The sequence below is a fragment of the Micromonospora sp. NPDC005161 genome (genome assembly GCF_053599855.1).
In genome coordinates, this window is record NZ_JBSFYQ010000031.1 from 1 (window position 1) to 56,766 (window position 56,766).

General features: G+C 73.0%; 51 protein-coding genes, 1 tRNA gene, 1 pseudogene and 1 riboswitch (1 of these 54 only partly in view). Of the genes and pseudogenes, 26 read left to right on the forward strand and 27 right to left on the reverse strand.

The window, feature by feature from the left end; all coding sequences use genetic code 11:
* Nucleotides 1–39: 39 nt before the first annotated feature.
* From ACWD5O_RS25590 to ACWD5O_RS25605, 4 genes are all read right to left on the reverse strand, one after another.
* Entirely contained in the window at nt 40–1,134 is a 1,095-nt protein-coding gene (locus tag ACWD5O_RS25590) for a coiled-coil domain-containing protein (RefSeq protein ID WP_450086788.1), read from the reverse strand.
* Nucleotides 1,135–1,139: 5 nt separating this feature from the next.
* Nucleotides 1,140–1,272: riboswitch (cyclic di-AMP (ydaO/yuaA leader) on the reverse strand.
* A 141-nt stretch (nt 1,273–1,413) separates the two neighbouring features.
* Nucleotides 1,414–2,331, reverse strand: a complete 918-nt coding sequence (locus tag ACWD5O_RS25595) for a cation diffusion facilitator family transporter (protein WP_354965467.1) — start codon at nt 2,329–2,331, stop codon at nt 1,414–1,416.
* A gap of 106 nt (nt 2,332–2,437) precedes the next feature.
* Nucleotides 2,438–4,555, reverse strand: a complete 2,118-nt coding sequence (locus ACWD5O_RS25600) for a HelD family protein (RefSeq protein ID WP_354965466.1) — start codon at nt 4,553–4,555, stop codon at nt 2,438–2,440.
* Nucleotides 4,556–4,662: 107 nt separating this feature from the next.
* The gene (locus ACWD5O_RS25605; RefSeq protein ID WP_450086789.1) at nt 4,663–5,607 is read right to left on the reverse strand and encodes an alpha/beta fold hydrolase; all 945 of its coding nucleotides are present in this window, start codon (nt 5,605–5,607) and stop codon (nt 4,663–4,665) included.
* 180 nt (nt 5,608–5,787) lie between these two features.
* Between ACWD5O_RS25605 and ACWD5O_RS25610 the strand changes: the two genes are divergently transcribed.
* The gene (locus tag ACWD5O_RS25610; protein WP_387323755.1) at nt 5,788–6,411 is read left to right on the forward strand and encodes a carbonic anhydrase; all 624 of its coding nucleotides are present in this window, start codon (nt 5,788–5,790) and stop codon (nt 6,409–6,411) included.
* Between the two features lie 91 nt (nt 6,412–6,502).
* Here the strand turns inward: ACWD5O_RS25610 and ACWD5O_RS25615 are convergent, their stop codons facing one another.
* On the reverse strand, nt 6,503–6,832 hold the full coding sequence (locus ACWD5O_RS25615) for a hypothetical protein (RefSeq protein ID WP_074313395.1): 330 nt from the start codon (nt 6,830–6,832) through the stop codon (nt 6,503–6,505).
* Nucleotides 6,833–7,141: 309 nt separating this feature from the next.
* Between ACWD5O_RS25615 and ACWD5O_RS25620 the strand changes: the two genes are divergently transcribed.
* Both ACWD5O_RS25620 and ACWD5O_RS25625 read left to right on the forward strand, forming a co-directional pair.
* Complete coding sequence (locus tag ACWD5O_RS25620) at nt 7,142–7,633, forward strand: DUF3145 domain-containing protein (RefSeq protein ID WP_210917691.1); 492 nt, start codon at nt 7,142–7,144, stop codon at nt 7,631–7,633.
* 104 nt (nt 7,634–7,737) lie between these two features.
* On the forward strand, nt 7,738–9,462 hold the full coding sequence (locus ACWD5O_RS25625) for a glycoside hydrolase family 3 protein (protein WP_450086790.1): 1,725 nt from the start codon (nt 7,738–7,740) through the stop codon (nt 9,460–9,462).
* A gap of 74 nt (nt 9,463–9,536) precedes the next feature.
* On the opposite strand, the gene ACWD5O_RS25630 is transcribed toward ACWD5O_RS25625, so the two are convergent.
* Complete coding sequence (locus tag ACWD5O_RS25630; RefSeq protein WP_450086791.1) at nt 9,537–12,239, reverse strand: sugar-binding protein; 2,703 nt, start codon at nt 12,237–12,239, stop codon at nt 9,537–9,539.
* A 394-nt stretch (nt 12,240–12,633) separates the two neighbouring features.
* Between ACWD5O_RS25630 and ACWD5O_RS25635 the strand changes: the two genes are divergently transcribed.
* The 9 genes from ACWD5O_RS25635 to ACWD5O_RS25675 all read left to right on the forward strand — a co-directional run bounded on the left by ACWD5O_RS25635 (nt 12,634) and on the right by ACWD5O_RS25675 (nt 22,502).
* Entirely contained in the window at nt 12,634–13,797 is a 1,164-nt protein-coding gene (locus ACWD5O_RS25635) for an ROK family protein (RefSeq protein ID WP_450086792.1), read from the forward strand.
* A gap of 36 nt (nt 13,798–13,833) precedes the next feature.
* Complete coding sequence (locus tag ACWD5O_RS25640) at nt 13,834–14,877, forward strand: extracellular solute-binding protein (RefSeq protein ID WP_354965460.1); 1,044 nt, start codon at nt 13,834–13,836, stop codon at nt 14,875–14,877.
* A gap of 153 nt (nt 14,878–15,030) precedes the next feature.
* Nucleotides 15,031–16,104: an ABC transporter ATP-binding protein gene (locus ACWD5O_RS25645; RefSeq protein ID WP_354965459.1), complete on the forward strand. Its 1,074-nt coding sequence runs from the start codon at nt 15,031–15,033 to the stop codon at nt 16,102–16,104.
* Nucleotides 16,101–17,897 carry an ABC transporter permease gene (locus ACWD5O_RS25650; RefSeq protein ID WP_450086793.1) on the forward strand — a complete coding sequence of 599 codons (1,797 nt, stop codon included), beginning with the start codon at nt 16,101–16,103 and terminating at the stop codon, nt 17,895–17,897. The genes ACWD5O_RS25645 and ACWD5O_RS25650 overlap by 4 nt, the downstream gene beginning before the upstream one ends.
* Entirely contained in the window at nt 17,894–18,778 is an 885-nt protein-coding gene (locus ACWD5O_RS25655) for a creatininase family protein (RefSeq protein WP_450086794.1), read from the forward strand. The genes ACWD5O_RS25650 and ACWD5O_RS25655 overlap by 4 nt, the downstream gene beginning before the upstream one ends.
* Nucleotides 18,775–19,728 carry an amidohydrolase family protein gene (locus ACWD5O_RS25660; protein ID WP_450086795.1) on the forward strand — a complete coding sequence of 318 codons (954 nt, stop codon included), beginning with the start codon at nt 18,775–18,777 and terminating at the stop codon, nt 19,726–19,728. The genes ACWD5O_RS25655 and ACWD5O_RS25660 overlap by 4 nt, the downstream gene beginning before the upstream one ends.
* 63 nt (nt 19,729–19,791) lie before the next feature.
* Nucleotides 19,792–21,252, forward strand: a complete 1,461-nt coding sequence (locus ACWD5O_RS25665; protein ID WP_450086796.1) for a lyase family protein — start codon at nt 19,792–19,794, stop codon at nt 21,250–21,252.
* Nucleotides 21,249–22,178 (forward strand): ROK family protein, encoded by a 930-nt coding sequence (locus ACWD5O_RS25670; protein ID WP_450086797.1) that lies wholly within the window; start codon nt 21,249–21,251, stop codon nt 22,176–22,178. Before ACWD5O_RS25665 ends, ACWD5O_RS25670 begins: the two co-directional genes overlap by 4 nt.
* A gap of 105 nt (nt 22,179–22,283) precedes the next feature.
* On the forward strand, nt 22,284–22,502 hold the full coding sequence (locus tag ACWD5O_RS25675; protein WP_450086798.1) for a hypothetical protein: 219 nt from the start codon (nt 22,284–22,286) through the stop codon (nt 22,500–22,502).
* 61 nt (nt 22,503–22,563) lie between these two features.
* Here ACWD5O_RS25675 and ACWD5O_RS25680 read toward each other — a convergent pair whose 3' ends face one another.
* From ACWD5O_RS25680 to ACWD5O_RS25715, 8 genes and pseudogenes are all read right to left on the reverse strand, one after another.
* Entirely contained in the window at nt 22,564–23,988 is a 1,425-nt protein-coding gene (locus ACWD5O_RS25680; protein ID WP_450086799.1) for an acyl-CoA carboxylase subunit beta, read from the reverse strand.
* Between the two features lie 23 nt (nt 23,989–24,011).
* Nucleotides 24,012–25,238, reverse strand: a complete 1,227-nt coding sequence (gene fabF / locus ACWD5O_RS25685) for a beta-ketoacyl-ACP synthase II (RefSeq protein ID WP_450086800.1) — start codon at nt 25,236–25,238, stop codon at nt 24,012–24,014.
* Nucleotides 25,239–25,240: 2 nt separating this feature from the next.
* The gene (locus ACWD5O_RS25690) at nt 25,241–25,480 is read right to left on the reverse strand and encodes an acyl carrier protein (protein ID WP_074313380.1); all 240 of its coding nucleotides are present in this window, start codon (nt 25,478–25,480) and stop codon (nt 25,241–25,243) included.
* Between the two features lie 86 nt (nt 25,481–25,566).
* Nucleotides 25,567–26,511 (reverse strand): beta-ketoacyl-ACP synthase III, encoded by a 945-nt coding sequence (locus tag ACWD5O_RS25695; RefSeq protein WP_210917650.1) that lies wholly within the window; start codon nt 26,509–26,511, stop codon nt 25,567–25,569.
* Entirely contained in the window at nt 26,508–27,677 is a 1,170-nt protein-coding gene (locus ACWD5O_RS25700) for an acyltransferase domain-containing protein (protein WP_450086801.1), read from the reverse strand. The genes ACWD5O_RS25695 and ACWD5O_RS25700 overlap by 4 nt, the downstream gene beginning before the upstream one ends.
* Before the next feature lie 78 nt (nt 27,678–27,755).
* Nucleotides 27,756–29,048, reverse strand: a pseudogene (locus ACWD5O_RS25705) (PucR family transcriptional regulator); the annotation flags it as partial.
* Nucleotides 29,049–29,079: 31 nt separating this feature from the next.
* Nucleotides 29,080–29,808, reverse strand: a complete 729-nt coding sequence (locus ACWD5O_RS25710; protein WP_450086802.1) for a response regulator — start codon at nt 29,806–29,808, stop codon at nt 29,080–29,082.
* Nucleotides 29,805–31,010, reverse strand: coding sequence for a sensor histidine kinase (locus tag ACWD5O_RS25715; protein WP_354965449.1), 1,206 nt, complete (start codon nt 31,008–31,010; stop codon nt 29,805–29,807). Before ACWD5O_RS25715 ends, ACWD5O_RS25710 begins: the two co-directional genes overlap by 4 nt.
* A gap of 120 nt (nt 31,011–31,130) precedes the next feature.
* On the opposite strand from ACWD5O_RS25715, the gene ACWD5O_RS25720 reads away from it, so the two are divergent.
* Together ACWD5O_RS25720 and ACWD5O_RS25725 are read left to right on the forward strand one after the other, a co-directional pair.
* Nucleotides 31,131–31,673 (forward strand): orotate phosphoribosyltransferase, encoded by a 543-nt coding sequence (locus ACWD5O_RS25720; protein ID WP_450086803.1) that lies wholly within the window; start codon nt 31,131–31,133, stop codon nt 31,671–31,673.
* Between the two features lie 201 nt (nt 31,674–31,874).
* Nucleotides 31,875–32,216 (forward strand): hypothetical protein, encoded by a 342-nt coding sequence (locus ACWD5O_RS25725; RefSeq protein ID WP_354965447.1) that lies wholly within the window; start codon nt 31,875–31,877, stop codon nt 32,214–32,216.
* 62 nt (nt 32,217–32,278) lie between these two features.
* Here the strand turns inward: ACWD5O_RS25725 and ACWD5O_RS25730 are convergent, their stop codons facing one another.
* Complete coding sequence (locus ACWD5O_RS25730) at nt 32,279–32,929, reverse strand: hypothetical protein (RefSeq protein ID WP_450086804.1); 651 nt, start codon at nt 32,927–32,929, stop codon at nt 32,279–32,281.
* 240 nt (nt 32,930–33,169) lie between these two features.
* On the opposite strand from ACWD5O_RS25730, the gene ACWD5O_RS25735 reads away from it, so the two are divergent.
* Complete coding sequence (locus ACWD5O_RS25735; protein WP_387323770.1) at nt 33,170–33,805, forward strand: copper resistance CopC family protein; 636 nt, start codon at nt 33,170–33,172, stop codon at nt 33,803–33,805.
* 113 nt (nt 33,806–33,918) lie between these two features.
* Here the strand turns inward: ACWD5O_RS25735 and gltX are convergent, their stop codons facing one another.
* The 3 genes from gltX to ACWD5O_RS25750 form a co-directional block, all read right to left on the reverse strand.
* Nucleotides 33,919–35,328 (reverse strand): glutamate--tRNA ligase, encoded by a 1,410-nt coding sequence (gene gltX / locus ACWD5O_RS25740; protein WP_450086805.1) that lies wholly within the window; start codon nt 35,326–35,328, stop codon nt 33,919–33,921.
* 85 nt (nt 35,329–35,413) lie between these two features.
* A complete protein-coding gene (locus tag ACWD5O_RS25745) occupies nt 35,414–36,691 on the reverse strand; it encodes an MFS transporter (RefSeq protein WP_354965443.1) in 1,278 nt (425 codons plus the stop codon).
* A complete protein-coding gene (locus tag ACWD5O_RS25750; protein WP_450086806.1) occupies nt 36,688–38,037 on the reverse strand; it encodes a GH1 family beta-glucosidase in 1,350 nt (449 codons plus the stop codon). Before ACWD5O_RS25750 ends, ACWD5O_RS25745 begins: the two co-directional genes overlap by 4 nt.
* A gap of 187 nt (nt 38,038–38,224) precedes the next feature.
* On the opposite strand from ACWD5O_RS25750, the gene ACWD5O_RS25755 reads away from it, so the two are divergent.
* On the forward strand, nt 38,225–38,674 hold the full coding sequence (locus tag ACWD5O_RS25755) for an SRPBCC family protein (RefSeq protein WP_354965441.1): 450 nt from the start codon (nt 38,225–38,227) through the stop codon (nt 38,672–38,674).
* 184 nt (nt 38,675–38,858) lie between these two features.
* Here ACWD5O_RS25755 and aceE read toward each other — a convergent pair whose 3' ends face one another.
* The gene (aceE, locus tag ACWD5O_RS25760) at nt 38,859–41,597 is read right to left on the reverse strand and encodes a pyruvate dehydrogenase (acetyl-transferring), homodimeric type (RefSeq protein WP_354965440.1); all 2,739 of its coding nucleotides are present in this window, start codon (nt 41,595–41,597) and stop codon (nt 38,859–38,861) included.
* 224 nt (nt 41,598–41,821) lie between these two features.
* Here aceE and ACWD5O_RS25765 point away from each other — a divergent pair, with 224 nt between their 5' ends.
* The 7 genes from ACWD5O_RS25765 to ACWD5O_RS25795 all read left to right on the forward strand — a co-directional run bounded on the left by ACWD5O_RS25765 (nt 41,822) and on the right by ACWD5O_RS25795 (nt 47,195).
* Nucleotides 41,822–42,226 (forward strand): YjbQ family protein, encoded by a 405-nt coding sequence (locus ACWD5O_RS25765; protein ID WP_354965439.1) that lies wholly within the window; start codon nt 41,822–41,824, stop codon nt 42,224–42,226.
* Nucleotides 42,227–42,361: 135 nt separating this feature from the next.
* On the forward strand, nt 42,362–42,841 hold the full coding sequence (locus tag ACWD5O_RS25770; protein ID WP_387323775.1) for a MarR family winged helix-turn-helix transcriptional regulator: 480 nt from the start codon (nt 42,362–42,364) through the stop codon (nt 42,839–42,841).
* A 51-nt stretch (nt 42,842–42,892) separates the two neighbouring features.
* Complete coding sequence (locus tag ACWD5O_RS25775; protein WP_354965438.1) at nt 42,893–45,292, forward strand: thiamine pyrophosphate-dependent enzyme; 2,400 nt, start codon at nt 42,893–42,895, stop codon at nt 45,290–45,292.
* A 113-nt stretch (nt 45,293–45,405) separates the two neighbouring features.
* Nucleotides 45,406–45,843: a DUF3052 domain-containing protein gene (locus ACWD5O_RS25780; protein WP_354965437.1), complete on the forward strand. Its 438-nt coding sequence runs from the start codon at nt 45,406–45,408 to the stop codon at nt 45,841–45,843.
* A gap of 89 nt (nt 45,844–45,932) precedes the next feature.
* Nucleotides 45,933–46,394, forward strand: coding sequence for a peroxiredoxin (locus ACWD5O_RS25785; RefSeq protein WP_354965436.1), 462 nt, complete (start codon nt 45,933–45,935; stop codon nt 46,392–46,394).
* Between the two features lie 88 nt (nt 46,395–46,482).
* Nucleotides 46,483–46,554, forward strand: a tRNA-Val gene (locus ACWD5O_RS25790).
* 89 nt (nt 46,555–46,643) lie between these two features.
* Entirely contained in the window at nt 46,644–47,195 is a 552-nt protein-coding gene (locus ACWD5O_RS25795) for a DinB family protein (RefSeq protein WP_354965435.1), read from the forward strand.
* A gap of 84 nt (nt 47,196–47,279) precedes the next feature.
* Here ACWD5O_RS25795 and ACWD5O_RS25800 read toward each other — a convergent pair whose 3' ends face one another.
* The 5 genes from ACWD5O_RS25800 to ACWD5O_RS25820 all read right to left on the reverse strand — a co-directional run bounded on the left by ACWD5O_RS25800 (nt 47,280) and on the right by ACWD5O_RS25820 (nt 51,560).
* A complete protein-coding gene (locus ACWD5O_RS25800) occupies nt 47,280–48,152 on the reverse strand; it encodes a class I SAM-dependent methyltransferase (protein WP_354965434.1) in 873 nt (290 codons plus the stop codon).
* Nucleotides 48,152–49,534: a hypothetical protein gene (locus ACWD5O_RS25805; protein ID WP_450086807.1), complete on the reverse strand. Its 1,383-nt coding sequence runs from the start codon at nt 49,532–49,534 to the stop codon at nt 48,152–48,154. The genes ACWD5O_RS25800 and ACWD5O_RS25805 overlap by 1 nt, the downstream gene beginning before the upstream one ends.
* A complete protein-coding gene (locus ACWD5O_RS25810) occupies nt 49,531–50,034 on the reverse strand; it encodes a SigE family RNA polymerase sigma factor (RefSeq protein WP_354965432.1) in 504 nt (167 codons plus the stop codon). The genes ACWD5O_RS25805 and ACWD5O_RS25810 overlap by 4 nt, the downstream gene beginning before the upstream one ends.
* An 88-nt stretch (nt 50,035–50,122) precedes the next feature.
* Nucleotides 50,123–50,869 carry an SDR family NAD(P)-dependent oxidoreductase gene (locus ACWD5O_RS25815; RefSeq protein WP_450086808.1) on the reverse strand — a complete coding sequence of 249 codons (747 nt, stop codon included), beginning with the start codon at nt 50,867–50,869 and terminating at the stop codon, nt 50,123–50,125.
* 43 nt (nt 50,870–50,912) lie between these two features.
* The gene (locus ACWD5O_RS25820) at nt 50,913–51,560 is read right to left on the reverse strand and encodes a Pr6Pr family membrane protein (protein WP_450086809.1); all 648 of its coding nucleotides are present in this window, start codon (nt 51,558–51,560) and stop codon (nt 50,913–50,915) included.
* A 56-nt stretch (nt 51,561–51,616) separates the two neighbouring features.
* On the opposite strand from ACWD5O_RS25820, the gene ACWD5O_RS25825 reads away from it, so the two are divergent.
* Entirely contained in the window at nt 51,617–52,549 is a 933-nt protein-coding gene (locus tag ACWD5O_RS25825; RefSeq protein ID WP_450086810.1) for a phosphatidylglycerol lysyltransferase domain-containing protein, read from the forward strand.
* Here the strand turns inward: ACWD5O_RS25825 and ACWD5O_RS25830 are convergent.
* Nucleotides 52,434–53,729: a glycosyltransferase gene (locus ACWD5O_RS25830; RefSeq protein WP_450086811.1), complete on the reverse strand. Its 1,296-nt coding sequence runs from the start codon at nt 53,727–53,729 to the stop codon at nt 52,434–52,436. The two genes, ACWD5O_RS25825 and ACWD5O_RS25830, sit on opposite strands and share 116 nt — an antisense overlap.
* Before the next feature lie 244 nt (nt 53,730–53,973).
* On the opposite strand from ACWD5O_RS25830, the gene ACWD5O_RS25835 reads away from it, so the two are divergent.
* Nucleotides 53,974–55,116 carry a polysaccharide pyruvyl transferase family protein gene (locus ACWD5O_RS25835; protein WP_354965427.1) on the forward strand — a complete coding sequence of 381 codons (1,143 nt, stop codon included), beginning with the start codon at nt 53,974–53,976 and terminating at the stop codon, nt 55,114–55,116.
* A gap of 9 nt (nt 55,117–55,125) precedes the next feature.
* On the opposite strand, the gene ACWD5O_RS25840 is transcribed toward ACWD5O_RS25835, so the two are convergent.
* Entirely contained in the window at nt 55,126–55,332 is a 207-nt protein-coding gene (locus ACWD5O_RS25840) for a hypothetical protein (RefSeq protein WP_354965426.1), read from the reverse strand.
* A gap of 82 nt (nt 55,333–55,414) precedes the next feature.
* Between ACWD5O_RS25840 and ACWD5O_RS25845 the strand changes: the two genes are divergently transcribed.
* Nucleotides 55,415–55,936 carry a DinB family protein gene (locus tag ACWD5O_RS25845; protein ID WP_450086812.1) on the forward strand — a complete coding sequence of 174 codons (522 nt, stop codon included), beginning with the start codon at nt 55,415–55,417 and terminating at the stop codon, nt 55,934–55,936.
* 39 nt (nt 55,937–55,975) lie between these two features.
* Here the strand turns inward: ACWD5O_RS25845 and ACWD5O_RS25850 are convergent, their stop codons facing one another.
* On the reverse strand, nt 55,976–56,766 hold the 3' portion of the coding sequence (locus tag ACWD5O_RS25850; RefSeq protein WP_450086813.1) for a carbohydrate kinase family protein. It continues 82 nt past the right edge of the window; 791 of the gene's 873 nt are visible here — the last part of the coding sequence; its start codon lies off the right edge, out of view; it ends in the stop codon at nt 55,976–55,978.

Here is a 56,766-nt window from a genome sequence, read left to right on the forward strand (position 1 = left end):
CGGCCTGGTCCTCAACGTCGACGATCCGCCGTCCTGCGTTTACGGGGGGCGAACCACCTGCGACGCGGGGGAGCGGGCCGACAGGTGCACGTGGTTGGTGTGGTCGCTGGACGGGTCGCCGCCCGCCCCGCTGTACGACTTCCACCCGCTACTGGGCAGCCAGATCTGCCTGTACCAGATCACGTACAGCACGGCGAGCCGGTCGGCGTTGCGGATGAAGTACGCGGCCAGGTTGTTGCCGTACGTCTTGTCACCGCCGGTGGCGTCGCCGCCGAAGCCGCCCTTCTGCGCGGCGAAGTCGCACGCCCGGCCCTTCGGGTGCTCGCCGGAGCCGCCGTTGCGGTGGCAGGAGACGTACCGGGTGAAGCCGGCCGCCTTGGCCTGGTTGAGCGCGTGCAGGGTGCGCGGGGTGATGCAGCCGGAGGCCGGGGTGGGGTCGTTGACGCTGCACGACTCCGACGGCCAGGAGCCGTCGGAGTTGCGCGGCGCGGCCGTGGCGTTGGCGGTGGAGGTGCCCCGGTTCGAGCCGCCGTCGGCGGTCGTACGGGCCTTCGTGGTGGCCACGGTCAGCGCCCGTTCGGCCTGCTCCTTGCGCTTGGCCATGACCGTGACCTGCTTGCGCTGCTCACGGATCTCGCCGTCCAGGGCGATGCGGGTGCGATTGACCTCGTCCCTGGTGGCGGTGAGGTCGCGCAGCGCCCGGTCCTCGTTGGCGGCGACCGCGTCCAGCGTGACGGCCCGGTCCATGAAGCCCTCGGGGGTGCTGCTGCTGAGCAGCGCCGACACCGTGCCGAGCCGGCCGGTGCGGTAGGCCAGTCCGGCGATCTCGTCGACCTTGCCGCTGCGCGCCGTGAGTTCGATCTCGGTGGTCTTCAGCTGGGTGGCGAGCTGCTGCTGCCGCCGCACGGAGGTGTCCAGGGCGCGTTTCGCGTCCAGGTATCCCTTGCTGGCCGCCTCCAGTTGGGCCCGCAGCGCCGGGGTGCCGCCCTCTTCGTCTCCGTCGGGTGCCGCGGCGGCCCGCTGGCCGGTCGGGGGAGCGGCCGAGGCGGCGCCGGCCGGGATCGCGACGCTGAGGGCGAACATCGCGACGATCAGGGCCGCCAGTCGGGCGGCGGGTGGTCGTGCTGGTACCACTACGCATGTCCTTCCGTCAGCCGCCGACCGGGTTAGCTGACGGGTTCGGGACGGAAGATCCCTACCGCGGACGCGGATGCACCCCAGGAACATGGTTCCCCGGTTCGCCCCGTTCGGGCGATTAGGCGGCGACCGCCACCGGCGCCGGGAGGGCGCCGCCGGGTGGAGGCCGGGACCGAGCCTACCGGTGCCGATGGGACCAGTGCAGCCGATGTGACGGACGGTGCGTGCGTCGTCACGGAAAATTCCGGCCAAGCCGAGTAAAACTCCTGAAACGCACTACCATTCGACCGAACCGCACGCCCCGGGGGCCGCGCCGGGTTCGATCTGCAACGTCGCGTGCTCGATCCGGAAGTCCTCGTGCAGGGCGGTGCGTGCCGCGGTGAGCACCACTCCGACATCCGCGCCGGGCGCCATGGTCAGGTGCGCGGAGGCCACCTCCATGCCCGAGGTGAGCGTCCAGACGTGCAGGTCGTGCACCTCGACCACGCCGGGCACCGCGGCCAGCCGGTCGTGCACGGCCGTGACCTGGAGGTGCTCCGGGGCGGCCTGCACCAGGATGCGGACCGCGGCCCGTCCCAGCCGCCAGGTGCGCGGCAGGATGAACACGCCGATGGCGACCGCGACCAATGGGTCGGCCCACCACCAGTCGGTGACCTGGATGAGCAGCGCCGCGCCGATCACGCCGAGCGAGCCGAGCAGGTCGCCGAGCACCTCCAGGTAGGCGCCCTGAAGGTTGATGCTCTCCCGGGCGCCCGCGCGGAGCAGGCCGAAGGCGGCCACGTTGGCGAGCAGGCCGAGCACGGCCACCGCGAGCATCGGACCGGCCAGCACCTCGTGCGGGTCGCCGAACCGGCGGATCGCCTCGATCACCACGTAGACCGCGACACCGGAGAGCAGGACCGCGTTGGCCAGCGCGGCGAGCACCTCGAGTCGGTAGAGCCCGAAGGTGCGTTGCGGGTCGCCGGTGGCCCGCCGGGTGGCGGTGATCGCGGCGAGCGCCATCCCGATGCCGAGCACGTCGGTGAACATGTGGCCGGCGTCGGAGAGCAGGGCCAGGGAGCCGGTGTGGAACGCGGCCACCGCCTCGACCACCATCAGGGCGGCGAGCAGCCCGAACGCTGTCCAGAGCCGCCCCCGGTGCTGGTGCGCGGCGTTGGTGACCGACCCGTGGTGGTGGTCATGACCTGCGCCCACGAGACCACCCTCCGCCGTCGATCGGGACCGGGTCAAATGTATGCTCACATCGCTATGTATGCAAGTGTACGGCAGGTCGCCGACCCGCGAGGGGCGCCGCCGCAGGTCAGCCCGTCGGGTCGATGGTGGTGAGGCGCTGGGTAGCGCGGGAGAGCGCGACGTAGAGGGTGCGTACCCCGGCGCCCGGATCCGCCCGGATCTCGCTCGGGGCGATCAGCACCACCCCGTCGTACTCCATGCCCTTGGCCTCCAGGCTGGTCACCACCTGCAGCCGCGGCGCACCGAGCGCGCCGAGCCAACCGGCGACCTCGTCGCGGCGGGGGACCGGGGTGATCACCCCGACCGTGCCCTCCACCTCGGCCAGCAGGCCGGTGGCCGCCTCCACGGTCGCGGTCTCCAGCTCGGTGGCGGGCACCACCAGCTCGACCGGATCGACCCCGGTGGAGCGGACGGCGGTCGGCAGCGGCAGGTCGGGGTAGATCCGGCGGATCTCCGCCGCCGCCACCGCGAAGATCTCCGCCGAGTTGCGGTAGTTGGTGGTCAGCGTGAAGTCGTGCCGCTTGCGTCGGCCCAGCGCCTGGTCCCGGGCCCGGTTCAGCTCCTCCGGGTCACCGGTCCACGCGGTCTGAGCCGGGTCACCCACCACCGTCCAGGAGGCCAGTCGGCCGCGCCGACCGACCATGCGCCACTGCATCGGCGAGACGTCCTGCGCCTCGTCCACCACCACGTGCGCGTACTCCCGGTAGTCCGCCGGCCGCTCCCGGGCCGCCGCCCGCGCGGCCCGCTGCCGGTCGCCGAAGCTGCTCAGCTCGCGGACCCCGCCCGCCAGCTGGAACGGGTCACGTCGGGCGCGGGCCGGCTGCGCCGGCTTGCCGAGCAGCGCGTCCAGCTCGTCCAGCAGCGCCACGTCGGCGATGGTCAAGCCGGCGGCGTCCAGATTCTGGTACGCCGCGCTGAGCAGCCGGATCTCGGCGGTGGAGAGGATCCCACCCGCGTACCGGCGCAGGCGATCCGGTCGGGCCAGCCAGCCGAGCACGTGCCGGGGGTGCAGCCGCGGCCACCACGCCTTGAGAAACTCCCGGAACTCCGACCGCTCGGCGATCTCGTCCTCGAAGGCCCGCTGCTCCGGCAGCCGGCCGATGCCCAACCGGCGAGCCTGTGCCCACAGCGCGGCGAAGACACCGTCGAAGCCGGCCCGACGGACCTCGTTGCGCCGGGCACCCCGGTTCAGCACGCGGTCCCGGATCCCGTCCAGTTCGGCCCGGTCCAGCCGCAGCAGCGTGCCGCGGTAGAGCAGCCGCAGCTCGCCCGGGCCGCCCGGCACGGCGTCCCGCACCGCGCGTTCCAGCACCCGGCGCATCCGCAGCGAACCCTTCACCGCCGCCACCTCGGGTGAGTCGGTGCGGGTGGCGGTCATCCCCGGGAAGAGGGTGCCCAGCGAGTGCAGGGTCGCGGTGTCCTCGCCGAGCGAGGGCAGCACCGAGGCGATGTACTCGACGAAGACCGAGGACGGGCCGACCACCAGGATGCCGCCGCCCGCGTACCGGCTGCGGTCGGAGTACAGCAGATAGGCGGCCCGGTGCAGGGCGACCGCGGTCTTGCCGGTGCCCGGGCCGCCGGCGACGATCGTCACCCCGGAGCCGGGCGAGCGGATCGCCTCGTCCTGCTCCCGCTGGATGGTCGCCACGATGTCGCGCATGCCCCGGCCGGTGGCCCGGGACAGGGTCGCCAGCAGCGCGCCGTCGCCGACCACCGTCATCCCCTCGGGAGCGGCGGTCGGGTCCAGCAGGTCGTCCTCGATCCGGGTGACCCGCTCGCTGCGGGACTGGATGGTGCGCCGGCGCACCACGCCCTGCGGCTGGGCCGGGGTGGCCTGGTAGAAGGCGGCGGCGGCCGGTGCCCGCCAGTCGACGACCAGCGTGGTCGCGTCCTCGTCGCGGATGCCGAGCCGACCGACGTGCAGCACCTGCCGGTCCCGCAGGTCCAGACGGCCGAAGACCAGCCCCTCGTGCTCGGCGTCGAGGGTGTGCCGCCGCTGCGCGGCGTGGAAGACCATCGCGTCGCGCTCGACGAGCGCGCCGAAGGTGCCCACCCGGGCCATCCGGTAGCCGTCCCGCTCGGCGCGGACCGCCGACCGCCGCAGTTCGGCGAGTCGGGCGTACACCCGGTCGAGGTGCCGTTGCTCGACGGCGATCTCCTGCTCCAGGGCGGTCTGGTCGGTCAACGCACGCTCCTTCGATGTCGCCGGCAAGCGGCGCGAACCGCGCGGGCCAACCGCAGAAGGGTACGGCCCTGGGCCCGGCCTCCCGCGCCCGAGGTGCGGGAACGTGGTCAGACACCCGTCCCGGCGGGGGTCGTGCCGCTCGCGCGGGGCGCCGGCTCGGCGAGCACCCGGCTCAGGACGCCCGTCAGCGCGGCGTTCACCTCGTGCGGGCGTTCCATCATCAGCATGTGCCCGGCGCCCGGGCAGACGGTCAGGTCGGTGGCCGGCAGTACCGCGGCGATCGACTCGGCGCACGGCGGCGGGGTCAGCCGGTCCCGGTCGCCGACCAGCGCGGCCGCCGGCAGGTGGGCCAGCGCGGCGAGGGTGTCCAGCCGGTGCTGGGCGCCGATCGAGGCGCGGAACCCGCCGATCGAGCGCAGCGAGGCGCGGGCCACCGCCGAGGTCACCAGCCGGATGTCGGCCGGATCGCAGCGGTCGCCGAAGAGCATCCAGCGGATGCTCGGTTGCAGCGCGCGCAGCAGCGCCCGGGGTGCGCGCCACGAACCGCACCGGGCCAGCACCCCGGCGCCGGTCGTCTCGGCCAGCCGGATCAGCCGGGCGATCCGGGGCGAGAGCCCGTAGACGGTGTGCGTGTGCCCCTCGGCGGTGGTCGAGACGAAGACCAGGCCGGCGGTCCGGGCGGCGAAGTGCGCCGGGTGGCGGTGCGCGTACTCCATGATCGTCATGCCGCCCATCGAGTGCCCGACCAGGACCACCCGCCCGGTCGGCGCGACCGCGTCGAGCACCGCGAGCAGGTCGTCGCCGAGCTGGGCCAGGGTGGCAGTGGGCAGCGGCATGCAACTGGACCGGCCATGCCCCCGCGCGTCGTAGGTGACCACCCGCACCGCGTCGCCGTACGACCCGGTGAGGGCGTCGACCTGCCGGTGCCAGCTGCGCCCGTCCAGCGTCCAGCCGTGCAGCAGAACGGCGGTGACCGGGGCGTCCGTCGGCCCCGTCGCCTCGACGTGCAGGCGTACCCCGTCGGGCAGACCGACCTCGAACCGCTCCGGCATCGCCACCTCCCAGGGCCGCCCGGCACGAACCGCACCGGCATACCCGGCGGTAACACCGGCTACCCGCCATGACACCACGCCAATCACGCGCAGAGAACATTCCCGACCCCGCCCGTGGCCACCCCACAGCGGGCCAAGCTGAACGGCATGGGGTCGTCGGGGGCAACGCCCGGACCGCCGGTGGGTGGACCGTCGGCACCGGGGCGGCAGGCCGGTGGTACGCCGCGCGCCGCGCTGGCCGAGCTGCTCGCCGGTAACCGGCGGTTCGTCAGCGGCCAGCCGGTGCACGGACACGACGTCACCGCCGCCGCGGCCGCCTCGGGCGACCAGCAGCCGTACGCGGTGGTGCTCGGCTGTATCGACTCGCGGGTGCCGCTGGAGGCGATCTTCGATCAGACCTTCGGCGCGATCTGCGTGATCCGCACCGGTGGGCACGTGCTGGACCGCGCGGTGTGCGGCTCGATCGAGTACGTGGTCGGCCAGCTCGGCGTACCGCTGGTGATGGTGCTCGGCCACGAGCGGTGCGGCGCGGTGGGAGCCGCGGTGGACGCGCTGCGCGCCGGGGTGCGTCCCGCCGGGTCGCTGGCCCACCTGGTGGACGAGATCGCTCCGGCGGTGACCGAGGCGGGGCTGGACGACCCCGCGGTGCATCCGCTGGCGATCCGCCGGCACGTCCGGCGCACGGTGCGGACCCTGCGCCACGACGACCTGCTGGCCGGGCCGGTCGCCGCGGGCGGGGTGGCCGTGGTCGGCGGTCTCTACGACCTGGCCACCGGGGAGGTCGCCCTGTTGGACCCGGCCTGAGCCCCGGCGGCCCGGCGGCCAGGTGGCGAACGCGGGACCGCCCGCCGGGAGATCCCGGCGGGCGGTTCGAGGTGTAGCGGTGGGGGAGGGCTCAGCCCTCGAAGACGCCGGCCTCGACCAGGCGCTTCTCGGTGGCGTCCCAGCCGTCGCCCGGGTGGGTCGTGTTCAGGTTGTTGATCTCCGCCCGGATCTTGGCGGCGTGGCCGGCCGCGGCCAGCACCCGGATCTCCTCGACGAAGGCCTCGGAGTCGGTGCGCAGGTGCGCGGTCTTGCCGTTGGTCAGGTTGCGCACGTAGGCGTGCTTGCCGCCGTTGAGCGGGATGAGGTACTTGAACTCGCCCAGCACGCTGAGGGCGCCACCCTGGCCAGCCTGGCCGGCCCGGACGGACGCGCGCGCGGTCTTAGAGGTGTTGCTCGCCACGGAGGTACTCCTTGCAAGACGTACGGGAGGACTGGAACGTCCGGGGGCTGTGTGCGGGCCACCACCTGGGTCGACCCACGAAGTTGTGCGCGGCACAAGCCGCCGATGGAACTGTACAGGACCACGACATCAGGCTGGTCGTCGCGGTGTCCTGAGAGGCAACGGGGACCACCCGTCCGGCTATTCCGGCCGGCGTTTTTTCCGATTCTCTGGCGCACCGTCCGTCACACGAGTAATCATGTGTAGCAGCAACAACTCCGGTGGACGAGGTCGTAGGGGAAGACGCACCTCGCTCTCCGGGAGGTCACCGTGCCAACGCGTGGCGTCGTATACGTCCACTCGACCCCGCTCGCCGTGTGCTCGCACGTCGAGTGGGCGATCGCGCGCGTCCTAGCCGCGCCGGTCAACCTGCAGTGGACGGCTCAGCCCGTCGACCCCGGCGCCCGCCGGGCCGAGTGCGGGTGGACCGGTCGTCCGGGGACGGGCGCCGAGCTGGCTGCTGCCCTACGGCAGTGGCCCATGATCCGTTTCGAGGTGACCGAGGAACCGAGTCCCGGCGCCGACGGCGAACGTTTCATGTACGTGCCGGCGCGCGGCCTGTTCCGGGCCACCGTCGGTGCGGCCGGCGACATCCAGCTCGGCGAGGACCGGCTGCGGGCGTTGATGGCCGCGGCCCGGGCGCCGGAGGCGCTGGCGCACGCGCTGGACAAGGCGCTCGGCACCGCGTGGGACGATGACCTGGAGCCCTACCGGTACGCCGGCGACGGCGCCCCGGTGACGTTGCTCACCCGGGTCGGCTGACCCGGTCACCCGCCGGTCGGGCCACCTGCCCGCACGCTGGCGCGGCGGCGGCTGACCGGTGAGGTCAAGTTGCCCCGATAAGGGCGAACTGGTGGGATGGGTGGGTGCCGATTCGCCCGCGTCGCGCCAGCGTCGCCGTCGCCGCCCTGACCGCCCTGCTCGTCTCCGGCTGCTCGGGTACCGCGGACCACCCCGCGCCGACGCCCGGTCCGGCCGGCACCTCCGCCGGCCCGAGCGCCCCCACGACCATGCCGCCTGGCGACCCCGCCGCCCAGGCGGCGGCGCTGGTCGCCACCCTCTCCGACGAGGACCTGGTCGGCCAGGTGCTGATGCCGTACGCCTACGGCGACTCGGCCACGAAGGTCTCACCCGGCTCGGCCGCCGGCAACCAGGCGCTGGCCGGGGTCGACACCCCCGCCGAGATGATCGCCAAGTACCGGTTGGGCGGGCTGATCCTGGTCGGGTTCAGCGCCGACGACCCGACCAAGGGCAACCAGGAGACCACCAACGTCGACAACCCGAAGCAGGTGCACGAGCTGACCGGCGGCCTCCGCGCCGCCGCCGGTCGGCTCGCCGCCGGCTCCGCACCCTTCCTGGTCGGCACCGACCAGGAGTACGGCGTGGTCACCCGGATCACCAACGACGTCACCGTGCTGCCCAGCGCCCTCGCCGCCGGTGCGGCCGGCGACCCGGCGCTGACCGAGGCCGCCTGGCGGGCCGCCGGCGCCGAGCTGGCCGCGATGGGGATCAACGTCGACTTCGCTCCGGTGGCCGACGTGCTGGCCACCCGCAGCACGGTGATCGGCTCCCGGTCCTACGGCTCGGACCCGAAGCGGGCCGCCGCGCAGGTCGGCGGCGCGGTCCGGGGCCTCCAGGCGGTCGGCGTCGCCGCCACCCTGAAGCACTTCCCGGGTCACGGTCACAGCGCCGACGACTCGCACCAGGACCTGCCGGTGCTCACCCAGTCCGCGGCGGCGCTGAAGAGCGGCGCCTGGCCACCGTTCACCGCCGGTATCGACGCCGGCGCGATGGCCGTGATGTCCGGTCACCTGGACGCGCGGACCATCGACCCGGGCACCCCGGCCACCTTCTCGCACAAGCTGCTCACCGACGTGCTGCGCGGCCAGCTCGGCTTCACCGGCGTGGTGATCACCGACGGCATGAACATGCCCCCGGCGAAGCGCTGGGCTCCCGGCGAGGCCGCGGTCCGGGCACTGAACGCCGGCAACGACTTGATCCTGATGACCCCGAACGTCGGCCAGGCGTACGACGGGCTGCTCGCCGCGCTGCGCGGCGGGTCGCTGACCCGGGCCCGACTGGTCGAGGCGGTCACCCGGGTGCTGACCATGAAGTTCCGGCTGGCGGCGCTCCCGACCGCCGAGATGTCCACGCTCAACGCCCCGGCGCACCGCGCGGCGGCGGACGCGCTGGCCGCCGGTGCGGTCACCGTGCTGCGCGGCGCCTGCGGCGGCGCGGTGCGCGGACCGATCACCGTCACCTCCTCCGGCGGGCGGGACGGCACCCGGTCGCTGCTCACCGAGGCGCTGACCGCGGCCGGCGTCAAGGTGGTGCCCAAGGGAGGCACGGTGGTGCACCTGGTCGGCTACGGCGACGGCGCCACCGACCTGCGCGCCGACGCGGCGGTCACGGTCGCCATGGACACCCCGTACGTGCTGGCCAAGGCGAAGTCGCCGACGCTGCTGGCCACGTACTCCTCCAGCCGGGCGTCGATGACCGCGTTGGCCGCCGTGCTGGCCGGCAAGGCCCGCCCAGGTGGTCGGTCCCCGGTGACCGTGCCCGGTCTGCCCACGACCACCTGCGGCACCTGACCGCCGACCGCCAGCGCGGCGGCGGGCAGGTGCCGTCCGGTTCGTCCGGCACCTGCCCGTGTTACCCGATGACCTCAGCGGCGGATCGTGACCTGCTGAGCGACGGCCGAGCCACCTGACTCGAACGCGGCCAGCACGGCCTCCGCCTTATCCCCGTCGACCGGGACCAGCACGGTCACCGGCCGGCCGGGTCGCAACTCGACCGTGCGGCTGCCCAGTGCCCGGTCGCCGTTCCAGGTGTAGAGATACGCCGTGCCCGTACGGTCGGACTGGAGGGAGACCTCGACCCCGCCGTTCACCCGGTGCTGCCGGGTGAGGCGCAGCGCCCGCTCCGGCAGCCGCGGCACCGCCGCCGGCGCCACGCCGCCGACCGCCGACTGGGCGATCGTCTGCGGGCTGTGCACGCTGCGGGCCGAGGTGTCCGGGAAGACCGGCGTGCTCGGGTCCTGCTGGGCAGGGGTGTAGCCGGGCAGGGTGACCAGGCCGTAGCGGTACGGGTCGGCTCGTACGCCGGTGAACGTCGACCAGCCGAGTCGGGACTGGGAGGCGAGATCCTGCGTGTCCGAGTCGTAGACCAGCACGTTGAAGCCCATCCGGGCCGGGTCGACCGCGTCGGGCAGCACCGCGAACGGGATGCTCGTCTCGATCGTATAGCCGGTGTAGGGCTCGCTGACCTTGCTGACCACGGTCATTCCCGGAGCGGTCTGCCCACCCGGGCCCTGCCGGTTGTCGGCGTCGCGCTGCCAGCACGGCGGGTTGCCGTTGGCGGGGTCGTCGGTGATGGGGAAGATGCCCGCCTTGAACACGGTCGAGGTGTCCGAGGAGTCGCCCTTCGGGTCGATGATGATCTCGACGCTGTCGGTCCGCCGCTGGCGCTTGCAATCCTGCGGCACCACCTTCCGGCCGAGCACGTCGTCGGTGACCGTGACGATCACCTTGAGCGCGTCCGCGGTCCAGGCGATCCGACCCTTGGCGGAGGCGTCCGTCGCGGTGGTCGCCTCGCCCTCCCAGATGCGCGAGAAGTCGAGCTCCTCGCCCGGGTACTCGCCCGCGCTGGCCACTCCATCGACGGCGTGGGCGGCGCCGGCCTGCGGCACCTCGGTGGTCGGCACGATCTCCAGGGCGCCGGTCTCGACCGTGCTGCCGGTGCTGCTGGCGGTGGTGATGGTGATGCCGTAGTCGCCGCCGTCGCCGCCCTCGTTGGCCGTCGGCAGCGAGGCGTCACTGTTGGTGACACTGAAGGTGACCGCGCCGGTGGCGCCGGCCGCCAGGTCGCGGTAGCTCTTCGTGGCGGCGTCGGCGGTGAAGCCTGCGGGCAGGCCGAGGGTGACCGTGCCGTTCTGTACGGTCTCGCCGACGTTGCGCAGGTCGACCCGGACGTCGCGGCTCTTGCCGGAGCCGATGGTGAGCACCGGCTTGATCAGGGTGTCGAGCTGGCCGTAGCCGCCCGCGCTCGCCCAGTCGCGGAAGAGACCGACCTCGGGCAGCGGCTCCAGGGTGCCGCGTACATCGGCGACGACCCGGACGGCCTCGTCGGTGCTGCCGGAGCCCTGACCCTTGGTGCTCAGGGTGGCCGAGAGCAGCTTCTGCGTGCCCGTCTCGGCGCCCTTCGGCACGGTGACGGTGAAGGTCGCCGTCCGATCCCGGCCAGCCGGGACGCTCACGCCGAGCCCGGTGCCGCCGGAGACGGACCAACCGGCCGGCACCTGCAGCGTCACCCCGGGGTGGTTCAGTGCCCGGTTGGCGGCGGCCTTGACGTGCGCCGTGACCTCGACGCTCTCGCCGGGTGCCACGTCGAAGCGGTCGGTGGTCAGGTACAGCTCGGTGCCCTTGGGCAGCCCGCCCTTGGCCGACGGAAGCATCGACCCGCGCAGGATCGCCTCCGGTGAGCTGTCCTCCGGGTCGTACGGCACCCGGCTGTCGACGAGGGTGTAGAAGTCGCAGCGGATCTTCGCCGGGTCGGTCGGGGCGGCCGCGGTGCCGGCCCAGCCCTGGGTCACGTACTCCCGGCGGGCCTCGACCTCGATCTCCGCCCAGGTCTTGCCGCTGCTGCTCGGGGTGCCCTCCCAGACGCCGAAGACCTGGTCGGTCGGGACCGTCGGGGTGAAGCTGGACGCGCACGCCGGGCCGGCCGAGGAGCTGCCGGTTCCACCGGTACGCAGGAACTTCGCGGCCCGGAACACGCTGAGCCCTTCCTTGCGGATCTGCTCCGGGAAGGCCTTCGGGTCGGCGGCTGCCTGGAACGCCTCGGCGGCGAACCTGGCGGCCTGCTGGTGGTTGCCGTGGTTACCCGGGGTCGGCGACGGGTTCATGGTCATGATGATCTCGGGGCGGGTCGTCCGGATCACCCGGACGATCTGACCGAGCGTGTCGTCGTGGCCCCAGATCTGCTCGGACAACGGTGCCGAGGCGGTGTACCAGAAGTCGACCCGATCGAGGTTGTACAGGTTCTGCACGCCGGCCCGCCCGATCGCGGTCCGCTCCTCGCGCTCCCGGATGATGCCGAGTGGTGGCCCCTCCTCGAGGCCGACGGCGTTGCCGCCGCCCTCGCCACGGGTGATGGTGACGACGCCGGCCTTGGCGCCGTACTTCTCCTTCCACTGCCCCAGCGTGGCGAGGCTGCCCGCCTCGTCGTCGGGGTGGGCGCTGACGAAGAGCACGTCGAGGTCGACCGCGCCGCCGGCGGCGGGGTGGGCGGTGGCGGCGAGGGCGGCGCCTGGTGTCCCGGACAGGGCCAGCGCGAGCGCCGTCGGTAGCAGGAATGCCTTGAGTCGCATGTGGATCCTTCCGAACCGCGGGGTCCGGACAGCGACGACCGGCGGGGGACGCGGGATGCGCCGCCCCGACGGGTCGGGTCCGGTTCGTTGGTGGGATGGGCGGCGGTGAGGCCCCGATCGACGGGCGTCACCGGGGTGCACAGCGGTACGGGACTTCCGTACACACTGGAAGGCCTTCGCCGGGTGACGCTAGAGATCGTCGGCGAGGAGCGTCAATACCCACGAAGGGACTTTCTTCTTTTCTAGAAGAAACGAACTCGGGCGTAACCAGGGGGTCACTCTCTGGATCCGCATCAGTGCATAAAGGCATTTTTCCTGCTCCGAGGGGTCTTGGTTGGGCGCCGAGACCCAGTCGTTACTTGACTCCATAGTTCGTTCGCCGTAGGAAGGAAGTGTGACTGACGTGGTGACGCCACCAACGAGCCCGGTGAGCCGGGAGCGGTCGAAGGAGATCAAGCGGCTTTCCGTGATCTCCACCGCCCGCCAGGTACGCCTGCTCTCGCGTGCCGAGCTGACCGAGCTGACCGGGCTGAGCCCCGCCACGCTCACGCCGTTGGTCCGTGAGCTGATCGCGGAGGGCTACCTTCTGGAGCGAGGGCCGGGCGCGTCCCGCTCGGGGCGTCCCCGCGCGATGTTGGAGTTCAACCCTCGCGCCGAGCTGGTCGCGGCCGTTTCGCTGGAGCCGTCCCGGATCAGCTGCGAGATCGCCGACAGCGACGGAGCTGTGGTCGCCCACCGTGCCGTCCGACTCGCCGGTGACATCGTCGACACCATCTGCCGTTCCATCCCCGAACTGGCCGGGGAGGGCTTGCCGGCGTTGCGGGGTGTGGCCATCGCGGCGCCTGGCGTCTCCTCCGGAGGCGCTGTCCGTCTCGCCCCGTCGGTCGGTCTGGTGGAGGGTCGGCCGGTGGGGGAGATGGTCCAACGGCGGCTGGGCGTACCGGTCGTGGTCGACAACGACGTGAACCTGATGGCGGCGGGCGAACACGCCGCCGGGGCGGGCAGTGACGTCGCCGACCTGCTGCTGCTGCACGTCGCCGACGGCATTGGCGCGGGTCTGGTGCTCGACGGGCAGGTCCGTCGGGGCGCCGGTGGCGCCGCCGGCGAGGTGGGTTTCCTGCCGCTGGACGCCGCGGATCGTGGTCACGACGGAATCGGCCCCTTCGAGGCACGCTGGTCGGAGAATGCCATCGCCGAGCGGGTGGTCGCGTTGGCGCCGGGCCGCCGTCCCGAGGCGCCGGTACGCGCCCTGGTGGAGCTGGCGCGCACCGGAGGCGCCGCCGCCGCGTTCCTGGACGAACTGCTGACCGCCTGGTCCCGACTGATCGTCTCGTGCGTCTGCGTCATCGACCCGGGTCGGGTCCTGCTCAGCGGTGCCGCCGCACAGCTCGACGACGCCGCCGTCGAGCGGATCCAGACTCTCGTCAGCGCCGGCGCGCCCGCATCGACCGAGGTACGCCGGGCGGTGCTCGGCGATCAGGCGGTGCTGCACGGTGCGGTCAGCTACGCGCTGTCGGCCGCCGCAGCCGGCCTACCCAACCTGCTTCCCTCCCCGTAACCACCCCGGTTTTCCCTCGTCCCCCTGGAGGTACTCATGAGACGTCGCCTTTTCCTCGCCGGAGCGCTCGCCGCGGCCCTGGTCGTCGGCACCGCCGCCTGCGGTGGTGGCGACGACGCGGCCGACGGCAGCGTCGAGTCGCTGACGATCTACACGGCCCGTGACAAGAAGGTCTCGACCTTCGTGGTCGACCAGTTCACCGCGAAGTTCCCCGAGTACAAGGGGAAGGTCGAGGTCCTCAACCTCGGCGCCCAGGAGATCCTCGAGCGGGTCCGGGCCGAGAAGGCCAACCCGCAGGCGGACATCTGGTGGGGCGGCACCCAGCAGGGGCTGGCCGCCGGCGCGTCCGAGGACCTGCTGACCGCCTGGCAGCCGACGTTCGCCAGCAAGATGGACGCCCGGTACAAGGACGCCGAGGGCCGCTGGTTCGGCGAGATCCTGCTGCCCGAGGTCATCATGTACAACAACAAGGCGCTCACCCCTGAGCAGGCCCCGAAGGACTGGGACGACCTGCTCGCCCCGCAGTGGAAAGACAAGATCGTCATTCGCGACGTGGCCGCGTCCGGCACCATGCGGTCGATCTACGCCTCGATGATCCAGCAGCAGTCCGCCGACGGCAGCAACCCCCAGCCGGGCTACGACTGGCTCAAGAAGCTCGACGCCAACACCGGCGCGTACGCCGCCAACCCAGCGGACCTGTACCTGAAGCTCTCCCGGCAGCAGGGCCTGCTCAGCGCCTGGAACCTGCAGGACATCCTGCTCCAGGCCAACCAGTCGAACATGCCGTTCGGCTTCGTGATGCCGGCCTCCGGCGCGCCCGTGCTGGTCGACGGTCTCGCCGCGGTCAAGGGTGGCAACACCACGGGCACCCAGAAGTTCATCGAGTTCCTCTTCGACGACAAGCTCCGCGCCGACCTGGCCAAGGACTACTACCAGATCCCCGCGGTGGACATCGCCGAGGAGCCGGAGTGGCTCGCCCAGCTCCAGCTCAAGCCGATGGACGTCGACTGGGACGTGGTCGGTAAGAACGAGACCGACTGGATCAACCACTGGAACGGCGAGATCAAGAACAAGGGCTGACCGGATCGGCGCCGGACCGGGAAATCCCGGTCCGGCGCCGCGCCGGGGACGTACCGGCGCTGGACGGCCGAGGTGACTCGCGTCCGACCGGCTCCCCGGCCCGCCCCACCCCTGCGACCGGCCACGCCCGGTTCCGGACTGAGGAGAGACATCATGATCGATGTCACGCTGGAGTCGGTGAGCAAGCGCTTCTCGCGCGCCGGCGACACCGCGGCCGTCGACGACGTCGACATCACCATCGCCGCCGGGGAGTTCTTCACCCTGCTCGGCCCGAGCGGTTGCGGCAAGACCACCACCCTGCGGATGGTGGCGGGGTTCTACTTCCCGACCTCCGGGCGGATCCGGTTCGGCGACCAGGACGTCACCCGGCGCCCGCCGAACAAGCGCGACACCGGCATGGTGTTCCAGAACTACGCGCTCTTCCCGCACATGTCCGTCGCGCAGAACGTCGCGTACGGGCTGAAGATCCGCAAGGTCGGCCGGGCCGAGTCGAAGCGGCGGGTCGAGGAGGCGCTCACCCAGGTCCACCTGGCCGGCTACGGCGAGCGTCGGATCGACCAGCTCTCCGGCGGCCAGCAGCAGCGGGTGGCGCTGGCCCGCGCACTGGTCATCCGACCGCGGACCCTGCTGCTCGACGAGCCGCTCTCCAATCTCGACGCCAAACTCCGTGAGGAGACCAGGGTCGAGATCCGGCGGATCCAGCGGGAGGCCGGCACCACCTCGCTCTACGTCACCCACGACCAGGCCGAGGCGATGGCGATGTCCGACCGGATCGCGGTGATGGAGTCCGGTCGGGTGCGGCAGATCGGTGCCCCGCAGGAGATCTACCACCGTCCGGCGACCAGCTTCGTCGCCCGGTTCATCGGCCGCAGCAACGTGCTGAGCCTGCCGGTGCTGGGCGTCGGCCCGGAGACGGTCACGGTGCGGCTGCCCGACGGCAGCCAGGTCGGCGTCGCCGCTCCCGCGGATCACGGGTTGGGCACGGGGGCGACCGCCCTGGTCTCGATACGCCCCGAGCACATCGGCCTCACCTCGGCCACCGAGCCCGGCGTGGTCACCGGCCGCGTCACCGAGCTGGAGTTCACCGGCATGTCCACCAACCTCCTGGTCGACGTGGCCGGCGAGGCGGTGCAGGTGGCCGCCGTCGATCCGCCGGCCGGCCTGTCGGTGGGCGACCAGCTCGGGCTGCGGCTGCCGCGGGAGCGGATGTGGGTGGTGCGTCCATGAGCACCATCCCCGCCACCCCGAGCCCGGCCACCATCCCACCGGTCACCGGGAGCCCGGCGTCCTCCGGCGACGGACGGCGGCGACGCTTCACCGATCGGTTCACCGGCGGGACGAACTCGCGCTGGTTCCCTTACCTGCTGGTGCTGCCGCTCGCGCTGATCCTCTTCGGGTACGTGGTGCAGCCGATGTTCGCCACCTTCGCCGAGAGCGTCGGCGTCGACGGGGTGGCGAACTACACCAGCTTCTTCACCAGTTCGGGCGTCGCGCGATCATCCCTGGTCACCTCCCTGATCATCTCCGCTGCCAGCGTGCTGCTCTGCGGGATCGTCGGGGTCGCGATGGCCTTCCTGCTCAAGCGCTTCTCGTTTCCCGGCCGGCGGTTGATCGAGGCGATCATCCTGGTGCCGGCGGCGCTGCCACCGCTGATCGGCGCGATCTCATTCCAGCTGCTGTACAGCGAGACCGGCATCCTGCCGCGCGGGCTTCAGCAGGTCTTCGGCACCGCCGAGCCGGTGTTGCCCTTCAGCGGCATCGCCGGGGTGCTGGTGGTGCACACCTTCACCATGTACCCGTTCTTCTACCTGTCCGCCGCCGCGGCGCTGGCCGGGATGGACCCGTCGGTGGAGGAGGCCGCCTACAACCTCGGCGCGGGTCGGGTCCGGGTCTGGCGGACGGTCCTGCTGCCGATGCTCACCCCGGCGCTGGTCTCCGCCTCGCTGCTGGTCTTCATGACGTCGCTGGCGTCGTACACCGCCCCGCTGCTCTTCGGTGTGGACCAGACCATGACCATGCAGATCTACATCAACCGCACCAACGGCGACCTGCCGATGGCGTCCACCTACGCCTCGGTGCTGGGCGTGGTCTCGGTGCTGTTCCTGCTCGGTATGCGCTGGTACGAGGGGCGGCGCAGCTACCGCTCCCAGTCCAAGGGGGTCGCCGCGTACCGCCGCGAGATCACCAACCCCTTCGGGCGTTGGGTGGCTCTGGGCGCGTCGCTGCTGGCCACCGTGGTGCTGCTGGCCCCGGTGGCGACCATCGCGCTGGTGGCGTTCTCCGCCGACGGCTCGTGGACCACCGAAGTGGTGCCCGCGGCGTACACCATGCAGAACTTCGTCACGATCTTCTCCGATCCGAACGCGTTCCAGCCGATCCTCAACTCGTTGCAGATGAGCCTGCTGGCCACCGTCGGCTGCGTCGTGGTCGGCGTACTGATCGCCTACGCGGTGCGCCGGCTCGACTTCCGCGGGCGCGGCGTGCTGGACGTGGCGGTGATGCTGGCCTGGGCGCTGCCCGGCACGGTGGTGGCGATCAACCTGATCTCGGCGTTCAGCACCGGTAACGCGTTCAGCTTCGGCCAGGTCCTGATCGGCACGTTCTGGATCATGCCGCTGGCGTACTTCGTGCGATTCCTCCCACTGGTCTTCCGGTCCAGCTCGGCCACGCTCGCCCAGATCGACCCCGCGCTGGAGGAGGCGGCCCGCAACCTCGGCGCCTCGTGGTGGCGCGCCTTCGGCTCGGTGACCCTGCGACTGATGCTGCCGGGCGTGATCGCGGGCGCGCTGCTGGCCTTCGTGCACGGCGTTGGCGAGTTCGTCGCCTCCGTGCTGATCTACACCTCGCAGACCGCGCCGATCTCCGTCGAGATCAACAACAGGATGTACTCGTTCGAGGTCGGCACCGCCGCCGCGTACGGCATGCTCCAGGTCGTTTTGATCTTCGTGGTGATGGTGGTGTCGGGTCGGCTCGAAACCGGCCGGCGGGCCTCCCGGGAGGCGGCGCAGTGGACGGCATGAGCATGTGGCCGGCCACCGGCGCGCTACTCCCGGCGGTCCGGGTGCCCGGCGGTGAGCTGGCGGCCGTGGCCGAAGCGGCGGACTTCGCGGTACTGCCGGTCGGCGCCGTCGAATGGCACGGCCCGCACCTGCCGCTGGGCACCGACCTGATCCTGGCCGAGGGCTTCGCGGGCGAGAGCGCCGCCACCTCCGGACCCCGGGGAGTGCTCTTCCCCGCCGTGCCCTACGCCGCCTGCCCCGGGCAGACCCGGCCCTGGCCGGGCACGGTGGCGATCCGGCCGGAGATCGCGGTCGGCTACCTCGCCGACGTCATCGAGGGAATTGTCGCCGCCGGGTTCCCCAGACTGCTCATCGTCAACGGCCACGACGCGAACATGTCCACGGTCCGGGCCGCGATGGAGTGGGTCTCGGGCCGGCGGCAGGCCAGCCTGCTGTTGGTGAACTGGTTCCAGCTGGTCACCCCCGCGGAGACCACTGAGATCTACGGCGCCCTACCGGCGCGGGGCCACGGCGGGGCGTACGAGACCTCCGGTGTGCTCGGCTTCGACCCGGAGGCGGTGCGCCTCGACGCGGTCACCGACCTGCCGCCGAAGCCGAAACTGCCGGTGACCCATCCGTACGTGCTGGTGGAGTCCCGACCAGACCCCTGGCAGGGCTGGTCCGGGCACATCTCACTGGCCAGTGAGGAGGCCGGTCGGCGGGTCCGCGAGCTGGCCGGCGGCCGGCTGCGGGAGATCGTCGAAGCCTGGGTGGCCGCACCGCTGCCCGCGCCGCCGACCGACGACCCGCTGCCCACCTCGTCGACCCCCGGATCAGACGCGGGCCGACCGACAGCCCCCACCCAGCCCGGCGACACCGCACCGATCAGGGGAGCATCATGAGCGGCGACCGTGGACTCGAGATCGTCGACTTCCACCTGCACTTCCGGATCGGTGCCGACGAGACCATCCGGGCCTGTGAGCACGAGGCCGGGATGCACCCCGGCGGTGATCACGAGCGGAGCATCCGGGCTGCCGGTGCCGCACCGTACGCCGCCCAGTGGCGTCGGGCGTGGAGCTTCCCCGACCCGGAGCCGCCCGCCGAGCGCTGGCAGGACGAGGCCGACCGGTGGGCCGAGGAGCTGCGCACGCACCACATCAGCAAGGCGGTCTTCGTCACCGGCGGCGGCAACGACAGCGTCGCCGACGTCGTCGACCGGCATCCGGACGTGCTGCTCGGCTTCGCCCATCACGACCCGTACGGCCCGGACGCCGCCGCCGAACTGGAGCGAGCGGTGACCGAGCGCGGCCTGCGCGGGCTGAAGCTCTTCGCCCCGCTCCTGCGCGGTCCGCTCGACGACCCCGCGCTGGATCCGCTCTGGGGCACCGCCCAGCGACTCGGCGTGCCGGTGCTCATCCACATCGGGCACTACGGCAGCGCGGGTGGCCTGACGTTCGGCCGGTACGGCGGCCCGGACGAGCTGGCCCGGATGGCCCGGCGCTTCCCCGAGCTGTCGGTCGTGGTGCCGCACTTCGGCGTGCAACACGTGCAGGAGCTGTTCTTCGCCGCGTGGGGCTGCCCGAACATCCTCATCGACACGTCCGGGTCCAACCAGTGGGTGCGGTGGCTGCCGTACAAGCTCACCTTGGAGGATCTTTTCCGCCGCTGCTACGAGACCATCGGCCCGGACCGCATCGTCTACGGCAGCGACTCGTCGTGGTTCCCCCGGGGCTATGTCACCCGCTACCTCGACGACCAACTGCGGGTCTGTCGCGAGTTGGGCATGCCCGACGACCACCTGCGAGCCATCTTCGCCGGAAATGCCGAACGACTGCTCGGCCTGACCGACTGACCGGCTGACGCCCCGGAGGCGGCGGACCCGCCGCCCCCGGCCTGGAAGGAAGTAAGGACCCTCATGAGCACCTCCGCGCTGACCACCTACCAGCGGCACCACCTACGGCCCACCTACGAGCACCACGTCGAGCACCTCTTTCCGGCGATGGTGCGAGCCAGCCAGGCCCACGTGGTGATGCTGACCGAGCGGGGGCTCATCCCCGCCGAGCGGGGCGCCGGACTGCTGCGGGGACTGGCCGTGCTGCGTGCCGACACCGCTTCCGCGCCGATCTACGACGGCAGCTTCGAGGACGTCTACTACCTGGTGGAGAAGCGCCTTGCCGAGGCGTGCGGCATCCCGGCCGCCCAGCTCGACGTGCAGCTCGCCCGCAGCCGCAACGACCTCGACGCCGGGGTGTTCCGGATGCTGCTTCGTGACCAGTTGCTCGGCGTGCTCGACCGGGTGCTCGCCACCGGTGCGACCGCTCTCGACGTCGCGGACCGCTACGCCGACGTGGTCATCACCGGCTACACGCACCGCCGGCCCGCGCAGCCCACCACCATCGGCCACGCACTCGCCGGCTACGCAGAGGCGCTGGCGGGTGAGGCGGTCGCCTACGCCGACCTGATCGACCAGCTGAACATCTCGCCGCTGGGCTCCTGCGCCTTCGCCGGCACGGACCTGGACATCTCCCCGGCCCGGGTGGCCGAGCTGCTCGGCTTCAACGGCCTGGTCACCAACTCCTACGAGGCGGTGGCCGGTGCCGACCACCTGGTGCGGGTCGGCACGCTCAACGCCCAGTCGCTGGCCACCGGTGCCCGACTGGCCCGGACCCTGATGGACTGGCTGACCTGGCGCTGGGTGGCCACGCCCGGCGACTTCACCCAGGGCAGCAGCATCATGCCGCAGAAGCGCAACCCGGTGGTGCTGGAGCATCTGGTGTCGATGGCCGGCGCTGCCGCCGGGGACGCCGCCTCGGTGCTCAACAACGTCGGTGCGGCCTGGTGGGAGGACTCCAACAACGCCACCACCGACGTGCAGGTCCGGCTCTGGGACAGCAACGACCGTACGGACCGCTTCTTCGCCCTGCTCGGCGGCTTCCTGGCCGAGCTGGAGCCGCTGGAACCGCCGTCCCGGGAGGAGATTGTCGCCTCCGGTGCCACCACCACGGCCGCTGCCGACGCGCTGACCCTGCACGGGGTGCCGTTCCGGGCCGCGCACTCCGTGGTCGGCCGGCTGGTTCGGAGCGGCGCGCCGGACTCCTGGACGGAGAGCGACGTGCGCGCAGCCGCCGACGCGGTCGGCCTGAGCGCGCCGTTGGACGACGCGGCGGTCGCCGACCTGATCGCCGCCGCCGTCCGCCCGGAGCTCGTGCTGCGCCGGGCCCAGATCGACGGTCCCGGTTCGGACGCCGTCCGCGCCCAGGTGGGCGAGCTGCGCGGCGCCTTCGACACCGTCGCCGGTCGGCTCGCCGCCGTCCGGGACCGTCTCGCGGCGGCCGACGCCGCGCTGGACGAGGTCGCTGAGGTGACGGCCAGGTGACCGTACGACTGGCCGACCGCGCCGAGCAGGCCGCCGGAGCCGGAGACGTCGGCGGTCTGCTGCTCGGCATCGACTTCGGCGGCACGAAGATGGCGGTCGGGGTGGCCGACGGCTCGGGCCGGCTGCTGGCCAGCGAGCGGGTGCCGACGCACGCCGACCGGGGTGCCCGCCAGGCGCTGGACCGGGCGCTGGAGGTGGCGACGAGGCTGCTCGGAGAGGTCGGTGGCCCGGTCGCGGCGGTCGGGGTCGCCTCGCCCGGTGTGGTCCGACCCGACGGCATCGACCTGGCGCCGAACGTGCCGGGCTGGGACCGGCTGCGGCTCGTCGACACGGTCCGCGACCGGCTCGGCGTACCGGCGGTCGCGGTCGACAACGACCTCAACGCCGCCGCCCTGGCCGAGCTGCGGCTCGGCGCGCTACGCGACGCCGACCCCGGCCTGGTGGTCGGGCTGGGCACGGGGGTGGCGGCAGCGGTCACCGTGCGCGGCACGGTACTGGCCGGACGGCACGGGGCCGCCGGTGAGATCGGGTACGCCCTCGCTGGCGCCGCCCGTCCCGGCAGGATGCTCGAGTCGGTCTTCTCCGGACGCGCTCTGGACCAGCTCGCCGCCGAGTTGGACGTACCGGACGGGGCGGCCGGGCTGGCTGCCCGGGCCGACCAGCCCGGCGAGGTCCGGGACGTGCTGCGCGGCAGGGTCGACGAGATCGCCCGCCATCTGATCACCTGTTGTCTGTTGGTGGATCCGCAGCGGGTGGTGCTGGTCGGCGGGGTGGCCGGCAGCGAGCTGATCCGCGGGCTGATCGTCGAACGGCTCGCCGAGGTGCTGCCATATCGGCCGGAGATCGTGCTCTCCAGCTTCGCCGCCGACGCGGCGCTGCTCGGCGCGGTGCTCCTGGCTCGGGAGGCGGTCCCGGCCGCCGGCTGACTCGACGCGGCCTGTGCCGGCCCGTACCCCCGGCCGGCACAGGCGTCGACCCGCCCGGCCGGAATCCGGTAGCGCCGCCCCGGCCGACCTGGCAGCCTGGCCGGCATGGGTCAGGCGCGGGACTTCGACTGGGTAGAGCGGGCCGACGGCGCCGTCGTGATCACGCATCACGGGCGGGTGGCCACCACGTTGCGCGGCGGCCGGGCGGCGGAGTTCCTCGCCGAGGTGGACGACGACCCGCAGCTGGTGATGGCCCGCTGGACCGGCAACTACCGCCGGGGCAACGAGCGCACCGCGAAGCACCACCCGCGCAACCGGGCCTGAACGTAAAGGAAGGCCCTTTGTTATCGCCTCGCGATAACAAAGGGCCCTTCCTTACACACCACTAGAGCGGGATGTTGCCGTGTGCGCCGCGGGCGGCCGGGGCGCCGGCCAACGCCTCGGCGATCCGCCGACGGGTCTCCGCTGGCTTGATCACGTCGTCCACCACGCCGATCTCCAGCGCCCGGTTGACCCCGCCCGCCGTGCGGGTCTGCTCCTCGATCAGCTGCGCGCGCAGCGTCTCCCGCTCCTCCGCCGGAGCCGCGGCGAGCTTCTTGCGGTACAGGATGTTGACCGCCGCGCTGGCGCCCATCACCGCGACCTCCGCGTCCGGCCAGGCGAAGACCGCGGTGGCACCCAGCGAGCGGGAGTTCATCGCGATGTACGCGCCGCCGTACGCCTTGCGGGTCACCAGGGTCACCCGCGGCACCACCGCCTCGGCGAACGCGTGCAGCAGCTTCGCCCCGCGCCGGACCACGCCGTCCCACTCCTGGCCCAGGCCGGGCAGGTAACCGGGCACGTCGACGAGCACGATCAGTGGTACGCCCAGCGAATCGCACATCCGGACGAACCGGGCAGCCTTCTCCGCGCTGGACGCGTCGAGGCATCCGCCGAGGCGCAGCGGGTTGTTGGCGATCACCCCGACCGTCCGGCCGGCGAACCGGCCCAGCGTGGTCACCACGTTCGGCGCCCACCTGGCGTGCAGCTCCACGCCGGGGGCGTCGAGCAGGGCCTTGACCACCGGCTTGACGTCGTACGCCCGGTTGGTCTCGGCCGGCATCTTCGCCGACAGGTCGTGCCCGTCCGCGTCGACGGCCGGAACGTCGTCGGGGGAGAGCCGGCCCTGACGGCCGAGCAGCGCGGCGAGCTTGCGCGACTCGACCATCGCCGCCGCGTCGTCGGCGCAGGTCACGTGCACCACGCCGGAGCGCCGGCCGTGCGGCTCGGGGCCGCCCAGGCGCTCCATGTCGACCTGCTCACCAGTGACGCTGCGGACCACCTCGGGCCCGGTCACGAAGATCCGCCCGGCGCCGCTCATCACCACGATGTCGGTCAGCGCCGGCCCGTACGCCGCGCCGCCGGCCGCCGGCCCGAGCACCACGGAGATCTGCGGTACCCGGCCCGACGCGCGGACCATGGCCGCGAAGACCTGCCCGACCGCGTCGAGCGCGACCACGCCCTCGGTCAGCCGGGCGCCGCCGGAGTGCCAGAGGCCCAGCACCGGCACCCGCTCCCGCACGGCGGTGTCGATCGCGTCGACCACGTGCCGGCACCCGTCGGTGCCCATCGCGCCGCCCATCCTGGTGGCGTCGGTGGCGTACGCGATGGCCGGCCCGCCCTCGATCTCGCCGCGCGCCCACAGCACCCCGGAGCTGTCCCGGGGGGCCAGCAGGCGCAGCGAGCCGGCGTCGAACAGCGCCCGGAGGCGGACCTCAGGATCCCGGTAGTCCACGGTGCGGGTGTCCGCACCGAGGGCGGTGGTGGTCACGTGCGCGCCTCCAAGCTGTGGCCTCAGGGCCGGGTGAAGACCAGAGCCACGTTGTGGCCCCCGAAGCCGAACGCGTTGTTCAGCGCGGCCGGGATCTCCATGTGGCGCGCCTTGTGTGCGGCCACCTCCAGGGTGAGACCGTCATCCGGGTCGTCGAGGTTGACCGTCGGAGGTACGACACCGTCGCGGATGGCCAGGATCGTGGCGATCGACTCCAGCGCGCCGGCCGCACCGAGCAGGTGACCGGTCATCGACTTGGTCGCGGCCAGCACCGGGTGGTCGCCGAGAGCCTTGTGCAGCGCGCCGATCTCCAACATGTCGCCGACCGGGGTCGACGTGGCGTGCGCGTTGACGTGCACGATGTCCCGCTTGGCCACGTCCGCGTCCGCGATCGCCTTGGCGATGGCCCGGATCGCGCCCTCGCCCTCGGCGTGCGGCTGCACGATGTCGTACGCGTCGGAGGTGATCCCGGCGCCGGCGAGGCGCGCGTACACCCGGGCGCCCCGGGCGGCGGCGTGCTCGGCCCGCTCCAGCACCACGATGCCGGCGCCCTCGCCGAGGACGAAGCCGTCACGGCCCCGGTCCCACGGGCGGGAGGCCCGCTCCGGCTCGTCGTTGCGGGTCGACATGGCCCGCATCGAGCTGAACCCGGCGATCGGCAGCGCGTGGATGACCGCCTCGGTGCCGCCGGCCACCACCACGTCGGCCCGGCCGGCGCGGATGATGTCCAGGCCCAGCGCGATCGCCTCGGCGCCGGTGGCACAGGCGCTGGCCACCGAGTGCACGCCGGCCTTGGCTCCCAGCTCCAGCCCGACCCACGCGGCCGGACCGTTCGGCATCAGCATCGGGATGGTGTGCGGGGAGACCCGCCGCGGCCCGGACGCCTCCAGGATGTCGTCCTGGGCGAGCAGGGTGATGGCACCGCCGATGCCGGAGCCGACGCTGACCGCCAACCGTTCACCGTCGAGGCCGGAGTCGGCCAGGCCGGCGTCCGCCCAGGCCTGCTGCGCCGCGATGATCGCGATCGCCTCGGAGCGGTCCAGCCGGCGCAGCCGGACCCGGTCCAGCACCTCGGACGGCTCCACGGCCAGCTGGGCGGCGATCCGGACCGGCAGTTGCGCGGCCCACTCCTGGGTGAGGGCACTCACCCCGGAGCGGCCGGCGAGCATGGCGTCCCAGGTCGACGCGACGTCCCCGCCCAGCGGGGTCGTCGCGCCGAGCCCGGTGACGACGACGTCAGGACGACTCATGATCAGGACTGCGCCGCGATGTAGGTAACGGCGTCGCCGACGGTCTTGAGGTTCTGCACCTCGTTGTCCGGGATCTTGACGCCGAACTTCTCCTCGGCCGCCACCACGACCTCCACCATGGAGAGCGAGTCGACATCGAGGTCGTCGGTGAAGGACTTCCCCTCGGCCACGTCGTCCGGGTTCACCCCGGCAACCTCTTCGAGGATCTCGGCGAGTCCGGTGGTGATCTCGTCACGGGTCATTGCGGTTGGTTCCTTTCATCGGGGGGTTCTCCGGCGGCCGGCGTTGCCAGCCGCCACTCCTGGGCGCCTGTGCGCCCGAGGGGTCCTCAGGGGCAGCGGACGACCTGACCGGCGTAGGTCAGGCCACCGCCGAAGCCGAACAGCAGCACCGGGGCGCCCGAGGGCACCTCCCGCCGCTCGACCAGCTTGGACAGGGCCAGCGGCACGCTCGCCGCGGAGGTGTTGCCGGACTCGACGATGTCCTTCGCGATGATCGCGTTGGGGATGTTGAGCCGCTTGGCGATGCCGTCGATGATCCGGGCGTTGGCCTGGTGCGGCACGAACGCGGCCAGCTCCGACGGGTCGACCCCGGCCCGCTCGCACGCCTGCAGGGCCAGCGGCGCCAGCGCGGTGGTGGCCCAGCGGAAGACCGACTGCCCCTCCTGCTGGATGTACGGGCGCCAGCCCTCGATGCGGACCGCGTCGCTCTTCTCCGGCGCCGAACCCCAGACCACCGGACCGATCCCGGCCGGCTCGTCGTCGGCGGTCGCGGTGACCACCGCGGCACCGGCGCCGTCGCCGAAGATGATGCAGGTGGAGCGGTCGGTCCAGTCGGTGAAGTCGGAGAGCTTCTCCGCGCCGATGACGATCGCATTGCGCGACGCCCCGGCCCGGATGGCGTGGTCGACGGTGCCCAGCGCGTAGGCGAAGCCCGAGCAGGCGGTGTTGACGTCGTACGCGCCCGGCGCGGCGATGCCCAGCTTGGCGGCGACCCGGCAGGCCACGTTGGGGCTGCGGTCGACCGAGGTGCAGGTGGCGACCACGACCAGGTCGATGTCGGCGGCGGTCAGGCCGGAGTTGGCCAGCGCCTTGCCGGCCGCGGCGGCGGCCATGTCGGCCACCGTCTCACTGTCGGCGATCCGCCGGGTGACGATGCCGACCCGGTCCCGGATCCACTCGTCGTTGGTGTCCACGAGCTGGGCGATGTCGTCGTTGGTCACCACCCGGGAGGGCTGGTAGTGCCCCATCGAGACGATGCGACTGCCAGTCATGAACGACCTCCGATGCGGGCGAGCGGTTGGCCCGGCGCGACCGGGTCGTCGTGGTGGGCGAGCCATTCGGTGAGGACGCCGCCCTGGTGGGCGGTCACCTCGACCGGCCCCTGCCGGGTGCCGATGTGCCCGACGACCTGGCCGGCGCGGATCGTCTCGCCCTCGGTCAGCTCGGCGGACGGGGCGAAGGTGCCGGCGGACGGCGCCACCACCACGCGGAACTGCATGGTCGGCTCGTGGCTGGGCGCCATGCCGTGCCGGGCGATCAGGTCCCGCGCGGCCGGCAGGTCGTCCGGGGTGTTCAGGGTGACGATCTCCGGTGCGCCGTCGCCCTTGAGCTCCCGCTTGACCAGCCCGGCCAGTGTGCCGGCCGGCGGTAGCTCGATCACGCCGGTCACACCGAGGTCGGCCAGGGTACGCATGCACAGGTCCCAGCGGACCGGCGCGGTGACCTGGCGGACCAGGCGTTGCAGCATGTCGCGGCCGTGGTCGACCGCGGCGCCGTCGAGGTTCGACAGCAGGATCCGGGCCGGGTCGGCCGGGGTGATGCCGGCGGCCACCGCGGCCAGCGCGGACTCGGCCGGCGCCATGTACGGGGTGTGGAACGCGCCGGCAACCTGGAGCCGGATGATCCGGGTCTTCGCCGGCGGCTCGGCGGCGAGCTTGTCCAGCCCGTCCAGGGAGCCGGCGGCGACGATCTGCCCGGCGCCGTTGCGGTTGGCCGGGTGCAGCCCGTGCGCGGCGATCGCGGCGAGCACCTCGTCCGGGTCGCCGCCGAGCACGGCGGCCATCCCGGTCGGCTCCAGCGCGCACGCGGCGGCCATCTCCCGGCCCCGCACGCCGGCGAGGGTGATGGCGGCCTCGGCCGGCAGCACCCCGGCCAGCGCCGCGGCGCCGAGCTCGCCGACGCTGTGCCCGGCGGTGAGCGTCACGTCGTACAGCGGCAGGTGCTCGGCGGCGAGCAGCGCCGCGGCGACCAGCAGCGGCTGGGTGCGGGCGGTGTCCTTGATCTCGTCGGCGTCGGCGGCGGTGCCCAGGTGCAGCAGGTCGACCCCAGCCAGAGCCGACCACCAGCGCAGTCGCGCCTCGGTGCCGGTCAGGTCGAGCCAAGGGGTCAGGAAGCCGGGTTTCTGGGAACCCTGGCCGGGACTAAGTACGGCGAGCACGACTATGACTCTCCCGGATACGCGTGGGTAACGCTGTGCCGCCCTCGACCAAACCACACTAGAAGCTTTGGAGGGTTTCTACAAAGATCGGCGGTGATCGTCGCCGGTTTGGGTGGCTTTCCGGACTGCCGGGGTCATTGTCTGGGTCGGGACCGGCGCGGTCATCGGGGTCACCGGATCCAGCCGGCCGACGGTCAGCGCCACCTGCAGGGCGAACGCGTCCCGGGGCGACAGCGGCGAGAAGCCGGTCACCTCGGCGATGCGGCGCAACCGGTAGCGCACCGTGTTCGGGTGCACGAACAGCGCCCGCGCGGCGCTCTCCAGCGTGCCACCGGCGGCCAGGAACGCGTCCAGCGTCTCCAACAGCTCGCCACCGGCGCGCACCAGGGTCGCGTACACGTCGTGCCGCAGCCGGCGGCGGGCCTCCGCGTCGCCGGCCAGGGCCCGCTCCGGCAGCAGCTCGGCGGCCGGCACCGGCCGGGGCGCCGTCGGCCAGGCCGGCGCCGCCCGGAAGCCGGCCAGCGCGGCCCGCGCCGATTCCGTCGCCTCGTCCAGACTGGGTACGGCCGGACCCACCACCACCGGCCCGTCCCCGAACGCGGTCAGCAGCTTGCCGGTGGCTCCCAGCGGATCCGCAGCGCCGCCCAGCACGATCACCAGCCGGTCGCCGTGCACCCCGCCGATCACCTCCACGCCGATCCGCCGGGCCTGCCGGTAGACCACGTGCAGCACCGCGGAGACCTCTCCGCCGGGGGAGCGGCCGACCGCCACCGCGACCGGCGGCGCGTCCGTCCAGCCGAGCGCCGCCGCCCGGCTGGCCAGCACGTCCGGCGAGTCACCGCGCAGCAGCGCGTCGACCAGCAGGGCCTGCAACCGGGCGTCCCACGCGCCGCGTGACTCGGCGGCCCGCGCGTACACCCGGGCGGCGGCGAACGCGATCTCCCGGGAGAAGCGCAGCACCGCCTCGCGCAGCTGCTGCTCCTCGCCCTCGGCGGCCAGGTGCGACACCTGCTCCTCGACAACGTCGATGGTCACCTTGATCAGCGCCACCGTCTGCTGGAGGGTGATCGACCGGGCCAGCGCCTCGGGAGCGGCGGCGAAGACCTCGTCGGAGACCTCCTGGGTGCTGTCCGCCGTGCCGCCGCCGTCGCGCAGCCACTGCACCAGCGACCGGGCGCCCGCCTGGGCCACCAGCATCACCCAGGAGCGCTGGTCGGCCGGCAGGGCGCGGAACCAGGGCAGGGTCTCGTCCATCCGGGCCACGCTGGCGGTGGCCAGCGCCCCCGCCGCGCGCTCGATCTGACGCAGCGTGGCCGTCAGCTCCCCACCGCCCGGCGTACTCACCGCCCTAGCCTGACACGCGCTGACCTGGATCTTCATGCCGGGCCGCCATGGCCCGGGATCACGGCGGCGGAGCGGGGGCGGGCAGGCCCAGCTCCTGGGCCAGGATCGCGGCCTGCACGCGGCTGCGCAGGTCCAGCTTCGCCAGGATCCGGCTCACGTGCGTCTTGGTGGTGCTCTCCGCCATCGCCAGCCGATCGGCGATCTGCTGGTTGGACAGGCCCAGGCCGAGGCAGGCCAGCACGTCCCGCTCGCGCGGGGTGAGCCCGTCCAGGGCGGCCCGGGTGGCCGCCGACGACCCTGGCGCGGTGGCCGCGAAGGCCGCGATCAACCGGCGGGTCACCGCGGGGGCGATGAACCCGTCGCCGCGTGCCACCGTCCGTACCGCCGCGACCAGCCCCGCCGCGTCGGTGTCCTTGAGCAGGAAACCGGCCGCCCCGGCACGCAGCGCCCCGAAGACGTACTCGTCGAGGTCGAAGGTGGTGAGCACCAGCACGTCGGCGAGCCCTTCGGCGACGATCGCCCGGGTCGCGGAGATGCCGTCCCGGCGCGGCACCCGGATGTCGAGCACGGCGACGTCCGGTCGCAACTCCCGGCACAGCCGTACCGCCTCGTCGCCGTCGCCCGCCTCGCCGACCACCCCGACGCCCGGAGCGCCGGCCAGGATCAACGTCAGCCCGGCTCGTACCGCCGGCTGGTCGTCCGCCACGACCACCCGGACCGCCGTACCCGCGTCCCCCGGTGCCCGGGCTGTGCCAGCACCGCCCGGTGCCCGGGCCGGGCCGGTCACCCGTCCTCCCGGGTGGGCAGCGCGGCCCGGACGAGCCACCGGCCGTCGTGCGGCCCGGCGTCGAACCGGCCCGCCAGCAGCGTGGCGCGTTCCCGCATCCCGATCAGCCCGGCCCCGGCGCCGGTCAGCCCGGCGCCGCCCCGGCGCACCGGATTCTCCACCGTCAGCACCACCTCCGTCGGCCGGTACGCGATCGTCAGCTCCGCCTCGCCCGCGCCGTGCTTCAGCGCGTTGGTCAGTGACTCCTGCACGATCCGGTACGCCGCGAGGTCCACGCCCACCGGCAGCGGGCCGGGCGTGCCGTCGGTGTGGACCCGTACCGCGAGGCCGGCGGCCCGGATCCGCTCGACCAGCCGGTCCGCCTCGGCGAGCCGCGCGGTGGCCGCCTCCGGCAGCGCGCCGCTGCCATCCGTCGGCGCCCGCGTGCCACCGGCACCCGGCTCGCGCAGCAGTTCGATCATCTGCCGCATCTCCGCCAGGCCCTGCACGCTGCTCTCCCGGATCACCCGCAACGCCGACTCGACCTGGCCGCGGTCCAGCCCGGGCACCGACAGCACGGCGGTGGCGTGGATGGCCACCGCGCTGAGATGGTTGGCGACCACGTCGTGCAACTCCCGGGCCATCCGGGCCCGTTCGGCGCTGACCGCCTGCCAGCGGTCCAGCTCGACCAGCCGGGCGGTCTGCTCGGCCCGAGCCCGCTCGGCCGCGGCCTGGTCGCGGTACTGCCGCACGCTGATCCCGGTCAGCACCGGCAGCAGGCCGACGAGCACCACCAGCACACCGACGGCGACCCCGCGCCACTGGTCGGAGAGGAGCACGCCGACCACCGCGCCGACCAGGCTCAGCCCGACGGTCAACCGCAGCAGCCACCGCCACAGCCGCGCCGGGCCGTACACGCAGGCGTCGTAGAGCACCTGGGTGTAGACCAGGATCGTCCCCAGCGAGCCGCCGAGCGCGATGTCCACGACCAGCGCCCCCGTGCCGACGCCCAGGCTGGAGCGCGGCGCGACCCGGCGCAGGCCGACGGCCACGCACACCGTCAGCAGCGGCGGCAGGAACAACGCGGGCGGCACGTCCGGGTGCGGACGGATCTGCGGTTGCCAACCGAGGGTCCACAGCACCAGGCCGCCGGCCAGCGACGCACCGGCCAGCGCGAGATCCCGGCCGAGCGTGCCGGAGCCGAGCCACGGTGGCGGACGCATGGTCCCGATCCCATCACAGCCGTCGAGCCCCGGACTCCGACCCGGGGAGGACTATGCCGCAACCGGCATGCGCCGAAAGGGGTACGCCCAACGGACGCCGGCCCGGAGAGAATGATCATCATGACGCACGCAGAGACCATGACCGCGCTGGCCCGCGAGATCGACACCACCTGCCGGCTGACCGGCGAGTTCGTGCTCCGCTCCGGCCGGATCGCCGACGAGTACTTCGACAAGTACCGGTTCGAGGCGGATCCCCGCCTGCTGGACCGGGTGGCCGCTCACCTGGCGCCCCTGGTGCCGGCGGACATCGAGGTGCTGGCCGGGCTGGAGATGGGCGGGATTCCGGTGGTTACCGCGCTCGGCCGGTACACCGGGCTGCCCTGCGCCTTCGTCCGCAAGGCCGCCAAGCCGTACGGCACCGCCCGGCTGGCCGAGGGGACGGAGCTGGCCGGGCGGCGGGTGCTGGTGGTCGAGGACGTGGTCACCTCCGGGGGGCAGGTGGTCGCCTCCACCGGGCAGCTGCGCGAGCTGGGCGCCCGGGTGGATCACGCGCTCTGCGTCATCGACCGCGCGGAGGGTGGCGCGGCCCTGCTGGCCGAGCACGGTGTGGCGCTGCGGGCGCTGTTCACCCGCGCCGACCTGGAGGCCCACCGCAGCCGCTGACCGGTTCCGGCCGGGCCGCCGCTACCGACCGTCGGCGACGATCTTGCCGGTCGCCTTCCCGGTCTGGGAGACCCTGTTCCCTCGCCGCCCGAAGCGCTGACCCCGGGGTACGCCGTGCAGACCCGTCGGTCCCGGCCAGTACGGTGGCAGGGCACGTCGGGGGGAGCACCCGCGGGTGAGTGCGAGCGTGAGGAGACCGGGATGGCGCACGGGGAGGCCGAGAACGGCTGCGCCCAGGGCGAGCCCTGCCGGCCGGGGCACCACGACCCGCAGGCGGTTGCCAAGCACCGCCGGACGGTCGGCGGCGTGCCGTCGCACCCGGCGGAGCCGACCACCGGCCGGCCCGCGGACCGGGCCGACGACGACGCCGTGGTGCCCCGCCAGCGGGCCGCCGAGCCGGTGCTGCCCGGGGAGCCCGAGCCCGACCACGCCGGCGGGTGCCGCAGCGAGATGCCCGGGTGGGCCGGCGCCCACCGGCACGGCCCGGTCCGGCCGCGCCAGCGGGCCACCCGCCGGGAGCGCCCACCGCGCCGCTGGTGCTGACCACGCGACCGCCCGCGTGACATTTCAGCGGGCGGCCGTGAAGGTGGGTCGTCGGTGACGGGTCAGCGGGTGCGGCGGCGGATCAGCAGCGCGATCCCGGCGAGGCCGACCGTGATGGTCAGCATCACCGCGACGTTGAGCAGCAGCAGTCGCTGCAACTCGCCGAGCGCCTCGTCGAGGTCCCCGGCCGGGTCGAGAGTGTCCTCCGGGAGCACCCGCTCGCCACCGCCCACGCCGCCGCTGACCGTGTCGAACTGCCGCTCCAGCGGCACCCCCGCGGTGCGCAACGTCTCGGACATGCTGAGCCGGCCGAGGAACCAACCCGCGGCGGTCTTGCGGGAATCCGGCTGCTTCGCCGGCCGGTAGATCCGTGGACCGCCGGCCGCCTTGGGATACAGGTCGTACGTCTGCTTCGGGGTCTCCCCGGCGAGCACCACGACCGTGTACTTCGGACCGAGGCCGGTCGCCTTCGGCCCCTTCGCCTGGCCGGTGCGGCCGAGGAAGTTGACCTGGTCGATGACCGCTGCCACGTGCGCGGGCTGACCGTCCACACGCAACCGCAGCGGCTCGGACAGCCCCGGGCCGGTGATGTCCACCCCGGCGGGCGCCGGCTTCGGTGCCGCCTTGGCCGGGCCGGCGGTGCCGAGCGACAGCAGCGCCGCCGCCAGCGTGCCGGCCAGCACAGCGGCCCACCGCCTCATCTGTCGGACCATCCCGCCTCCTCGCCCCGTTCGATGGATGGCTTCGCCGTGACGTCCGGATCGATTGCTCGGTAGCGGAACCGACCGGGCGGTCGGTGCCACTCCTCACAGAGTCGCAGAACGTCGATGAATTGCAGCTTGTGGAGCGGTAATTGGAACTATCTGCGATCTCTGCTCGACTAATGAGGAGCCGTTGATCAGCGGGCGGATCGTACCCTTACGGAGGGGTTCATGGGGGGCAGGGTTACACGAGTGGCGCGGGTCGTGCCAGTGGTGCTCGGCGTGGCGTGCGGTGTGTCGTTGCTGGTCCCGGCGACGCCGGCCGCGGCGCACAATTCGCTGACCGGCAGCGATCCGCGCGACGGCGCCCGGGTGGCCACCGCGCCCACCCGGATCGAGCTCCGTTTCCTGGCCAAGCCGGACCCGGCTACGACGAAGATCACAGTAACCGGACCGGACAATGTGGTCGCCGGCGGGCTGCCGGCCTTCGCCAGCAGCCGCGTACGCGTGCCGTTCAAGCCCGGCGCCGCGGGGCTCTACATCGTCGGTTACCAAGTCGCCTCCGGCGACGGGCACCCGGTGAAGGGCGAGGTGCGCTTCACCCTCACCACCGGCACGGCCGCCGACCCGTCCGCGAGCCCGTCCCCCCTGCCATCGATCAGCGGTGGCACTGCCGCGACGCCGGGTGCTGCGGGCGGCTCGCCGTCGGCCGGGCCGGCCTCGGCGTCACCCGTCGCGGTGGGCGGCAGCCCGACGGCGGTCGTGCCGCTGGCGCAGGAGCGCGCCGACTCCGGTCACCGCTGGTGGCTCTGGGCACTCGGCGCGTTGGTGCTGCTCGCCGCCCTGGCGGGCGGGTTCCTGCTCCGCCGCCGGGCCACCCGCGGCTGAGCCCGATCCACAGGCTCGATCAGGTGACGCCGCCAGTTCGGTGCGGATGGCGACGTCGACGCAAGCCGCCCCACGGTGTCGTCGAGCGGGGCGGCTTGGCGCGGCGGAGGCGGTCAGACCAGGCGGAGCCGGGCGGCGCGCATCCGGGTCAGGGTGCGCTCGCGGCCGAGCACCTCCAGCGACTCGAACAGCGGCAGGCCGACGGTGCGACCGGTGACGGCGACCCGGACCGGCGCCTGCGTCTTGCCGAGCTTGAGGCCCCGCTCGGCGCCGACCGCCTCCAGCGTCGACTTCAGCGACTCGGCGTCCCAGCTGTCCAGCGCCTCGAACGCGGCGATGGCGGCGTCCAGCAGGTCGGCGGAGCCGTCCTTCATGGTCTTGGTCCAGGCCGCCTCGTCGATCAGCGGCGAGGCCAGGAAGAGGAAGTCGACGTTCGGCACGATCTCGCTGAGCACCGCGATCCGGGTCTGAGCCAGCGGCGCCACGGCGGCGAATGCGTCGGCGTCGAACTCCTCGGGCTGCCACGGCGGCGGCGCGATGGTCCCGGTGCCGGTCAGCCACGGCTGGCAGGCGTCGATGAACTCGGCCATCGGCAGCGCCCGGATGTACTCACCGTTGAACGCGCGCAGCTTCTTCTCGTCGAAGAACGCCGAGGAGAGGTTGACGTCCTCCAGCCGGAACTCGTCCTCGATCACGGACCAGGGGACGATCTCCCGGTCCCCGGAGGGCGCCCAGCCGAGCAGCATCAGGTAGTTGCGCATCGCGCCGGCGAGGTAGCCCTCGTCGCGGTACGCCTCCAGGGCGACCTTGTCCCGGCGCTTGGAGAGCTTCTGCCGCTTCTCGTTGACCACCACCGGCACGTGCGCCCAGATCGGCGGCTTGACCCCGAGGGCGTCCCAGAGCAGCTGCTGCTTGGGGGTGTTGGGCAGGTGCTCCTCGGCGCGGATCACGTGGGTGATACCCATGGTCAGGTCGTCGACGACGTTGGCCAGCAGGAAGACCGGCGAGCCGTCGCCCCGGGCGATGATGAAGTCCTCGATCAACCGGTTCTCGAAGGTGGGCTCGCCGCGGATCAGGTCGACCACCACGGTCGCGCCCTCGTCGGGCGTACGGAAGCGCAGCGCCCGGCCCTCGCCCGGGCCGAGGCCGAGGTCGCGGTGGTAGCCGTCGTAGCCCTGGTACTGCGAGCCGGTGCGGGCCTGCACGTCCTCGCGGGTGCAGTCGCAGTAGTACGCGCGGCCCGACTCGTAGAGCCGGGCGGCGGCGGCCCGGTGCTCGCCGGCGTTCTGTGACTGGAAGTACGGGCCCTCGTAGCTGCCCCTGGAGATGCCGATCCAGTCCAGCGCGGAGAGGATGCCCTCGGTCCACTCGGGCTTGTTGCGCGCCGCGTCGGTGTCCTCGATGCGCAGCACGAACACCCCGCCCTGCTGCTTGGCGTAGATCCAGTTCTGCAGCGCCGAGCGGGCGCCGCCGACATGGAACATACCGGTCGGGGAGGGGGCGAAGCGCACACGTACCGTCACGCCCCCAGCCTACGGCGACCGCCGACTGAGTAAGGAAGGGCCCCTTCTTATCGCCTGGTGTTGTACAAGGGTCCCTTCCTAACGCTTAGGGGACTGAGCGGATCTTGACGACCAGGGCGCTGCCGACCAGGGTGACCGCGGCGGTGACCGCGTAGAGCGTCGGGTAACCGCCCAGATAGACCACTAGCGGGGCGGAGAGCGCCGGGCCGAGCACCTGTGGCGCCGAGTTGGCAATGTTGATCACGCCGAGATCCTTGGCCCGGTCGGTGGCCCGGGGCAGCACCTGGGTGATCAGCGCGGCGTCCACCGAGAGGTAGACGCCGTAGCCGGCGCCGAGCAGCAGCGCGGCCACGATCGCCATCGGCCAGACCGGCGCGACCGCGAGCAGCAGCGCCGCCACCGCCATGATCAGCCCCGACGTGATCACGTAGATCTTGCGTCGCCCGGATCGGTCCGACAGCCGACCGGCGACCACGGCGGTCAGCATCATGCCGAGCGTGTAGAGCAGGATCAGGACGAGCAGGCCGCCCTCGGGGTCGGGGTGGCGTACCCCGTCGGTGAGGAAGTACAGCAGGTAGAGGGTGCCCAGAGCGTTCCCGAGCTGGACCAGGAACCGGGTGATCCAGGCCCAGGCGAAGTCCGGGTGCCGGCGCGGGTCGATCCACATCGAGGCCAGCAGCGCGCGCGTCCGCAGCACCGGCCGATGCGCGCGGGGCAGCGGGTCGTCGGGGGTGAACAGCGCGAACGGCAGGGACAGCAGCAGGATCGCCACCGCGATGGCCAGGTAACCGGCGCCGTTGCCGGTGACCAGGGCGGTGACCAGCACCGCGCCGAGCACCAGCCCGAGCGCCTGCGGGATGCCCACCCAGCCGGAGACACCGCCGCGCTGCACGACCGGCACCCGGTCCGGGATGGCCGCGGTGAGGCTGGCCAGCATCGCGTTGAAGCAGACCTGGGCGGCGACCCAGCCGAGGGCGACGCCGAGGATGGTCCGCTGCTGGGCCAGCAGCACCAGCGCCGCCGCGCCGAGCAGCGCCCCGCCGGCGGTCCAGACGTGCCGGCGGCCGAACTCCCGGCCGAAGATCCGCAGGCAGGTCCGGTCGGACAGCGCGCCCGCGAGGGGGTTGGCCAGCACCGCGGCCAGCGCGCCCAGGCCGGTGACCACGGCCAGCATGTTCTCCTTGTCGCCCGGCGCGATTTGCTCGATCTGCTGCGGCAGCAGCACCTGGATCGGGGTGAAGAACGCCATCCAGACCCCGAGGTTGGCCGCGAAGATCAGCCCGATCCAGCCGCGTCGTACCGGCGCGGTCGGCTCGGCGAGCGCGGCCGGCAGCGACGCCGGGGTCGGGTCGAGGGTGGTCACCGCGCCGACCCCGGCCGGCTGGCCGCGATCACGTCCCGCAGCCAGGTGTACGAGGACTTCGGCGTACGGGTCTGGGTGGCGTAGTCGACGTGCACCAGACCGAAGCGCTTGGTGAACCCCTCGGCCCACTCCCAGTTGTCCAGCAGGGACCACACGAAGTACCCGCGTACGTCCACCCCGTCGTCGATGGCGGCCCGCACCGCGCGCAGGTGCCCGTCGAGGTACGCGATCCGGTCCGGGTCCGCCACCCGCCCGTCCGGGTCGGGCGCGTCGTCGTACGCGCAGCCGCTCTCGGTGATCTCGATCGGGGGCAGGGCCTCGCCGTACGTGAGGCGCAGCCAGCGGAGCAGTTCGTGCAGCCCGTCGGGGGCCACCGGCCAGTCGAAGGCGGTGCGCGGGTAGCCGTCGAGCGGGACCAGTTCGAACGGCAGCGGCGACCCCTCCTCGGCGGCCCGCACGCCGGTCGGGTTGTAGTAGTTGACCCCGAGCACGTCGATCGGCGCGGCGATCGTGTCCAGGTCGCGGGCGCGGACCACGTCGGCGTCGAAGCCGGGCAGTTCCGGGTAGCCCCGGCCGAGCAGCGGGTCGGTGAAGAGGCGGTTGTGCAGGGCCTGGTACGCGGCCCCGGCGGCCCGGTCGGCGTCGCTGTCGCCGAGCACCCGCACCGGCGAGTAGTTGTTGGCGATCGCCACCGGGCTGGCGGTGCGGGCCCGCAGCGCGGCGACCGCGAGCCCGTGCCCGAGCAGTTGATGGTGGGCGACCGGAAAGGCGTCGAAGAGCAGCATCCGGCCGGGGGCGTGCACACCCATGCCGTAGCCGAGGCTCATGTGGATGAACGGCTCGTTCAGCGTGATCCAGAGCCGGACCCGGTCACCGAGCCGGGCGGCGGTCAGGTCGGCGTACTCGGCGAAGCGGGCGGCGGTGTCGCGGTGCAGCCAGCCGCCGGCGTCCTCCAGCGGTTGGGGCAGGTCCCAGTGGTAGAGGGTGGCCACCGGGTCGATGCCGGCGGCCAGCAGCTCGTCCACCAGCCGGTCGTAGAAGCCCAGGCCGGCGGCGTTGGCCGGGCCTGCGCCGGCGGGCTGCACCCGGGGCCAGGCGATGGAGAACCGGTACGCCGAAACGCCGAGCCCGGCCAGCAGAGCCACGTCCTCGGTGTGCCGGTGGTAGTGGTCGCAGGCCACCTCGCCGCCGCTGCCGTCGCTGATCCGGCCGGGGGAGTGCGCGAAGGTGTCCCAGATGGACGGCCCGCGCCCGTCGGCCGTGGTGGCGCCCTCGATCTGGTGTGCCGAGGTGGAGACGCCCCAGCGGAAGCCGGCGGGGAACTCGGGCATCGGTGCGGTCGACATGCGCCCTCCCGGTCAACGTGAAACGTGTTCGGGACTCTAGGGCGCTCCGGATGAATGCGCCATAGGCCGGGATGACGCGATGCGCAATGGTTGATCGGCGTGTCTTTTTCCAAACCCGTCCAGGTACGTCCGAATTTGCGCATAGAGTGCCGATATCGTGGGATGTCCTCAGTGGGGGAAGACGGAAATGATCCTCGTGGAACGCAGTGCGCACGTGGCGGCGCCGGTGGAAGTGGTCTGGGACGTCGTACAGCGGGCTGAGCAGTTGCCGGCCTGGCTGGCGGGGGTTCGCGCGGCCGAGGTGCTCTCGGGGGAGGGCTTCGGACGGCGGCAGTTGGTCCAGGCGGGGCGCGGCTCGGCGCACGAGGCCGAGGTGATCGCCTACCAGGAGCCGACTCTGATCGGCTGGCGGGAACGCGCCAAGGGCGCGGGCGCCCGAGCGGAGGCGCGCACCGAAATCTACGTCCAGCTCACTCCGGACGAGGAGGAGGAGGGCGGGACCATCGTGCGGCTCATCGTGGTCCGCTGGCCGGCCGGCCCGGTCAAGGCGGCCATGCTGCGCCTGGGGCTGCGTCGGGTCGGCGCGGACCTGGAGGACTCGCTGGCCCGGCTGACCGACCTGGCCGCCGTCGGCTGATCCGCCGAGTCCCCGGCGTCACCCGCCCCGGCGGTGGCCCCGGGTCCCCGCCAAGGACCCCGGACCGCCGCCGCCCCCATCTCACCCGCCGTCCGCCCGGTCGGTCGGGAGTGCGGGCGAGGGTGCGGGTGCACCAAAAAGGGCCCGGCGCACGCGCGCCGGGCCCTTCCTGGATGGTGCTGGATCAGCTGTCGCCGCCGGTCTCGCCGACCGGGGCGGCGTTCACGTCGTCGATCGCGTACTTCTTGGCGGCCTCGGCCGGCACGGTGGCCGCGACCGCGCCGCTGCGGGCGAGCTGCCGCAGCGTGGCGACCACGATCGACTCGGCGTCGACGTGGAAGTGCCGGCGCAGCGCGTGCCGGGTGTCCGACATGCCGTAGCCGTCGGTGCCGAGCGACGTGTAGTCGCCGGGCACCCAGCGGGCGATCAGGTCCGGCACCGCGCGCATCCAGTCGCTGACCGCGACCTTCGGCCCGTCCGCGTCGGCCAGCTTCTGCTGGACGTACGGCACCTTCGCCTCGGCGCCCGGGTTGAGCAGGTTGAACTCCTCGCACTCCACCGCGTCGCGGCGCAGCTCGGTCCAGGAGGTCACCGACCAGACGTCGGCGGCCACCCCCCAGTCCTGGGCGAGCAGTTGCTGGGCCTTGAGCGCCCACTGCATGCCGGTGCCGGAGGCGAGCACGTTGGCCTTCGGGCCGTCGACCTGCGGTGCCGGCGAGTAGCGGTAGATGCCCTTGAGCAGGCCCTCCACGTCCACCCCGGCCGGCTCGGCCGGCTGAAGGATCGGCTCGTTGTAGACCGTCAGGTAGTAGAGGACGTTCTCCTGCGCGTCCCCGTACATCCGGTGCAGGCCGTTCTCCAGGATGTGCGCGATCTCGAAGGAGAACGCCGGGTCGTACGCGACCACCGCCGGGTTGGTGGCGGCGATCAGCATCGAGTGGCCGTCCTCGTGCTGCAGGCCCTCACCGTTGAGCGTGGTCCGCCCCGCGGTCGCGCCGAGCAGGAAGCCCCGCGCCATCTGGTCCGCCGCCGCCCACAGCCCGTCGGCGGTCCGCTGGAACCCGAACATCGAGTAGAAGATGTACATCGGGATCATCGGCTCGTCGTGCGTGGCGTACGACGAGCCCGCGGCGGTGAACGAGGCGACCGAGCCGGCCTCGTTGATGCCCTCGTGCAGGATCTGCCCGGTCGTCGACTCCTTGTACGACAGGAACAGCTCCCGGTCGACCGAGGTGTAGCGCTGACCGTGCGGCGAGTAGATCTTCGCGGTCGGGAAGATCGAGTCGAGGCCGAAGGTGCGCGCCTCGTCCGGGATGATCGGCACCCAGCGCTTGCCGAACTCCTTGTCCTTCATGACGTCCTTGAGCAGGCGGACGAAGGCCATGGTGGTGGCCACCCTCTGCTTGCCCGAGCCGCGCTTGACGTCGGCGAACCGCTCCGGGCCGGGGATGGCCAGCCGCTTGGTGCTGGTCCGCCGGGACGGCAGGTAGCCGCCGAGCTGCTCGCGACGCTCCTTGAGGTACGCCAGCTCATCGGACTTCTCGCCCGGGTGGTAGTACGGCGGCAGGTAGGGGTTCTCCTCCAGCGCCGAGTCCGGGATGTCCAGGTAGAGGCGGTCGCGGAAGGTCTTCAGGTCCTCCAGCGTCAGCTTCTTCATCTGGTGGGTCGCGTTGCGGCCCTCGAAGTGCGAGCCGAGCGTCCAGCCCTTGATCGTCTTCGCCAGGATGACGGTGGGCTGCCCGGTGTGCTCGGTGGCCGCCTTGTAGGCCGCGTAGAGCTTGCGGTAGTCGTGCCCACCCCGCTTGAGGTTCCAGATCTCGTCGTCGCTCAGCGGCTCGACCATCTTGCGCGTGCGCGCGTCCCGGCCGAAGAAGTGCTCCCGCACGTACGCGCCGGACTCCGCCTTGTAGGTCTGGTAGTCGCCGTCGGTCGTGGTGTTCATGAGGTTGACCAGCGCGCCGTCGGTGTCCGCGGCGAGCAGCGGGTCCCACTCCCGACCCCAGACCACCTTGATCACATTCCAGCCGGCGCCCCGGAAGAACGCCTCCAGCTCCTGCATCACCTTGCCGTTGCCGCGGACCGGGCCGTCCAGCCGCTGAAGGTTGCAGTTGATCACGAAGGTGAGGTTGTCCAGCTCCTCGCGGGCGGCCACGCCGATGGCGCCCAGCGTCTCCGGCTCGTCCATCTCACCGTCGCCCAGGAACGCCCAGACGTGCTGCTGCGAGGTGTCCTTGATGCCGCGGTGCTGCAGGTACCGGTTGAACCGGGCCTGGTAGATCGCGTTCAGCCCGCCGAGACCCATCGAGACGGTCGGGAACTCCCAGAAGTCCGGCATCAGCCGCGGGTGCGGGTACGACGGCAGCCCGCCGCCCGGGTGCGACAGCTCCTGCCGGAACCCGTCGAGCTGGTGCTCGCTGAGCCGTCCCTCCAGGAACGCCCGCGCGTACATACCGGGGGAGGCGTGACCCTGGTAGTAGATGTGGTCGCCGCCACCCGGGTGGTTCTTGCCCCGGAAGAAGTGGTTGAAGCCCACCTCGTAGAGCGACGCCGAGCTCGCGAAGGTCGAGATGTGCCCACCGACGCCGATCTCCGGGCGCTGCGCCCGGTGCACCAGCATCGCCGCGTTCCAGCGGACGTAGGCCCGGATTCGCCGCTCGACGTGCTCGTCGCCCGGGAACCAGGGCTCGCGCTCCGGCGTGATGGTGTTGATGTAGTCGGTGGTGGTCAGGGGCGGAACCCCGACCTGGCGTTCGCGAGCCCGCTCCAGCAGGCGCAGCATGACGTAACGGGCGCGTTTGGCACCTCGCTCGTCAATGACACCATCAAGCGACTCGACCCATTCGCTGGTCTCTTCAGGGTCGATGTCCGGAAGCTGGCTCGGTAGGCCGTCGCTGATCACCGGGCGCTTGCGTTCCGTAGCCACAGGCGTTCCCTCGGTTGTGTGTGGGATAGGTCTCTAGCGCCATCCTGCCCCCTGGTGGCACCGGTCGTCACGTCTAGGTCCCCCCGACGCGACGAGAGACACAGGTACCCGCCGGTAACTTAGCGCTACGAGGCCTCCGCGCCGCCGTGCCCGGCGGGGGGAGACTCCGACGGGGGTGACGGTGGCGGCGGCTACTGAGCCGGCACTGCGGCAGAATGCGACGTATGCGCAGTGACGTGATCACCGTCCAGACCGGGTCCCGGCCGGCCGTCCGGGACATCACCGCTGAGGCCCAGGGGTTCGTCTCCAGCGAGGGCGACGGTCTGCTGCACGTCTTCGTGCCCCACGCCACCGCCGGCCTGGCGATCATCGAAACCGGCTCCGGCTCCGACGACGACCTGCTCAGGGTGCTGGACGACCTGCTCCCCACCGACGACCGCTGGCGGCACCGGCATGGCTCACCCGGGCACGGTCGGGACCATGTGCTGCCGGCGTTCGTCCCGCCGTACGCCACGCTGCCGGTGCTCGGCGGCCGGCTGGCGCTGGGCACCTGGCAGTCGCTCTGCCTGGTCGACACCAACGGCGACAATCCCGTCCGCCAGGTCCGCTTCTCCTTCCTCCCGGCCTGACCCGCCTCTCCCCACAAGATCCGCGCAACGTTCCGGACGTGCTGCCTCAACACGTTCCGAGGCAGCACTTTCCCTGATGTTGCGCGGATCTCGATCGCTGAGCTGAGCGGCCGGCGCCGTGCGTACGATGTGGCCGTGACGCAGGAGGTCGTTCCCGGAGCGGGTGGGCCGGTGGACCGCGCCGGCCTGGCCGCCGACGTGGTGCGCCGGATGGCACACGTGACGGCCTCCCAGCGGCACCGGCAGGGCGTTGCGTTCGCCGAGCTGGGGCTCACCCCGGCGACGGCCCGGGCGCTGCACGAGCTGAACCCGGACCGGCCGCTGCCGGCCCGCGACCTCGCCGAGCGGCTCGTCTGCGACCGGTCGAACGTGACCGCGCTGGTCGACAGGCTGGAGCAGGCCGGTCTGGTCGAGCGTCGCACCGACCCGGCCGACCGGCGGCAGAAGACGCTGGTGGTGACCGCGCGGGGCCGGGACGTGCGGGACCGGGTGGCCGCGGTGATGTCCGACTCCCGACTCCTGGCCGGGCTGACCGACCGGGAGCTCGACACCCTGCGCGACCTGGTGTGGAAGGTGTCCGACGGTGGCTGCCCGGAGCCCTGCGGCCCGGAGTGAGTCGACCCGCGCCGACCGTGTCCCACTGGGCGACCAGGGCCTGCGTCGGTAATGCTGTGCGACGTGACCACGCCGCAAGATCTCGACGACCGGTTCCGGGAGACGCTGGCGGCGCTGCCCGCCGCCGAGCGGCGGCGTGACCCCGACGACCCGGTCACCGACGACGCCCCGCTGACCGGCGCGCGACTGCTGGATCTGTTCGACGCGCAGGTGACCAGCCGGCAGCTCGACCTGGCCGGCCGCTGGTTGCGCAGCTTCGGGGAGGGCTTCTACACCATCGGCTCCTCCGGGCACGAGGGCAACGCGGCGGTCGCCGCCGCGCTGCGCCCCACCGACCCGGCGCTGCTGCACTACCGCTCGGGTGCCTTCTACTGCGTGCGCGCCGCGCAGACCACCGCCGAACCGGCGCCCGGCGCTGACGCGGCGCCACCCGACGAGCCGACCGAGCCCGAACCGGCGCCGGCCGGCGGGTTCGCGGCGTACGCGGGCGCGGCCCGGGACGTGCTGCGCGGGATGGTCGCCTCCAGCCAGGAGCCGGTCGCCGGCGGCCGGCACAAGGTGTTCGGCCGGGCCGACCTGGCCATCGTGCCGACCACCTCCACCATCGCCTCGCACCTGCCCCGGGCGGTCGGTATGGGGCTGGCCGTGGAGCGGCTGCGGCGGCTGGACAGCGCCGGACGGCGCACCGGCGCCGGAGTGCGGGTCGGCAGCGGGGCCGGCGCCGAGCACGCCCCGTGGCCACCGGACGCCATTGTGGTCTGCTCGTTCGGCGACGCCTCGGTCAACCACGCCAGCGCCAGCGCCGCCTTCAACACCGCCGGCTGGTACGACCACGCCGGGCTGCGCATCCCGGTGCTCTTCGTCTGCGAGGACAACGGGCTGGGCATCAGCGTCCGCTCCCCGGAGGGCTGGGTGGAGGCGACCCTGCGGGCCAAGCCCGGCATCCGCTACTTCAGTGCCGACGGAGCCGACCCGGTGCAGGCGTACGCGGTGGCGGCGGAGGCCGCGGCGTGGGTACGCCGGCACCGCCGGCCGGCCGTGCTGCACCTGCGCACCGTCCGGCTGATGGGGCACGCCGGGGCCGACGCGGAGTCGGCGTACCGCAGCCCGGCGGAACTGGCCGCGGACCTGGACCGGGACCCGGTGGTCGCGACCGCCCGGCTGCTCGTCGACGCCGGCGTGGCGACGGGCGAGGAGTTGCTGGCCCGGTACGACGAGACCGGCTGGCGGGTACGCCGGCTCGCTGAGGAGGTGCTGGGCGAGCCGAAGCTGACCTCCGCGGCCGACGTGGTGTCCGCGCTGGCCCCCCGCCGGCCAGTGCGGGTCGCGCGGGCGGTGGCCGACGCGGCGGCCCGGGCCAGCGGTCCGGGCGCGGGCGCCCGGGCGGAGGCGTTCGGGGGCAAGCCGCCGGAGCTGGCCGGCCCGCTGACCCTCGCGCAGAGCATCAACGGGGCGCTCGCCGACGGGCTGCTCGACCACCCGCAGATGGCGGTCTTCGGCGAGGACGTGGCCGCCAAGGGCGGCGTGTACGGGGTGACCAAGGGGCTGCGCGACCGGTTCGGGCCGGCCCGGGTCTTCGACACCCTGCTCGACGAGACCTCGGTGCTCGGGCTGGGCCTGGGCGCCGGGCTGGCCGGGATGCTGCCGGTGCCGGAGATCCAGTACCTGGCGTACCTGCACAACGCCGAGGACCAGCTGCGCGGTGAGGCGGCCACCATGCAGTTCTTCTCCCAGGGCGCGTTCCGCAACCCGATGGTGGTGCGGGTGGCCGGGCTGGCGTACCAGGAGGGGTTCGGCGGGCACTTCCACAACGACAACTCGGTTGCCGTACTCCGGGACGTGCCAGGGCTGGTGGTCGCGGTGCCGGCGCGGCCGGACGACGCCGCGCCCATGCTGCGGACCTGCCTGGCCAGCGCGGCGGTCGACGGTAGCGTCTGCGTGTTCCTGGAACCGATCGCGCTCTACCACACCCGCGACCTGTACGCCGAGGGCGACGGGGAGTGGCTGGCCGGGTATCCGGAGCCGGGCGCCTGGGTGGCCGGGCACGTGCCGATCGGCCGGGCCCGGGTCTACCGGGTCGGCTCGGCCGACGACCTGACGATCATCACCTTCGGTAACGGGGTACGGATGTCGCTGCGGGCCGCGGCCGTTCTCGCCGAGGAGGGGGTGGGCACCCGGGTGGTGGACCTGCGCTGGCTGGCCCCGCTGCCGGTGGCCGACATCATCCGGGAGGCCTCGGCGACCGGCCGGGTGCTGGTGGTGGATGAGACACGCCGATCCGGCGGGGTGGGCGAAGGGGTGATCGCCGCGCTGGTCGACGCCGGATATGTCGGTGCGGCGCGACGAGTAGCCGGAGTTGACTCGTTTGTACCATTAGGTCCAGCAGCACGTCAGGTTCTGGTCTCCGAGGAAGCCATTACCGACGGTGCCCGTACGCTGCTGGCACGGTAAATTCCGTTCCACCCGGTGCGCCACTTGCGCGCGGACGCACAACTGTGTGGACTTTGCCTGACGGCGTCGGTTCCGACGCCGCGAGCAGGGACGAGATGAGGAGGCACGCGACAGTGAGCGCGACCGCTGGTCAGGCCGCCGACGGGGTACGCAGCCTGGCGGACCGGTTCGGAATCGAACCGGGGATGGTCGTCATGGAGATGGGGTACGACGACGACGTCGACCAGGATCTCCGGGACGCCCTGACCGACCGCTGTGGAGATCTGGTCGACGAGGACACCGACGAGGTGGTCGACGCGGTGCTGGTCTGGTACCGCGACGGCGACGGTGACCTCTTCGAGCTTCTCGTCGACGCCCTCGGCCCGCTGGCCGACAACGGGGTCGTATGGCTGCTCACGCCGAAGGCCGGGCGTGACGGGCACGTCGAGCCGAGCGAGGTCGCGGAGTCCGCGCCCACCGCCGGCCTTCAGCAGACCTCGACCATCAACGCCGGGCGGGACTGGAGCGGCGCCCGCCTGGTGCTGCGCCGAGGGGCCAAGGCCAAGAAGTAGCCCAACTCGTTCCCCTCGCGCGCCCGGCGGTCCGTGCCACCGGGCGCGGCAGGCTCGTGCCTTCCCCTGACTCGACCCGAGGAGTTCGCATGCCCGTCGAGGTTGGCGCCGAGGCGCCGGACTTCGTGCTGAAGGACCAGAACAACCAGGAGGTCCGGCTCTCGAACTTCCGTGGCCGGCGCACCGTGCTGCTGGTCTTCTACCCGCTCGCCTTCACCGGCACCTGCCAGGGCGAGCTGGCCGAGGTGCGGGACAACCTCGACGAGTACGCCAACGACGACGTCCAGGTGCTGACGGTCAGCGTCGACTCGGTCTACAGCCACAAGGTCTGGGCCGACCGGGAGGGCTACCAGTTCCCCATGCTGGCCGACTTCTGGCCGCACGGCGCCGTCGCCCAGGCGTACGGGGTCTTCAACGACGTGGCCGGCTTCGCCAATCGGGGCACGTTCGTCATCGACAAGACCGGCGTCGTCCGCTTCGCCGAGCTGAACGGTCCCGGTGAGGCTCGCGACCAGCAGGGCTGGCGCAAGGCCATCGCCGCGGCCGCCTGACCACCACCGGACCGGGGTGAGCCGTGCGTCCGGGCCGGCGGCGAGCAGGGTAAGCTTGCCAGCCTCCGGCCCGCCGTACGGGCGTTCCGGGCGCGTAGCTCAGTGGGAGAGCACCCGCCTTACAAGCGGGGGGTCGCAGGTTCGAAACCTGCCGCGCCCACCCCTTCTCGCATCAGCACCAATCCGGGCGGCCGGCCAGTGACCGGCATGGGCAGCGCCCCGCCACGTCGAGCGGTAACGTCCGTCTCCATGACCAACGCGGACGAGCACGGTCACCCCGAACCGCCGATCGCCGGCGACGAGACCGCCACGCTGCTCGGCTCCCTGGACCGCCAGCGTGCCACCCTCGCGTGGAAGACCGGGGGTCTCGACGCCGCCGGCCTACGGGCGACGCTCGGCCCGTCGTCGATCACCCTGGGTGGGCTGCTCAAGCACCTGGCCCTGGTTGAGGACCTCTACTTCTCACTGAAGCTGGCCGGGCGCTCGCCGGGGCCACCGTGGGACACGGTCGACTGGGACGCGAATCCGGGCTGGGACTGGCGTTCGGCCGCCGAGGACACCCCCGAACAGCTCTACACACTCTGGCGGGAGGCGGTGGCCCGCTCCCGCGCCACCGTCGCGGAGCTGCTGGCCAACGCCGGACCGGAGCAGTTAGCCCGGGGCGACTGGCCGGACGGTCAGGCGCCGAGCCTGCGCCGGATCCTGGTCGACCTGATCGAGGAGTACGCCCGGCACGTCGGCCACGCCGACCTGATCCGGGAGTCGGTGGACGGACTCACCGGCGAGGACCCGCCCCGCTGACCACGCCTTCCTCCGTCGCCCACGTCTGCTCGACCTTGTCCGACGACCGGCGGCTCACGCCGGATGGTTCCCGACCTGGGGGCGTCAGGTGCGATCGGCGACCATCACCCGGCTGTGTGCCAGCGACCTGGCGTGGTGGATCGGCGTGTGCAGGGCCCGCGCCGTGTCGAGCAGGTCGTCGTCCCGGGTGACGGTGAAGCCGTGTCGGGCCAGCAGGGCGGCCATGGCGGCGGGCGTCCAGGTCGAGCGCCACGGCTCGTTCGCCCACACGCTCGACCGGCCGGTGGACGCCGTCAGCAGCCGTGCGATGAGGCGGCCCAGGACCACGGACGTTCCGGGCAGCTGGAAGTTGACGATCAGGCGGCTGTTCGGCGCCGAGCAGCTGGCGAGAGCCGTCACCGTGGCGGTCACCTGCACCGTGGTCAGGTATGGCACGACCCCCTCCCAGACCCAGGTCGTCGCCTGGTCGGAACGGTGCCCGGAAGCCGCCAACGCCTCGGCCAGCCGGTCGCGACCGAAGTCCACCGGAACGAACCTCGGCGGGGTGCCGGGCAGGCCTTCGGCGCGCTCGCGCTTGTCGCGCTGGGTGGCCGGCTGGTCGACCTCGAAGACCGTCACCCCGGCGAGTTCCGGCATCCGCCAGGCACGACCGTCCAGCCCCGCGCCGAGGATCACCACCTGTGGGCCGGGGTGGGCGCGTACGGCATCGTCGATGGCGACCGTACGGGGCACGATCAGCTCGGCGTTGGCGCGGACCGTCTCGTAGTCGACCCGCTGCCGCCACGGCCGGGGAGCGACGCCCTCGCGTACCCACTGGACGGCCTCCCGCTCGTCGGGACGCAGCAGGGGCATGGCCGTCGGATCGGCGAAGCGGCCGGGAGCGATCAGCCCGTCGGCGGCCGCGCGACCCTGGCAGACCAGGACCGCCGTGCGACTCGTCCGCGGGGTTGTCGGCATCAGTCGTTCCTCCGTGTCCGCCTGACCCGCCGGTCGTCGAGCCACAGCGCGATCCGCTGACGGCTCGCGTACAGCACGCCCACGGTGACCAGCACCATGATGAGACCGCTCCAGAGCCAGAACCGGCCACCCACGCCGCCGGGTGGCTGCGCGTCGCGGACGCGTCCGCTCCGGACCACCTGGTCCGCGACGTCGACGGCGACCACCTGGTCCGGTGCGGTCAGCACGGTTCGCGGCGCGGTGGCGCCGGGCGTCAGTGCCAGGACCCGCACGGTGCGCACGCGCTGGTCGCTCATGGGCGGGTCGGACTGCTCCTCCAGCGGCAGGTCGGGGGCGAGGGGGTCCGGCTGATAGGCCGCCACCAGCGCCGACCCGTCCGGCGCCCAGCCGAGCAGCCGGATGGCGACGACCCCGGGCACGGCGGGCAGGCGCAGTGGACCGACGTCCCGGCCGCTGGTGGGATCGACCTGGCGCAGGGTCCACTCGGTGGTGTCCGCCCGACGGGCGGCCAGTGTCAGGTTCGTGCCGTCGGGACGCCACGCGCCCTTGCCGGCCAGCCAGGTCCCGTCGGGTAGGGCGAACGAGGAGAGCTCCCGGCCAGCCAGGTCGGTCACGGCGACCGTGCGGCCGTACTGGTAGGCGAGCCGGCCCGGCGCGGCGGCGACGACCGAGCCGACGCGCGCCTCCTGGGCGCCGGCGGCCAGCCTGGTCCAGCGCTCCCCGCCGAGGGTCACCGCACTCAGCACGGAGGTGTAGGTGGCCCCGTCGAACGCGACCGGCACGTCGTCGCGGACCACCAGCGACTGGCCGTCCGCGGACCAGCCGACCGGTATGCTCCAGACACTGCGGTCGACGGTCGACGTCAGCCGTTGGGTCCGGCCGGTGACCAGGTCGATGACCTCGACGCCCGGATCGTCCTGGTCTCCGTCCGGCCGGGCCACGTACCGGCCGTCGGGGGAGAGGTGGACCGACTCGCCGGCCAGCGACTCCCCGCCCATCCGCATGATCCGGTAGCGGTCGGAGTCCGCGTCGACCACGCCGACGACGTTCACGTCGTTCCACCCGTGCAGACGCGGTGCCGGCCCGTCGAAGATGACCGACGCGGGACCGATCCGGGGGCGGTCGGTGACGTGCAGCGTGCCGATCGGCGGCAGGGCGATGTGGTCGGGCAGCGCGGCGTCCGCCGCGGCCGGATCGAGGCCAGGGGTACGGGTCAGCGGCACCACAACGCCGGCCAACGCGAGCACCAACAACGCCGCCGCGCTGGCGGCTACCCTGCGCAGACGGTCGCGGCGCGCGGTGGCGAGCGCCCGCTCGTACACCGGGTAGGTGGGCACGTCTTCGGCGGTGGAGCGGAGCGCGTCGCGGAGTTGGGCGGTCATCGGATGCTCCTCTCCGCGACGGTGTCGACCAGTTCGGGAGCGACCGCTCTGAGCCGCCGTATCGCGTCGTGGGCGTGGCGTTTGACGGTCCCGATGGAACAGCCGAGCATCTCGGCCACCTGAGCCTCGGTGAGGTCCTCGTAGTAGCGCAGCACGATGACGGCCCGTTGGCGGGGAGTGAGGTGACGCAGCGCGGCGGTGAGGGTCAGCCGCAGCGCGGTGGTGTCGCTGTGGTCGGCGCCGGCTTGTTCGGTGGGTTCGGCTTGGAGGCGTTCGGTGAGGCGGCGGCGTCGCCACCAGGAGACCTGCTGGTGGTACATGACGCGGCGGACGTACGCCTCGGGGTCCCCGTCGCGGATCCGCCGCCAGTGCCGGTAGGTGCGGGCCAGGGCGGTCTGCACCAGGTCCTCGGCGAGCTGGTGGTCGCCGGTGAGGAGGTAGGCGGTCCGGGACAGAGCCGGCGAACGGTGCACCACGAACTCGTGGAACGTCTCGGTCATGCCCACCCCTTCGTCAGGAGAGACGCCTCCCGCCCCGGAGATGGTTGAGGCCGGGCGCGCCGGATCGTGCCCGGCGCGCCCGGTGTCCTCAGCTGGTGAAGCCGCCGTCCACGTTGACCACGGCACCGGTCACGTAGTTGGCCTCCGGGCTGGCCAGGTGCGCGATGGTCGCCGCGATGTCGGCGGGGCGAGCGTAGCGGCCGACGGCGGTGAAGCCGGCGATCGCCGCAGCGTTCGGCCCGTCCGCCGGGTTGGCGTCGGTGTCCGTCGGTCCGGGGTTGACCAGGTTGACGGTGATGCCCCGAGGGCCCAGCTCGCGGGCCAGGCCCCGGGTCAGCCCGACCAGGGCGGTCTTGCTCATCGAGTAGAGGGCCAGCCCGGGGAAGACGGCCCGCTCACCGACGTTGCTCCCGATGCTGATGATCCGCCCACCGTCGCCCAGGTGCCGCAGCGCCGCCTGCGCGGCGATGTACGGCGCCCGGACGTTCACCGCGATGGTCTGCTCCAGCTCCGCGGTGCCGAGGTCGTCCATCGCGCCGACCAGGAACACCGCGGCGTTGTTCACCAGGATGTCCAGCCGGCCCAGCTCGGTGGCCGTCCGGTCGACCGCGTCCCGCACTGCGGTCGGGTCGGCGCCGTCGGCCTGGATGGCCAGCGCCCGCCGGCCCAGCGCCTCGATCTGCTTCACCACGCTCGCGGCCTGCTCCGCGTTCTGCCGGTAGGTCAGCGCCACGTCGGCCCCGTCCTCCGCCAGGCGCAGCGCGATGCCCGCTCCGATGCCCCGGGAACCACCGGTCACCAGGGCGACCTTGCCGTCAAATGTCGTCGTCGTCATGCAAACGATCATGTCGCCGGGCCGCCCCTTCGTCTGGCGGCCATCAGACCCCTCGTTCCCATCCCGAGGTCCGTTTCCCGCCATCGCACCGATCGTCCGCCAGCACCCGGTCGGGCCGGGTGAGGCGGACCGCGGTCAGGGCGATCAGGAGCAGGGTCAGGGCGAAGAGCAGCGCGTTGAGGACGACCGTGGGATAGCCGAGTCGGGGTACGTCGAGGAACGGGTAGAGGTACCGGTCGTCGGCCCGGCCGAGGGCGCCGCGGACCAGGATCACCGTCAGCCACACCAGCGGATAGCCGAGCAGGCTGACCGCGTACACCGGACGCAGGGCCGCTCGGGGACGGCGGGTGAGCCACTCCGCGGCGGCCAGCGGCGGCGCGACCGCGTGCAGCAGCAGGTTTCCGGCGTCGGAGACCGGCCCCCGCGCGTCGGTCGTCGCCACCATCGCGTAGCCGCTCCACGGATTCGCCAACACCAGGACGAAGACCAGGGCGGTGCCGACCAGGTAGACGGTGAGCGCGGTGTGCAGCCGGTCGCCGCCGGCCAGCAGCGCCACCAGGTAGGCCAGGTCGACCTGCACCGTGAAGTAGAACAGCAGCTCGACGGGCTCGTCACGCGCGGCGATCACGGAGAGGGCCAGCCCGACGGCGATCACCGCGCCGACGCTGACCCGCAGGACCCGGCCCGACACGCGGTGGACGCTACCATCGCCGCATCGACGGACGCCATGACGAGCAACTGCGCCGGGTGCGGGCGATCCTGGCCGCCGACGTCGACCGGGAGCCGGACTCCGGGCTCGCGCTCCTCGGCGACAAGCGGTTCCACTTCTCGCCGTCCGGGGCCAGCTTCCTGATGTACGGGGTGTGCGGCCGCTCGTGGATCGCGTTCGGGCCGCCGGTGGGGCCGGCCGCCGAGCGGTACGGGCTGCTGGCCGACTTCTGCGCGACTGCCCGGCGGGCTGGCCGGCGCCCGGCGGTTTACCACGTTGGCGCGTCGCTGCTGCCCGAGCTGCGCCGGCTGGGTCTCGCCGTGCATCCGGTGGGGGAGTCGGCGAGCGTACCGCTGGCCGATTTCGCCCTGACCGGGCCGGCGCGTGGGGCGCTGCGCCGCAACTGGCGGCGGCTGGCCCGCCGCGACGACCTGTCGTTCGCGGTGCTGCCCGGTGCCGGCCTGCTCGACGAGCTGCGCCCCGTCTCGGACGCCTGGCTGGCCGGGCGGCCGGACATGTCGTTCTCCCTCGGCGGGTTCGTCCCCGGTTACCTGGCCCGGTTGCCGGTCGCGGTGCTGCGACAGCGCGGCCGGGCGGTGGCCTTCGCCGCGCTCATGCCGACGCCCCAGCGGTGGGGCGTGGACCTGCTGCGGTACCACCCGGACGCACCACCCACCACGATGGACCATCTCCTCGTCGAGGTGCTGCACGAGGCGCGGGACCGGGGGCTGACCAGCGTCGAGCTGGGGCTGGCCCCGCTGTCCGGGCTGACCGGCGCGGACCCGCTGTGCCGGCTGGGCCGGGCGGTGTACGCGCACGGCGAGCGCTGGTACCGCTTCCGGGGGCTGCGCCGGTTCAAGGCGAAGTTCGCGCCGGTCTGGTCCCCGCGTCACCTCGCCGCGCCTCGGGGATGGCAGCTCCCGCTGGTGCTGGCCCAGGTGGGTCGGCTGTCGTCGCGTCCGCTGCGGTGACCGGCCGCAGCGTCGCGTACAGGGCTGCCAGCTCGGCCAGGTAACGCGGCCCGGACCAGGCCGCCACCGCGGCCCGACCGTCCCGGATCACCGCCGCGCGCAGCTCCGGTTCGGTCAGCAGCCGGGTCAGCAACGCCCCGAACGCCGCCGCCGTGGGCTCGGCGACCGGCCGGGTGGTGGCGGCGCCGGGCCGCTCGGCCAGGGCGGCGTCCACCATGGCCAGCGGCAGCCCGTGTGCCTCGGCCTCGGAGAGCGTCAGGCCCTGGGTGTCGGTGGTGGAGGCGAACGCGAGCACGTCCGCCGCCCGGTAGTGCGCGCCCACCCGGTCGTGCGGCACCGGGCGCAGCAGGTGCAGCGCGTCAGCCACGCCGAGCCGGCGGGCCGCCCGGCGGACCGCGAGCCGCTGCCGCCGCGCCCCGAGCAGCACCAGCCGTGCCGCCGGCAGCTCGCGCCGGACCCGGGCGAACGCGGCCAGCAGCAGGTCCGGGTTCTTCTCCGGCGTGGTCCGGCCCACCGCGAGCAGCACCGGCGCGTCCGCCGCGATGCCCAGCCGGGCCCGCACCAGCCGCCGGTCGTTGGCGTCGACACCGGGCGCGGCGACCGGGGTCGGCAGCACCACGATCGGGGTCCGCCCGGCCATCGGGGCCATCAGCGCCGCGGTCTTCGCCGAGGGGGTGATCAGCACGCTGGTGTGCGCCAGCAGGCACCGCCCGAGCGCCGCCAACCGGTCCTGTCGGGCCGGCCCGGGGCGGGCCAGCGCCCACAGGTCCCGGACCCGCCAGCGCAGGCCCAGCCGCAGGCCGGCGTACGCGGCGCCGATCGGCACCTCGGGGTAGTGCGCCGCGTACGCCACCAGGTCGGTGTGCCAGGTGAGCACGGTGGGTACGCCTCGCTCGGCCGCCCAGCGCAGCCCGGCGACGCCGAGCGGGCCGGTGGTGTGGACGTGCACCACGTCGGTCGGCGCGTCCGGCGGCCGGGGCGGCGCCAGCCGGTACGGCCGGGTCGGCACCGGCAGCGAGGGCACCTCACCCGGTTGGCGGCGCCGGCGGAACAGCGGGCCGGGGCAGTGCAGGACGACCCGGTGGCCGGCGGCGCGCAGCAGCGCCACGGTGGTGCCGACCGAGGTGGCCACCCCCTCCGGGTTGGCCAGGTGGCTGTCGCTGACGTGGGCGATCCGCACCCTGCCATTCTCGCCGGGCCGCGCTCATCGGGTCGCCCCGTCGAGCCTGGATCCACAACAGCGAGGCGCAATCCGGCACAGCGGGGCCGGGGGCGCGTGTCGGATGAGCCAGCTCATGGAGGCGGAAATGGGCTGATTCGGGTCGGTGCGGGTGTGCGTACCGGCCCAGCGCAGTCTCCTCGGCAGGACTGTTCACCGGCCCAGCGGGAAACCGCCGGCGGACCGCACCCGGGAGGAGCGACGGATGACGCATGGTGCCGGACTGACCATTGGTGTGCTCGGCTCGTACGGTGGCCGGAACCTCGGCGACGAGGCGATCCTCACCGGCCTGCTCGCCGACCTGCGCGCGCAGGAGCCGAACGCCCGCATCATCGTCTTCTCCCGCCACCCGGAGCACACCCGAATCGCCCACCCCGACGTCGAGGCGGTGCCGTGGGAGGGCGTCAGCCGCACCGACTCCGCCCTGGTCCTGGCCCAGCTCGACCTGCTGATCCTGGGCGGCGGCGGGATCCTCTACGACCGGGAGGCCCGTCGCTACCTGCGGGTGGTCCGGGTCGCCCAGGAACGCGGGCTGCCCCTGATCACGTACGCGGTCGGGGTCGGGCCGCTGAGCGACGCGGTGGACACCGGGATGGTCCGGGAAACGCTCGCCAGCGCGGTCCAGGTGACCGTCCGCGACCAGGAATCCCGGATGGTGCTGGAGGAGGCGGGGCTGCTCAACCCGATCACGGTCACCGCCGACCCGGCGTTCCTGTTGCAGCCGGAGGAGTTCCCGCTCGACCTGCTCCGCGAGGAGGGGGTGCCGGCCGGCAGGCGGCTGGTCGGGATCAGCGTGCGGGAGCCGGGACGGGCCGCCGAACGGCTCGACGTGGACGGCTACCACCGGCTGCTGGCCCAGATCGGCGACTTCCTGGTGAACCGGATCGACGCGTACGTGCTGTTCGTGCCGATGGAACGCGACGACATCCGGCACGCCCACGGGGTGCTGTCCCACATGATCGCCGCCGACCGGGGGCGGATCCTGCACGGCACCTACTCGCCGCAGCAGGTGCTCGGGCTGATGCGCCACTTCGACCTGGCCGTGGGCATGCGCCTGCACTTCCTGATCTTCGCGGCGATGGTCGGCACCCCGTTCCTGCCACTGCCGTACGCCGGCAAGGTCTTCGATCTGGCCCAGCGGCTCGGCGTGCCGGCGCTGCGCGGCGTGGAACGGGAGGTCGAGGGGCCACTACTGGCCGAGGTCGACCGGCTCTGGGACGAGCGGGAGCAGCGCGCCGAGGCCACCGCGCGGCGGGTGGCCGAGGCCTGCGAGCAGGCCCGGGGCACCTCCGACGTCACCCGTGGTGTCCTCGACAGCCTCCGCAGCCAGACCCTCACCCGGGTCTGAGCCGGACGGTCACACCGCCGGACCGGTCCACCGGTAGACCCACTCGCTGGCGTCCTCGCCCGCGGACTGCAGCTCGTAGATCTGCGCCTCGGCCAGCCCGCCGGACCCGAGGTGGTGGTGGGTCATCGGTGGACGGCCGTTGCTGTCCAGCTCGACGGTGACGCTCTCCCCGTCCGCCGTGCCGCCGACGAGGAGGATCTGCACGGATGAGGCCATGCGCCCATCCTGCCCGCCGCGCCGGGACCGCGCAGCGGATAGCGGGGCAGCGGGACGGCTGGCCTGTCGCTAGGGTCGGCGAATGGCGGAGCAGACGATCGATCCGACGCTCGCCCCGGTGCTCGCCCGCACCAGCGATGAGCGCGCCGTTCTGGACTCGTTCCTCGACTTCCACCGTGCCGTGGTGGTGCGCAAGCTGCGCGGCCTCTCCGACGCCGACGCCGGCCGCCGGCTGGTGCCCTCGGCGACCACGCTCGCCGGGCTGGTCAAGCACCTGACCCTGGTCGAGCGGAACTGGTTCCCCACCCTGCTGGCTCCCGAGCCCGGAGACGTCTACCTGACCTCGGAGGAGGACGCGGTGGCGAGCTTCACGCTCGACGCACAGGACACCGTCGTCGGGCTCATCGCGGCGTACGAGCGGGCCTGCGCCCGGTCCCGGGCGGTGGCCGCGAGCTTCGACCTCGACCACGTGGTGCCGCACCCGCAGCTCGGCGAGGTGTCGCTGCGCTGGATCCTGGTGCACATGATCGAGGAGACGGCCCGGCACGCGGGTCACGCCGACATCCTGCGGGAGTTGACCGACGGCGACTCCGGCGCCGTCTGACCCCGCGCACGGTCGCCACGCCGTCAGTGCGCTGTGGCGTCAGTCGGCGGGTAACAAGCCCGGCGGGTACTCCATGCCGTCGTGGGTGCAGGCGGCGGCGGCCACCCGGGCCGCGTACCGAGCCGCGTCCGCCAGCGGCCGGCCGCGCAGCCGACCGGCGATCAGCCCGGCCGCGAAGGCGTCGCCCGCCCCGTTGCTGTCCACCACCGGCCCCGGCGGTGTGGCCGGCGGCACCGGCACCGCCGTTCCGTCGCCCGGGTACAGCTCGGCGCCGTCCGCGCCCCGGGTCACCACCACGGTGCGGGGCGCCAGCCCGCCGGCGAGCGGCACGGCCCGGTCGGCCAGCCGCACCCCGCTGACCAGGATCAGGCCCGCGACCTCGGCGAACGGCCGGTGGTAGGGGTTCGCGCCGTCCCAGTCGTGCAGGTCGGTGGAGAGCGCCACGCCCGCTGGCAGGGCGGCCCGCACCGTGGGTAGCAGCGGCACCATCCAGTCCATGATCGAGAGGTGTACGTGCCGGGCGTTCCGGACCAGCTCGGCCAGCTCCGTCGGCAGGAACGGGGAAGCACCCCGCCACCCACGCGGGTCGTACAGCGACATGCGCCGCCCGCCCGGGTCGACCAGGTTCACCGATCGCCGGGTCCCGGCGGGATCTTCGGCCAGCACCGCCGGCACGCCGGCCCGGGTCAGCGCCGCCCGGACCAGGTCCCCGGCCGGGTCCGCGCCGAGGGTGTCGACCACACGTACCCGCAGGCCGAGTGCCCGCCCGGCGAGCGCCACCCCGGCGCCGGTGTTGCCGATCCGCAGCTCGATCGGCTCGACGATGTGTG

Coding starts and splice junctions, on each gene's coding strand:
- ACWD5O_RS25720 (WP_450086803.1), top strand. CDS start 31,131: ATGACGCACGCAGAGACCATGACCGCGCTGGCCCGCGAGATCGACACC.
- ACWD5O_RS25655 (WP_450086794.1), top strand. CDS start 17,894: ATGAGCATGTGGCCGGCCACCGGCGCGCTACTCCCGGCGGTCCGGGTG.
- ACWD5O_RS25715 (WP_354965449.1), bottom strand. CDS start 31,010: ATGCGTCCGCCACCGTGGCTCGGCTCCGGCACGCTCGGCCGGGATCTC.
- ACWD5O_RS25835 (WP_354965427.1), top strand. CDS start 53,974: ATGACGCATGGTGCCGGACTGACCATTGGTGTGCTCGGCTCGTACGGT.
- fabF (WP_450086800.1), bottom strand. CDS start 25,238: ATGAGTCGTCCTGACGTCGTCGTCACCGGGCTCGGCGCGACGACCCCG.
- ACWD5O_RS25645 (WP_354965459.1), top strand. CDS start 15,031: ATGATCGATGTCACGCTGGAGTCGGTGAGCAAGCGCTTCTCGCGCGCC.
- ACWD5O_RS25725 (WP_354965447.1), top strand. CDS start 31,875: ATGGCGCACGGGGAGGCCGAGAACGGCTGCGCCCAGGGCGAGCCCTGC.
- ACWD5O_RS25660 (WP_450086795.1), top strand. CDS start 18,775: ATGAGCGGCGACCGTGGACTCGAGATCGTCGACTTCCACCTGCACTTC.
- ACWD5O_RS25675 (WP_450086798.1), top strand. CDS start 22,284: ATGGGTCAGGCGCGGGACTTCGACTGGGTAGAGCGGGCCGACGGCGCC.
- ACWD5O_RS25795 (WP_354965435.1), top strand. CDS start 46,644: ATGACCAACGCGGACGAGCACGGTCACCCCGAACCGCCGATCGCCGGC.
- ACWD5O_RS25750 (WP_450086806.1), bottom strand. CDS start 38,037: ATGTCGACCGCACCGATGCCCGAGTTCCCCGCCGGCTTCCGCTGGGGC.
- ACWD5O_RS25640 (WP_354965460.1), top strand. CDS start 13,834: ATGAGACGTCGCCTTTTCCTCGCCGGAGCGCTCGCCGCGGCCCTGGTC.
- ACWD5O_RS25840 (WP_354965426.1), bottom strand. CDS start 55,332: ATGGCCTCATCCGTGCAGATCCTCCTCGTCGGCGGCACGGCGGACGGG.
- ACWD5O_RS25690 (WP_074313380.1), bottom strand. CDS start 25,480: ATGACCCGTGACGAGATCACCACCGGACTCGCCGAGATCCTCGAAGAG.
- ACWD5O_RS25805 (WP_450086807.1), bottom strand. CDS start 49,534: ATGACCGCCCAACTCCGCGACGCGCTCCGCTCCACCGCCGAAGACGTG.
- ACWD5O_RS25650 (WP_450086793.1), top strand. CDS start 16,101: ATGAGCACCATCCCCGCCACCCCGAGCCCGGCCACCATCCCACCGGTC.
- ACWD5O_RS25665 (WP_450086796.1), top strand. CDS start 19,792: ATGAGCACCTCCGCGCTGACCACCTACCAGCGGCACCACCTACGGCCC.
- ACWD5O_RS25785 (WP_354965436.1), top strand. CDS start 45,933: ATGCCCGTCGAGGTTGGCGCCGAGGCGCCGGACTTCGTGCTGAAGGAC.
- ACWD5O_RS25695 (WP_210917650.1), bottom strand. CDS start 26,511: ATGACTGGCAGTCGCATCGTCTCGATGGGGCACTACCAGCCCTCCCGG.
- ACWD5O_RS25800 (WP_354965434.1), bottom strand. CDS start 48,152: ATGCCGACAACCCCGCGGACGAGTCGCACGGCGGTCCTGGTCTGCCAG.
- ACWD5O_RS25815 (WP_450086808.1), bottom strand. CDS start 50,869: ATGACGACGACGACATTTGACGGCAAGGTCGCCCTGGTGACCGGTGGT.
- ACWD5O_RS25765 (WP_354965439.1), top strand. CDS start 41,822: ATGCGCAGTGACGTGATCACCGTCCAGACCGGGTCCCGGCCGGCCGTC.
- ACWD5O_RS25845 (WP_450086812.1), top strand. CDS start 55,415: ATGGCGGAGCAGACGATCGATCCGACGCTCGCCCCGGTGCTCGCCCGC.
- ACWD5O_RS25730 (WP_450086804.1), bottom strand. CDS start 32,929: ATGGTCCGACAGATGAGGCGGTGGGCCGCTGTGCTGGCCGGCACGCTG.
- ACWD5O_RS25810 (WP_354965432.1), bottom strand. CDS start 50,034: ATGACCGAGACGTTCCACGAGTTCGTGGTGCACCGTTCGCCGGCTCTG.
- ACWD5O_RS25755 (WP_354965441.1), top strand. CDS start 38,225: ATGATCCTCGTGGAACGCAGTGCGCACGTGGCGGCGCCGGTGGAAGTG.
- ACWD5O_RS25775 (WP_354965438.1), top strand. CDS start 42,893: ATGCTGTGCGACGTGACCACGCCGCAAGATCTCGACGACCGGTTCCGG.
- ACWD5O_RS25605 (WP_450086789.1), bottom strand. CDS start 5,607: ATGCCGGAGCGGTTCGAGGTCGGTCTGCCCGACGGGGTACGCCTGCAC.
- ACWD5O_RS25630 (WP_450086791.1), bottom strand. CDS start 12,239: ATGCGACTCAAGGCATTCCTGCTACCGACGGCGCTCGCGCTGGCCCTG.